The organism is Halomonas sp. S3-1-1, assembly GCF_023757625.1.
GTDB lineage: Bacteria > Pseudomonadota > Gammaproteobacteria > Pseudomonadales > Halomonadaceae > Vreelandella.
The window spans coordinates 629414-680884 of the sequence record NZ_JALGBZ010000003.1 but is presented as its reverse complement, the minus strand read 5'-3'; the positions used below and the strand labels follow the sequence as shown (position 1 = coordinate 680884).

The following is a 51471-nucleotide window of genomic DNA, read 5'->3' as shown; positions in this document are numbered from 1 at the left end:
AAACGAATTTACCGTGATACCTCGAAAGGTATCGCTGTGTTCGTCTGCCTTGATATAAGGTGACTTGTCACCCTCATCGGCAAACGCCCACATGAATTGCCTGATCAAATTGTTAAAGAGCTGTTTCGCTTCGACCTGAACACTGACTCGATGACCTGAGCCGGTTGCCGTTGCGAGGAAGGCGTATTCTACGCACTTCCTGATGTTTGTCAACCGCTGATTTCAGCGCGTGAAGCAAGCGATCAAAGCTGCGCTAACTTCCTGACAAACCGAAGGTTTTCACCTTCATTCACCGCCTGAAACGCTGTGCGTCCCCGGCAGCGGATGCGTACTTTACGGATTCACCGCCGGGAGCGCAAGGGCTTTTTTCAAAAAGCGTCATTTGAGTGAGACGCGAGCGTAGCGCTTCTTGCCAGCCTGAATAACGTAAGCGTTGTTCGTGGCCAGCATGGTGCTGGGCGCAACCGCCTCGCCGTCGACTTTCACACTACCGTTTTTGAGCATGTCCTTCGCCTGAGCGCTGTTTTTGGTCAGCCCTGCCCGGGTCAGTACGCTGGCGATCGGCGCTTCGCCACCTTCGAAGTCGACCTCGACCTCCGGTAGATCCTCCGGCAGCTCGCCGTCGGCCAGCTGGTTGCCGGCGGACTTGTGCGCGTTGGCCGCCGCCTCGTCACCGTGGTAGCGGGCGATCAGCTCGCGAGCGAGCTCCATCTTGATGTCGCGCGGGTTGGCGCCCTGCTCGACGCTTTGCTTGATCGTGTCGAGCTCTTCGTTGGACTTGAGCGACAAAAGCTCGAAGTAGCGCCACATGAGGCTGTCTGGCATGGAGACCAGCTTGTTGAACATCGAACCCGGTGACTCGTCGACGCCGACGTAGTTACCCAGCGACTTCGACATCTTCTGCACGCCGTCCAGGCCTTCGAGCAGCGGCATGGTGATGACGACCTGAGGCTCCTGGCCGAAGTGCTTCTGAATTTCGCGCCCCATCAACAGGTTGAACTTCTGGTCGGTGCCGCCAAGCTCGACATCCGCTTCGAGCGCCACGGAGTCGTAACCCTGAACCAGCGGGTAGAGAAACTCATGAATGGCGATGGACTGATTGGCCTTATAACGCTTCTCGAAGTCATCGCGCTCGAGCATGCGCGCCACGGTGCTCTGCGCGGCCAGCTCGATCATTTTGGCCGCTCCCATTTCGCCAAACCACTCGGCGTTGAAGCGCACCTCGGTCTTTTCCGGATCGAGGATCTTGAACACCTGCTCTTTATAGGTCTCGGCGTTGGCCTTGACGTCGGCCTCGGTGAGCGGCTTGCGCGTCACGTTCTTACCGGTCGGGTCACCGATACGCCCGGTGAAGTCGCCGATCAAAAAGATGACGGTGTGACCCAGCTCCTGGAACTGACGCATTTTGGTGAGCAGAACGCTGTGACCGAGGTGCAGATCCGGCGCGGTGGGATCGAAGCCTGCCTTGATGCGCAGCTTGCGGCCGGACTCGAGCTTTTTGCGCAGCTCGTCCTCGACCAGAATTTCGTGTGTGCCGCGCGACAGCAGCGCTAGCGCCTGATCCACCTCACTCATTGCCTCTCTCCACTGGTAAGCTTTGCCCATTCGGGGCGGAAACGATCGATAGCCGCCAATGTTATCACGCCAATCGATACCGGTTGAGCCTTCACTACTCTGGATACGCCCATGGATTCACCCATGAAGACGCCCTTGGCGCCGGACACGCTGCTCTATATCGGGCTGATGTCCGGCACTAGCCTCGACGGCATCGACGCCGCTCTGGTGGCCATCGCCCCCACGACCGCACCCAAACTGCTCGAGACCCACGCAGAGCCGATGCCCGAGCCGCTGCGCCAGGCGCTATTGACGCTGTGCCACTCGGACCAGGCACGCTTTGCCGAGTTTGCAAGCGCTGAGGCGCAGTTTTGCGAACTGCAGGCGAAAGCGGTTCAGGGGCTGCTCGGCAAGGCCGGTGTGTCGTGTGAGGACATTCGCGCGATCGGCAGCCACGGCCAAACCATCGAACATGCCCCGCAAGGCCACATCGAAGGCCCGGCCTATACGCTGCAGCTCGACAACCCGAGCCTTCTGGCAGAGCTTACCGGCATGACCGTGGTGGGGGATTTTCGCCGGCGTGATCTCGCCGCCGGCGGGCAGGCCGCGCCGCTCGCCCCGGCCTTTCATCAGGCGCTTTTTTCGTCGGCCGAAACCGAGCAGCTGGTGCTGAATTTAGGCGGCATCGCCAACGTCACTTGGCTTCCCGCCGCGCCGACTCAGCCGGTGATCGGCTTCGACACCGGCCCGGCCAACGTGTTGATGGACGCCTGGTTTGCGCGCCACTGCTCAAAGGGGGCGACCGAGCGCTTCGATAAAAACGGCGCCTGGGCGAAAAGCGGTCGTATCGATACCGCCCTGCTCGACCGGCTGCTCGACGAGCCTTTTTTTCGTCAGCCGCCGCCGAGAAGCACCGGGCGCGAACTGTTTCATCTCGAGTGGCTGCTAAAAAGGCTGACCGGCGATGAGGCCCCGGCCAACGTGCAGGCCACGCTTGCCGAGCTGACCGCGGTGAGCGTGGCCCGCGCCATCTGCGAGCTTTTACCCAGCGCCACCCGAGTCAATTTGATCACCGGCGGCGGCGGTGCCCACAACACCTATTTGATGGAGAGACTTGGCCATCATCTGCCGAGTGCGACACTGATCTCACCAGAGGCGTACGGCTGGCCGGCGGACTGGATCGAGGCCGGCGCTTTTGGCTGGCTGGCCCACCAACGGCTGGAACACCTGCCCGGCAACCTGCCCTCGGTGACCGGCGCGCGCGGGCCCCGTGTGCTCGGCGGGGTCTACGCGCGCTGAGTATGATCAGTCGCGAGGCGGGGTGAGCGCCCCCTGGGCGCGGGTCTGGGCCTCCTCGAAGCTGACCGCGCCCTCCTTGACCAGCTTTAAAAGCGAGGCGTTGAGGGTCTGCATGCCGAGATTGACGCCGGTCTGCATCGCCGAGTAGATCTGCGCCACCTTGTCTTCGCGGATCAGGTTGCGCACCGCCGAGGTGGCGATCAGGATTTCGTGGGCCGCCACGCGCCCGCCGCCTTCGCGCTTTAAAAGCGTCTGGGCGACGACTGCCTGCAGCGATTCCGAAAGCATCGAGCGCACCATCGCTTTCTCCTCACCGGGAAAAACGTCGATGATGCGGTCGATGGTCTTCGCCGCCGAGGTGGTGTGCAGCGTCGCGAAGACCAGGTGCCCGGTTTCCGCGGCGGTCAGCGCCAGCCGAATGGTTTCGAGATCGCGAAGCTCCCCCACCATGATGACATCCGGGTCCTCGCGAAGCGCGCTCTTCAACGCGTTGGCGAAGCTGTGGGTGTCGCGGTGCACCTCGCGCTGGTTGACCAGACAGCTCTTGCTTTCATGCACGAACTCCACCGGGTCTTCGATGGTGAGAATGTGCTCATAGCGGTATTGGTTGATGTAGTCGATCAGCGCGGCCAGGGTCGTACTCTTGCCCGACCCGGTCGGGCCGGTGACCAGTACAATTCCGCGAGGCAGCATCGCTAAACGCTCGAACACCTCGCCAAGCCCCAGCGCCTTCATCGACAGCACCTGGCTTGGAATCGTGCGAAACACCGCCCCGGCCCCGCGCCCCTGGGTGAAGGCGTTGACGCGAAAGCGCGCGATGTCGGGCAGTGCATAGGAGAAGTCGATCTCCAGGTGCTGGGCATACTCCTGGCGCTGACGATCGTTCATGATGGCGTGAACCAGCGACAGTACCTGTTCGTGACTCATGGCGGGGACGTTGAGCCGATGAATATCGCCATCGACGCGAATCATGGGCGGCAAACCGGCGCTCAGATGCAGGTCGGAGGCATTCTGTTTTGCCGAGAATGCCAGCAGTTCGGTAATATCCATCTCACTTCCCTGGCGGTTAAAGGTACTTCAGTATGGCAGAAATCGCGCTTTACAAGTCGCTTGACGCCGCACACCAGCGTTTGGAGCGCGCGCTCGACGCCGCCGAGCGCCCGACAGGTAGCGCCAGGCTTTTGGCGGTGAGCAAGACCAAACCCGCCTCGATGCTGCGCGATGCCTGGCAGCACGGCCAGCGCGCCTTCGGTGAAAACTACCTGCAGGAGGCTCTCGATAAACAGCGCGAGCTTTCGGATCTCGACGATATCGAGTGGCATTTCATCGGTCCGCTGCAGTCCAACAAGACCCGGGCGGTGGCCGAGCACTTCGACTGGATGCACACCGTCGAGCGCAAAAAGATCGCCAGGCGACTCGATGAACAGCGCCCGGCGCACCTCCCCCCGCTCAACGTCTGTTTACAGGTGAACATTAGCCGCGAGGCGAGCAAGGCCGGCGTCGCACCGGAAGACGCGCTGGCGCTCGCCAGAGAAATTGCCGCGCTAGAGCGTCTTTCGCTGCGCGGGCTCATGGCCATTCCCGCGCCCTGTGACGACCCCAAGCGCCAGCGCGAACCCTTCGCCGCGCTCAGGGCGCTTCTTTTTGAGCTGCAGACCGCGCTGCCCGACGCGCCGCTGGATACCCTTTCCATGGGCATGAGCGACGACCTGGAAGCCGCCGTTTTCGAAGGCGCAACGCTGGTACGTCTGGGCAGCGCAATTTTCGGCGCTCGCGATTAAGCGTAAAACCCGGCACTCGATCACGGAAACCGCCGCGAGCGGCCACTTTTATTTAATCAGGAGCTTCATTGATGGCGAACAACATTACCTTCATCGGCGCGGGCAACATGGCCAAAGCGATCATCGGTGGCCTGCTCGACAGCGGCTTTTCCGCCGCGCAGATCACCGCCACCGCGCCAAAGGATGAGGAGCTTGCGCCGCTGCGCGAGAAAATGGGTATTCATACCGCGACCGACAACGTTGAGGCGGTCAAAAACGCCGACGTGGTGATCCTCGCGGTCAAGCCGCAGATCATGCAGGACGTGTGCGCAGCGCTGGCCGAGCCGATACAGGCAAGCAAGCCTTTGGTCATTTCGATTGCCGCGGGGCTTGAAGCCGCTACAATCGACGGCTGGCTGGGCGGCGAGACGGCGCTGGTGCGCTGCATGCCCAACACGCCGTCGCTGGTCGGCGTCGGCGCCAGCGGCCTTTACGCCAACGACCACGTGAGTGACGACCAGCGCCGTTTAGCCGGCGAGCTCATGGAAGCGGTGGGTATCGTCGAGTGGGTCGAAGACGAAGCGCTTTTGAGCGCGGTCACCGCGGTGTCCGGCAGCGCCCCGGCCTACTTCTTTTTGATGTTCGAGGCGATGGAAGAGGCGGCGGTGGCCCAGGGGCTCCCCGCGCAGACCGCGCGCCGCCTTGCGATTCAAACCGCGCTGGGCGCGGCGACCATGGCCGCGCAAAGCGAACACGACCCGGCCACGCTCAAGCGCAACGTCATGTCGCCCGGCGGCACCACCGAGCGGGCGATCGAGCACATGGAGTCGGCAAAGCTGCGCGAAACGATCAACGCAGCGATGCAGGCCTGCGCCGATCGCGCCGATGACATGGCCAAAGAGCTGCGCGGCCGCTAGGGTCTGTCTGAAAAGTCGACGAGCGCAGTCACTTTTCAGACGGAGCCTAAGCGGCGCCAAACCTTCAACACTCAGCACGACTTAACGCAACGGAGACGCAAGCAATGGGCAGCCAAGTAGGTAGCGCCGGGTTGATGCTCGTCAACACGCTCATCAACATCTATTTATTTCTTTTAATGCTGCGTTTTCTGCTGCAGGCCTCACGCGCGGACTACTACAACCCGATGAGTCAGTCGGTGGTCAAGATCACCCAGCCGGTAGTTGGGCCTTTCCAGGCCTTTTTAGGGCCGGTGGCCGGGCGCTTCGATCTGGCAACGCTGGCGGCGGCGTTCGTGCTGAAGGTGATAAGCATCGTCGCCATTTTCATGCTGTTTGGCCTGGGCATGCCGCCGGTGGTGCAGCTGGTGATCGCGGGCATTGCCTCGCTTGCCAACGCCATTTTGAAGATCTACTTCTTCGCCTTGATCGTGATGATCATTCTGAGCTGGGTGGCGCCCAACGCAAGCCACCCGGGCGCGCTTCTGGTGATGCAACTGGTCGAGCCGATCATGGCGCCGGTGCGTAAGGTGATTCCGCCGCTGGGCATGATCGATCTCTCGCCGATCGTGGTGTTCATCGCCATCAATTTGATCGATGGACTCGTCGTGGGCTCGCTGATTCGCCAGGCGGGCGCGCCTGGCGCGCTGGTCGGGCTATGAGCGCCTTCACTCGGATTTTGCAGGATTGACGCCCTTGATGCCTGATTTAGACACGCGCCCCGGGCCCGACTACCCGGCGGACTCCGTCGGGCTGGTCACGCCCCACGTGGCCCGCTTCGACACGCCGCTGCCGCTCGCCTGCGGCCGGGTGCTGCCGGAGTACGAGCTGATTTTCGAGACCTACGGCACGTTGAATGCCGAGCGCACCAACGCCGTGCTGATCTGCCACGCGCTCTCCGGCCACCATCACGCCGCCGGCTATCACCACCCCGACGACTCAAAACCCGGCTGGTGGGATGCGCATATCGGCCCGGGCAAGCCGATCGACACCAACCGCTTCTTCGTCATATCGCTGAACAACCTTGGCGGCTGCCACGGAAGCACCGGGCCGGTTAGCCACAACCCGGAAACCGGCCGCCAGTGGGGGCCGGACTTTCCCGTGGTGACGGTGAGCGACTGGGTGGCAAGCCAGGCACGGCTGGCCGATCACTTGGGTATCGAGCGCTTCGCCGCCGCCGTGGGAGGGAGCCTTGGCGGCATGCAGGTGCTGCAGTGGACGATCACTCACCCGGAGCGGGTAGCCAACGCGGTGATCATCGCCGCCACGCCCAGGCTCTCGGCGCAGAATATCGCCTTCAACGAGGTCGCCCGCCAGGCGATTCGCTCGGACCCGGAGTTTTTCGACGGCTGGTACGCCGAGCACGACACGGTGCCGAAACGGGGGTTGAAGCTTGCGCGCATGGTGGGTCACATCACCTATCTGTCCGAAGACGCCATGGGCACCAAGTTCGGCCGCGACTTGCGCAGCGAAGACCTCAACTTCGGCTTCGACGTGGAGTTTCAGGTGGAGTCCTACCTGCGCTACCAGGGCGACGCCTTCTCGACCGCCTTCGATGCCAACACGTATTTGCTGATGACCAAGGCGCTGGACTACTTCGACCCCTCGGCGCTACACGGCGGCGAGCTGGCCAAGGCCGTGGCCCCGGCGCAGTGCCCGTTTTTGATCGTAAGCTTCACCACCGACTGGCGCTTTCCGCCTTCGCGCTCGAAAGAGCTGGTCGACGCGCTGATTCACGCGGGCAAGCCGGTCAGCTACGCCAACATCGAATCCCCCCACGGCCACGACGCCTTTTTGCTGCCGGAGCCGCGCTACGAGGCGTTGTTTAGCGCCTTCATGACGCGCGCCGCCGAAGAGCTCGGTTGTGATGCCACTCGCCAGGAGCCCCGGTCATGATGCGCACCGATCTAGAGCTGATTTTCGACTGGATCCCCAAGGGCGCGCACGTGCTGGACCTGGCCTGCGGCGACGGCGCGCTGCTCGAGCGCCTGAGCCGCGAAAAAGCGGTGACCGGCTACGGTTTGGAGATCGACCCGGCGGGCATCACCGCGTGTGTCGCGCGCGGGGTGTCGGTGATCGAGCACAACCTGGACGACGGGCTGGGCAACTTCTGCGATCAAAGCTACGACCAGGTGATCATGACCCAGGCGCTTCAGGCGCTGCGCCGCCCGGATAAAATGCTCGACGAGATGCTCCGGGTGGCCAACGAGGGCATCATCACCTTCCCCAACTTCGCCTACTGGCGCCACCGGGTGCATCTGGGCCTGCGCGGCTACATGCCAGTGTCGAAGTCGCTGCCCCACGCTTGGTACGACACGCCCAACATTCACCTGTCCACCTTCAACGACTTCGAGCAGCTGTGTCGCGAGAAAGGACTGGTGATCGTCGACCGCGCCGTGGGCGTGGGCGAGCATCGCGGCCACTGGACGTCCAAGTGGTGGCCCAACCTCTTCGGCGAGATCGCGATCTTCCGCGTGCGCCGACGTTAAAGGCGCACCTTCAGGGCGCGCTCGATAAAGATGGACGTTGGCGCGCCCGCCTCCCACCCGATACCGATACCGTAGGCCAGCACCTCGACGCCCTGAGCTACCGCGGCGTGCAAGCCCGCGGCGTAGGCCGGGTCGATGTGCGTGGCAGGGCCGACATCGTCGATGCCCTGTCGCGCCACGCAGAACACCAGCACCGCGCGTTCGCCGCGGCGGGCCAACGCCTCGAGCGACTGCAGGTGCTTGAGCCCGCGAGTGCTGACCGATGCCGGAAAGTAGCCGTGGCCGTCGTCCTCGCGCAGCGTCACCTGCTTGACCTCGAGATAGGCGCGGCGACCGCTTTTGGAGTCTTCGAGCAGAAAGTCGAGCCGCGAGTCGTCGACCGTCACCTCGCGGCGGCGCGTATCGAACCCAGCCAGCGCCTCGAGCCTGCCGGCCTCGAGGGCCGCCTCGACGATACGGTTGGCGCGCCCGGTGTGGATCGAGGCAAGCTCTACCTGGCCGCTGGCCTCCGGCAGCTCGATCAACTCCCAGGTCCAGGCGAGCTTGCGCTTGGGGTTGTCGCTGGAGGAGAGCCACACCCGACACCCCGGCACGTTGACGCTTTTCATCGAACCGGTATTGGGGCAGTGGGCGGTGACCTCGCGGCCGTCGTCCAGGCGCACGTCGGCGAAAAAGCGCTTGTAGCGGCGCAGCAAAATGCCCGGCACCAGGGCCTCGTAAGTGATCATGTGTGCGCCACGAAGCGGGCCAGACGCACCAGCGCTTCCTCGAGACGCTCCACATCCGCGGTGAAGGCGATACGCACGAAGCGCTCGCCGCCCTGCACGGCGAAATCGATGCCTGGCGTGATCGCTACGTTCTCCTCTTCCAGCAGCCGCTGGCAAAACGTTTGGCTATCGCGGCTGTAGCGAGAAATATCGATCCAAACATAGAACGCGCCCTGGGGCGCCACGTCCGGGGCGAGGCCCAGCGCCTGAAGGCCATCGAGCAGCATTTGGCGGCGCTCTTTCAACACGGCGAGGCGGCGCTCCAGCTCCTCGCGGCACTCCGGCGTAAAGGCAGCAAGTGCGGCGTGCTGCGCGGGGGTGGACGCCGCCAGAAAGACGTTCTGGGCAAGCCTCGTCAAGGGCTCGATCGCGCGCGTTGGCGCCACCAGCCAGCCCAAGCGCCAGCCGGTCATGCCAAAGTACTTCGAGAAGCTGTTGACGACGAACGCCTCGCTTGAAAGCGACGTGGCGGAAAGCGGCGCGTCGTCAAAGTTGAGCCCCTGATAGATCTCATCGACTACCAGCTCACCGCCGCGGGCCGCCACCGCTTCGCACACGCCGGCAAGCCCAGCCCGGCTCAGGGTGTGGCCGGTGGGGTTCGACGGCGTGGCAAGCATGGCAAGGCGCGTGGCCGGCTGCCAGTGGCGCTCGATCAGCCCGGCGTCGAGCTGCCAGCCGGTGTCGGCGCCGACCGGGATGGCGTCCACCTCGGCGCCGGCCAGCGCCATGAAGTGGCGGTTGCAGGGATAGTTGGGGTCGGCCATCAGTACCCGGTCGCCTTCGCTAACCAATAGCTGGCTTGCCAGCAGCAGCGCCCCGGAGGCGCCGGGGGTGACGATGATACGCGCCGGATCCACCTCGGCGCCAAAGTGATCAGCGTAGTGGCCGCTGATCGCCTCGCGCAGCGCCGGCAATCCCGCGGCGGGGGTATAGCGGGTTTTTGCGTCGGCCAGGGCGGCCTGACCGGCGGCCAAAATCGGCGCGGGCGTGGGGAAGTCCGGCTCGCCCACTTCCAGGTGAATGACGTCAAAGCCTTGGGCCTCGCGGGCCTGGGCCATTTCCAGCAGGTGCATCACGCGAAACGGCGCGACCTGGTCGAGGCGGGGATTCCAGCCCATTCGAACTCCTTGAGCGCTCTATCGATCGAGGTTGTAAGGTGCATTAAGAAATTAGACGTTCGTCGTAGACACCCAGTTATGCTTGCATGGCGATGCATTTTAGGCTAAACAAGCATCCCTTTGGCGTGAAATCGTGGTGTTGTCGCGATGGATCTCAGTCACACGAGTAAGGGGCACTCCCATGCCAGTAGCGGAACAAAAACCGGAAGCGTCCACATCCTTCACTCCGTACGAGCCGGCACCGGGTGAAGAGTACATGAACGACAAGCAGCTTGCGCACTTTCGCCAGCTGCTGCTCAACTGGAAGCAGGACCTCATGGAAGAGGTGGACCGCACCGTGCGCCACCTGCAGGAAGACGCCAATAACTACGCCGACCCCGCCGACCGGGCGACCCAGGAAGAGGGCTTTAGCCTGGAACTGCGTACCCGGGATCGCGAGCGCAAGCTTTTGAAAAAGATCAACGAGACCATCGAGAACATCGACGAGGACGACTACGGCTTTTGCGAGGCCTGCGGCGTCGAGATCGGTATTCGTCGTTTGGAAGCGCGCCCCACCGCCACGCTCTGCGTGGACTGCAAAACGCTGGCCGAGCTCAAGGAGAAGCAGCTCGGCGGCTAAGCACCGCCTCGATGTCTTGAAAGCGGGCACCCTCATGGGTGCCCGTTTTTTATGGCTTGCCGGGTAATTTCACCTGCCGCATCATGGCGTTTATGACCACTTTTTCTCGCTACCGGGGCCGCTTTGCGCCCACGCCCTCCGGCCCGCTGCACTTTGGCTCATTAGTGGCGGCGCTTGGAAGCTATCTGGACGCCCGCGCCGCCGGCGGGCAGTGGCTCGTGCGCATCGAGGACATTGATCCGCCGCGCTGCCCACCGGGCACGGACACCACCATTTTGCGCCAGCTCGAGGCGTTCGGCCTGCACTGGGACGGCGCAGTGGTGTGGCAAAGCGCCCGCGGCGATGCCTACCAGTCGGCGCTCGAGCGCCTTCGCGAGCAGGGCCTGACGTATCCTTGCAGCTGCTCGCGCAAGCAGTGGCAGGGCCACGACGTCTACCCTGGCTGGTGTCGCGACGGCCCTGGCGAGCCTGGCAAACCCATCGCCTGGCGGCTTCGAAGCGATCTTGGCCAGCGCCCAATCGCTTGGCCGGACCGTCTCTTTGGTGAGCAGCGCTTCGACCCGGCGGATCTGGGCGACGTGGTGCTCAAGCGCAAGGATGGCCTTTGGGCGTACCAGCTCGCCGTGGTGGTGGACGACGGCGACCAACATATCAGCGATATCGTGCGCGGGGTCGATCTGCTCGATAACACGCCCTGGCAGGTTCAGCTTCAAACGGCACTGGGCTACCCGGTACCGCGCTATCTGCACCTGCCGCTGGTGATGTCGCCAGACGGCCAGAAGCTCTCCAAGCAGAACCTGGCGCCGGCGCTTGCAAGCGAGCCTGCTGCCATCGCCCGCCAGCTTTTCCAGGCGATCGAGACGCTCGACCAGGCGCCACCCGCCGAGCTCGACGGCGCCGCGCCCGCCGAGCAGCTCGCCTGGGCGGTGGCGCACTGGCGCGTCGAGCGCGTCACACCCGCCGCCGAGCGGCCTATCCCCAGCGCGCACAGGGAAGAGAATTGACATGTACGTCTATCGCCTGCTGCTGTTTCTGGTGTTCGGCGGCTATCTGCTGTCGCCGATATTGATGGGCGGCTGGAACGAGCCGGGCACCGCCTGGTACCGGCCGTTTTTGATCTGGGGCGCTTTAATCGCGCTGACGCTGTGGCTCGAACAGAAAAGGAAGCTGGATGAGCGCTGAGCTGGTCGTCGTTCTCGGTCTGGGCCTTGGCTACTTCGCGCTGTTACTCGGCTGCGGGGTGGCGATCGAGCGCGGGCGAATTCCGGTACGCGTGACCCGCCATCCGCTGGTCTACACCCTGGCACTCGGCATCTACGCCAGCGCCTGGGCGGTATACGCCAGTATCGAGTTCGCCTCGCAGGCGGGCTTTGGCTATCTCGCCTACTACCTGGGCGCGGCCGGCGCGTTTTTGCTCGCCCCGGTGCTGCTGGTGCCGATCCAGCGCATCACGCGCACCTATCAGCTCTCTTCGATCGCCGACCTGTTCGCGTTTCGCTTTCGCTCGCGCTGGGTGGGATCGCTGGTCACGCTGTTGAGCCTGTTAGCGGTGCTGCCGCTGTTGGGGATTCAGGTCAAAACCCTGAGCGAGGCGGTCTTCCATCTGACCCAAAGCCGCTACAGCGATGGTGTCGCGCTGCTGTTTTGCGCCGCCATCGCGCTCGCGGCGATTCTCTGCGGCGCGCGCCACCGTCACCAGCACCGTCACGATACGCTGCTGGGCATTTTGGCGCTGGAGTCACTCATCAAACTCGCGGCGATGCTGGCGCTCGGCGGCGTGGCGCTTTGGTGGGTGTTCAGCGGCCCACAGGATCTGCAGCAGTGGCTCGACGGCCCGGGAGCCGCGCTTCAGGCCGCCACGCCCAGGCTCGAATCTGCCCAGTGGCGTACGCTGCTGCTGCTGTTCTTCGCCGCCGCCTTCATGATGCCGCATCTTTTTCAGATCACCTTCGCCGAAAACCTGTCGCGCCATACGCTGTTGCAAGCGAGCTGGACGTTGCCCCTTTATCTACTGCTGCTGGCGCTGCCGGTGCCGCTGGTGTGGTGGGCGGCGCAGTCGATTGCCAGCGAGATACCGCTGCCCGCCTACGCCGCTTACCTGCTTTCCAGCCACTGGGGCGTTGGGTCGCTCGCCTTTGTCGCCGGGCTCGCCGCGGCCAGCGGCACCATGATCATGATGGCGCTGTCGCTCTCCGGTATGGTGCTCAACCACGGCGTGCTCGTCGCCCGGCCGCCGGAGGCGCGCAGCAACCTTTACGGCTGGCTCTTGTGGCTTCGTCGCGCGCTGATCGTGGCGGTGGTGGCCAGCGGCTGGCTCTTTGCCGAGGGCATCAGCCGCGATCACACCCTGACCGATTTGGGCCTGGCGGCGTTCGTCGGCATCGCCCAGTGCCTGCCGGGCATGCTGGCGCTGCTCTACTGGCCCGGCGCCAACCGCAACGGCATGGTCGCAGGGCTCATTGGCGGCGCGCTGATCTGGCTCTGGGGGCTTTGGCTGCCGCTGCTGCTAAAAGCGCCCTTGCCGGCGCTGGTTTTCATCGACCTGATGCCCCCGGGTGCGCCGGACTGGTACACCACCACGCTGATTTCGCTTTCGGTCAACATCGTGCTGCTGATCGTGGTATCGCTTTTCACTCGCACCTCGGAAGGCGAGCGCAGCGCCGCCGAGGCCTGCTCGGTGGACGCGGTGATTCGCTCCAAGCGCCTGCCGTTGGAAGCCGCCAGCGCCCGCGACTTTCAAGCACCGCTGGCCCAAGCCCTGGGCGACGAAGCCGCCGACCGCGAGGTCGCACGGGCGCTCAAGGCGCTCAACCTCGGCCCGGAGGAGCGCCGCCCCTACGCGCTGCGCCGGCTGCGCGACCGCATTCAGGCGAACCTTTCCGGGCTGATGGGGCCGTCGGTGGCCCGCGACATCGTCGACCGCTATCTGCCCTACCGCCACGACGACACGCCGGGCACCGACGACATCCACTTCGTCGAGAGCCGACTTGAGGCCTACCGCTCACGGCTAACAGGCCTTGCCCGCGAACTCGACGGCTTGCGCCGCCACCACCGCCAGACGCTGGCTTATCTGCCGGTCGGGCTTTGCGTGCTCGGCGATGACGACGAACTCACGCTCTGGAACCAGGCGCTGTCCGAGCTCTCGGGTATCAGCGGCGAAAGCGTCATCGGCGCTCACCGCGACAGCCTGCCCGCTCCCTGGCCGGCGCTTCTGGCCCAGGCGCTCAGCGCCACCGGCGCGCCGCTGTATAAACAGCCGGTCAATCTGCACGGCCGCGATCATTTCCTCACGCTGCACAAGGCGGCGCTGAGCGGGCTCGATAGCCGCGGCGGCAGCGTCATCCTCGTCGAGGATCACACCGAAATGAAGTGGCTGGAGGAGGAGCTGGTGCACGCCGCGCGGCTTGCCTCGATCGGCCAGCTCGCCGCCGGGGTCGCTCACGAAATCGGCAACCCCATTACCGGCATTTCGTCGCTTGCTCAGAATCTGCGCTTCGACACCGACGACCCGGCGCTGCTGGAAACCGCCGACCATATCCAGACACTGACCGAGCGGGTGAGTAAGATCGTCAACTCACTGGTCGGCTTCGCCCACGGCGGGCGCCAGGCGCTGGCCCCGCCCGCCGAACCGGTCGCGCTGGGTCAAATCACCGACGACGCGCTGCACTTGATCCACCTGGCCCGCTCGGGCGAGGATGTCACCTTCGATAACGCATGCCCAGCCACACTCATGGTTCAGGGCGATCGCCAGCGTTTGACCCAGGTGATGGTGAATCTATTGGGTAACGCCCGGGACGCCTGTCAGGCGCCGGGGCGGGTCACCGTCGAGGCCGGCGAACACAACGGGCTTGTGTGGTGGCGAGTGACCGACAATGGCGAAGGCATTGCGCCGAGCGTGAAGGATCATTTGTTCGAGCCCTTCACCACCACCAAGGCGCCGGGGGAAGGCACCGGGCTTGGGCTGTCGGTGGCCTACCAAATCATCAGCGAACATCAGGGCCGGATCGAGTGCGCCTCGCCCCCCAGCGGACAATCGCGCGGCACCGCCATGACGCTATGGCTGCCGCTTTACCAACAGGATGATCGACCCGCACATGGCCAGGATACTGATTGTTGAAGACGAAGCGATTATTCGCAGCGCCCTGAAGCGCCTTCTGGAACGCAGCCAGTTCGAGGTCGTTGAGGCCGACAGCGTCGAGCAGGCCCAAACGCATGCACTGTCGGAGTTCGATCTTATCATTAGCGATCTGCGCCTGCCCGGGGCCCCGGGCACCGCGCTGATCGAGGCCGCCGCCCCGGCGCCGGTACTGATGATGACCAGCTACGCCAGCATGCGCTCGGCCATCGAGGCGCTCAAGCTCGGCGCGGTGGACTACGTCGCCAAGCCGTTTGATCACGACGAACTGCTCGAAACCGTTCAGGGCATCCTGCACAAGCGCGCCATGGCCTCGGGCAGCGCCCCCTCGATCACCGACGAACGCGGCACCCGATCGATGATGATCGGCGACTGCGCCGCCATGCAGCACGTCTACACGCGCATCACAAAGACCGCGCCGGCGGACGTCAGCGTGCTGATCCAGGGCGAGTCCGGCACCGGCAAGGAGCTGGTTGCCCGAGCGCTTCACCAGCAGAGCAAGCGCGCCCAGGCCCCCTTGATCTGCGTCAACTGCGCCGCTATTCCCGAAACGCTGATCGAATCCGAGCTGTTCGGCCACGAAAAAGGCGCCTTCACCGGCGCCAGCGCCGCCCGCACGGGGCTGGTCGAAGCCGCCGACGGCGGCACACTGTTTCTCGACGAAATCGGCGAGCTTCCCCTGGATGCCCAGGCGCGGCTTCTGCGCGTGCTGCAGGAGGGCGAAATCCGCAAGATCGGCTCCGTCGAAACCCGCCATGTGGATATCCGCCTGATCACCGCTACCCACCGCGATCTGCGCGCGCTGTCCAAAAGCGGCGAGTTTCGCCTGGATCTTTACTACCGCTTGAACGTCATGCAAATCGCGCTACCCCCGCTTCGCGAGCGCGACGAGGACGTGCTGAAAATCGCCGACATCCTGCTGGAGAAAGCCTGCAAGCGCCACGAACGCCAAGGCCTACGGCTCTCCCGCGCCGCGCGCCAGGACCTGCAGGACTACCCCTGGCCCGGTAACGTGCGCGAGCTGGAAAACGCCCTGGAGCGCGGCGTGATTCTCGCAGAAGGCCACCTGATTCACCCGGACGACTTGGGCCTTGGCCCGGTGACCCACCGCCCGGCCCCTCCCGCCGCGTCGGATTCCCAGGAGGCGCTCGAAGACGAAGAGGATCTGTCCCTCGAGGACTATTTTCAGCATTTCGTTTTGGAGCACCAGGATCAGATGAGCGAAACCGAGCTTGCACAAAAACTGGGCATCAGCCGTAAAAACCTGTGGGAGCGGCGTCAGCGGCTGGGCATTCCGCGCAAAAAGACCGCCAAGCGCCCGGATCAGGGCTAGAAAAAGCTCATCTCTGAAACTGCGCTACATCGCTTACAACTAACGTCCAATAGCCTGATTTGAAAAAGAAATATCCTGAATTTAGCTTTTTTGCCCTGTTACCTTCCCACACACCAAGGGTTAAAAAACGCCGTTTTGGAGGTAACACTTCAAGCGCCTGGCCCGCGCAAAATTTTCTGAAATTTTACAAGCCAATGAAATAGCGCTTTTTTTCAACAAGTGGCACGGCAGGTGCAGTATTACTCGGTAAGAAGAATAAATCGGGCAGCGGTTTGATAGAGCTCACAACAATAACAACGAGCCGTACCGCGAAAACCTCGCCACAACAAAAACAACAGGGCGAGGGTGAGACAAGGCACCAATAACAACAAATGGCTAACGTCTCAGAAAGTGCTGGCGCCATGAGTGGCGCAAGAATAACAACAATCGATAGCAAAGCCCGAAAATGGACGCGACGTACGCAGGAGACGACGAATAACAACAAGCGTTTCGAGCCGTACACCCCGGAGCCAACAACAACTCGCCGGGAGAGAAAAGTTCGCGGTTGGATTATTGCTTTGAATACGAGGCGGTCAAGGCCTGGCAAGACGAGGCCCAATAAGTACAGCTTTTTGACTGCGGTGCGTATTCAGGGCGATGTGCCATCATGAAGAAAAACAGCAGCATGGATGCTGAACTAAACGAATTGACAGGGGAGGCCCACTTGGCCTCCCCTTTCCGCGTCTGGGCACTCTGTTTTACGGTACCTCGACGACCTTGCTCTGAAAACCGTGCCTTTGAGAGCGTGTCTTGAAGATCGCGCTAAAAAGCGTTAAATCGCGGCGATCCACCCGCCAACGCGCGGTGTTTTTGGCAATCCCGGTTTCAATGCTTTGCAAGGCGTTGGGGGTCGGCTACACTCGTCGACTTATCATTTACCAAATCTTTTGTTAAATACCCTACGTTTTAACTGCGAGTCGATACCATCGCATGTTTAGAGGACTTACCCGTTTTTTACCTGGTTCGGGAGAGCAATTGAAAAAACTGCTCGATTCCCCAGACAGCCCCGTCGAGGCCCTGACGCCCCAAGTCATCCCCCGCTCCGAGCACCCTGTGTCGCGCAAGCAGATCAGCGATGCCGCCTTGAAAGTTCTTTATCGATTGGACGGCGCGGGCTATGAGGCCTACCTGGTCGGCGGCTGCATCCGCGATGCTCTGCTGGGTGAAACGCCCAAGGATTTCGACGTCGCGACCAACGCCACGCCCGAGCAGGTGCGCGACCTTTTCCGCAACTCACGGCTGATCGGCCGGCGCTTTCGCATCGTTCACGTACGCTTCGGGCGCGAGATCATCGAAGTCACGACCTTTCGCGGCAAACCCCAGGACGAGCACGGTGACAATATCGCCCAGCAGTCCGACGATGGGCTGCTGCTTCGCGACAACGTCTGGGGCAGCATCGAAGAGGATGCGCTGCGTCGCGACTTCACCGTCAACGCGCTCTATTACAGCATCGCCGACTTCTCGATCCACGACTTCGCCGGCGGCATTGGCGACATTAACGCGCGCATGCTGCGCCTGATCGGCGACCCGGCGACCCGCTATCGCGAGGACCCGGTGCGCATGCTGCGCGCGGTGCGCTTTGCCGCCAAGCTCGGCTTCGAAATCGCCCCGGACACCGAAGCACCGATGTACGATCTTGCCCCGCTTTTGCTGCAAATTCCGCCGGCGCGGCTGTTCGACGAAGCGCTCAAGCTCTTCATGTCCGGCCAGGGGCTGCTCACCTTCCAACTGCTCAGCCACTACGGCCTGTTCGGCATGCTCTTCCCCGAAGCCGAAGAGGCGATGGCGGACGCGGCCTGGGTCGAAACGCTGATCGAGCAGGCGCTGAGAAACACCGACCAGCGCATCGCCAATGACCGCCCAGTCACCCCGGCGTTTCTGTTCGCGGCGTTTTTGTGGGGGCCGGTGGCGCTTCGTGCCGCGGCGCTTGAAAACGAGGGCATGCCTGCGGTACCCGCGCTGCAAACCGCGTCCCAGCAGGTGGTCATGCGCCAGCTTCAGCACATCTCGATTCCCAAGCGTTTCGGCATGCCGATGCGCGAAATTTGGGAGCTGCAGGCGCGCCTGCCCCAGCGCCGCGGCAAGCGCGCGTTCCAGAGTCGCGAGCATCCGCGCTTTCGCGCCGCTTTCGATCTGCTGCTGCTGCGCGAGCAGGCCGGTGAAATTCCCCGCGGTCTAGGCGACTGGTGGGAAGCGTTCCAGCAGGGCGACGAGCACGAACAGCGCCGCCTTTTGCAAAAGGTCGGCGGCGACCCAGCAAGCCAGGGCGACCGACGGCGCAAGAAACGCCGCAAGCCGTCGCGCAAGCCCGATTGATGAGTGGCATGCAGATCGCACGGGCTTATATAGGCCTTGGCAGCAACCTCGACGAGCCGGTGAGCCAGGTACGCCTGGCGATAAAAGAGCTTGGTGAGATGCCGCTAAGCAGCGTCAAGGCTGCGTCGTCGCTCTACGCCAGCCGCCCGGTCGGCCCCCAGGATCAGCCGGACTTCGTCAACGCCGTCGTCGAGCTCGAGACCGCGCTTTCACCGCTTGCGCTTTTGGATCAGCTTCAGGGTCTCGAGCAGCGCCACCGCCGCCGTCGGCTCAGGCACTGGGGCCCGCGCACTCTCGATCTGGATCTTTTGCTTTTCAACGATGCCTGTATCGAGCATCGGCGCCTTAAAGTGCCCCACCCGCACATGCGAGAGCGCGCCTTCGTACTGGTGCCGCTCAAGGAGCTTAACCCCACGCTCACCGTGTTCGAGCGCCCGCTCGAACACTGGCTCCAGCGCATCGCTGAGCCCGGCCTTCAGCGGATGGTCGAGGATGGCCCGGGCTAGACCTTTTGCCCGCTCGACACCGCGCGCTTTCCCGGGTAACAATCGGGCCCTCTATCGCGAACCGACGAATGCTCCAGCATTCCCCTGGACAGAGAGCCCGCCATGAAACCCGTCACCATCAGCACTCTCAGCGCCTTGAAGCGCGCCAACGAGCCGTTTAGCTGCCTGACCGCCTATGATGCCTCCTTTGCAAGCGCGGCCAGCCGCGCCGGCATCGAGGTGCTGCTGGTAGGCGACTCGCTGGGTATGGTGCTGCAAGGCCACACCAGCACCCTTCCCGTGACCGTCGACGATATCTGCTACCACACCGAGTGCGCCGCCCGCGGCAAGGACGGAAGCCTGTTGATGGTGGATGTGCCCTTCATGAGCAATGCCTCGACCGACACTCTTTTGAAGGATGCCGGACGGCTGATGCGCGCCGGCGCCGAAATGGTCAAGGTCGAAGGCGAGGCGTGGATGGCCGACGGCGTGCGCGAGCTGACCCGCCGGGGCGTGCCGGTGTGCGCGCACTTGGGGCTAACGCCGCAAGCCGTGCATCAGCTCGGCGGCTACAAGGTGCAGGGCCGCGACGCCGCGGCGGCCGAGCGTATCCTGAACGATGCCAACACGCTGGTGGACGCCGGCGCATCAATCATCCTGCTCGAGTGCGTGCCGGCAAGCCTTGGCAAGGCCGTGACCGAGGCGCTGTCGGTGCCGGTGATCGGTATCGGCGCCGGCCCCGATACCGATGGGCAAATACTGGTAATGCACGACGTGCTCGGCGTCACCCACGGCCACACGCCGCGGTTCGTCAAAAACTTCATGATTGATGCCGACAGCATCCTGGGGGCCTTCGAGGGCTATCACGCGGCGGTCAAAAGCCGCGCCTTTCCCGCCGCCGAGCACTGCTTTTAACCGCTCATTCGGGCACTCACCTCTTTTTTAACCTTCAAGCTTCACTGCCAGGCGATTTCACCATGCGCACGCTGCACGACTTAACCGATTTACGCGCCACGCTCACCCAGCACCGCCACGCCGGAAAGCGCATCGCTCTGGTGCCCACCATGGGCAACCTGCACGCCGGCCACGTGGCGCTGTTGGAAACCGCGCGCCGCCACGCTGATATCGTGGTGGCGAGTCTGTTCGTCAACCCGATGCAGTTCGGCCCCACGGAAGATCTCGACGCCTACCCGCGCACGCTGGATGCGGACCAGGCCAAACTCACCGAGGCCGGCTGCGATCTGCTGTTCGCCCCGTCCGCCGCCGCGCTCTACCCCAACGGGCTGGAGGGCCAGACCCGGGTGCAGGTGCCCGTGGTGTCCGAGGGGCTTTGCGGGCGCGCGCGCCCTGGCCACTTCGACGGCGTGGCGACCGTCGTGACCCTGCTGTTCAACCTGGTGCAGCCGGACATCGCCCTGTTCGGCGAGAAGGATTACCAGCAGTTGGCGGTCATTCGAAAGCTTACGGCGGATCTGCACCTGCCGATCGAGATACTGGGCGTTGCGACCCAGCGCGCCGAGGATGGACTGGCGCTCTCATCGCGCAACGGCTATTTAAACGAGGCCGAGCGCGCCACCGCCCCGGCGCTTTACCAAACGCTCACGTCGGCCAAAGCGGCGCTCGAGCGCGGCGAGCCGGCCCCAACCGTGCTTGACCGGGCGATTGCCGCACTCGGCGCGGCGGGCTTTGCGCCGGATTACGTAGAGCTCAAAAGCGCCGAGCTCGGCCCGGTCACGCCGCAGACGCGCGAGGCCATTTTGCTGGCCGCGGCCAAACTCGGCCCGGCGCGGCTGATCGATAACGTCCGCGTCACGCTGGGCCAATAGCCTACGCAACCCGGCGGCGCGCGAGCCAATGGCGTATTGTCGCAACGCACAACTTTCCCTATGCTGAAAGAACACGCTTGAAACAACCAGGTTGAAACAATCAGGCGCTTAAAATAACCAAACGCTTGAAACAGCTAACGCTTGAAAAAAACAGGCGCGTTCACAGGCCCACGGCCTTATTCATATCGGGAGTTCTGTCATGCAAGAAGTGGTCATTGTCGCCGCACGGCGCACCGCGGTGGGTAGCTTCGGCGGCTCGCTCGCGGGTATTTCTGCAAGCGATCTCGGCTCATACGTCATCAAGGACATTCTCACCTCCACCGGCGTCTCGCCGGACCAGGTCAATGAAGTGCTGCTGGGCCAGGTGCTGACCGCCGGTGTCGGCCAGAACCCGGCGCGCCAGGCCTCGATCAAGGCAGGCCTGCCGGACTCCGTTCCGGCCATGACCATCAACAAGGTATGCGGCTCCGGGCTCAAGGCGGTGCATCTGGCAACGCAAGCGATCCTCTGCGGCGACGCCGACCTGATCATCGCCGGCGGCCAGGAGAACATGTCCGCCTCGCCCCACGTACTGCCTCACTCGCGCCAGGGCCAGCGCATGGGCGACTGGAAAGCGATCGACACCATGGTGCACGACGGCCTGTGGGACGCCTTCAACGACTACCATATGGGCATCACCGCGGAGAACCTGGCCGAGAAGTACGGCATCACTCGCGAGCAAATGGACGAATTCGCCGCCCAGTCGCAGCAGAACGCCTCCAACGCGATCAAGGAAGGCAAGTTCAAGAGCCAGATCGTGCCGGTCGAGATTCCCCAGCGCAAGGGCGACCCGATCGTGTTCGACACCGATGAGAACCCGCGCGAAGTCACCGCCGAGAAGCTTGCCGGCATGAAGCCCGCGTTCAAGAAAGACGGCACTGTGACCGCAGGCAACGCTTCGTCACTCAACGACGGCGCCGCGGTGGTCATGGTCTGCTCCGCCGAGAAGGCGAAAGAGCTGGGCCTCGAGCCGCTGGCGCGTATCAAGGCCTACGCCAATGCCGGCGTGGATCCGGCGATCATGGGCATCGGCCCAGCACCGGCGACCCGGCGCTGCCTGGAGAAAGCGGGCTGGAGCCTTGAGGACCTGGACCTGGTCGAAGCCAACGAAGCCTTTGCCGCCCAGGCGATGTCGGTCAACAAGGAGCTTGGCTGGGACGTCTCGAAAGTGAACGTCAACGGCGGCGCCATCGCCCTTGGCCACCCCATCGGCGCCTCGGGCTGTCGCGTGCTGGTCTCCTTGATTCACGAGATGATCGCCCGCGACGCCAAGAAGGGCCTCGCGACGCTGTGCATCGGCGGCGGTCAGGGCGTGGCGCTGGCGATCGAGCGCTAGTAAACCTGACCAGCAGTAAATTAAAAAGCCTCGGCAATTTGCCGAGGCTTTTTGGTTATCTCGCATCCAGACGCGACCGGAAGTAGCCCTACGCGGGGGTCTTTCGCCAGGGATGGCGAAAGTAGCGTACAGGGAGGTATTCACAGCGCCCCCGCGTAGGGCTGCTTTCGGGCCACCGTTCTTGAAACCCGCAACCTCCAGATTCGACCCTCAGCGAATCCGCCCCCCGTTGACCAGCCTTGACGGCGTGCGCGCGACCAGCACCACGCCGATCAGAAACAACACCGCGGCGGCCCACATGGTGGTGGGCAGGCTCGTGGCGTCGACTACTCGCCCGCCGATCAGCGCCCCGACCCCGATCGACATGTTGAACACGAACGCCATCAGCGCGGTGGCCGCTTCGGTATTCGGCGCGGTGCGCAGTATCCAGGTCTGGATGCTCACCGAGATGCTGCCAAAGATCGCCCCCCACACCATTAACAGCGCCACGCCGCTGACCGGCTGGGTGCCCAGCAGCGGGTAGCTGGCCACTACCAGCAGCAACAGTACCGGAATGGCCAGCACGGCGGCGTAGGGGTTGCGCGCCGCCTTCATGCCTGCCACCACGTTACCGATGAGGCCGGCGGCACCGTAGAGCAGCAGCAGAGTGCTGACATTGCGCTGCTCGATACCGCTGATATTCTGCAGAATCGGGCTGATGAAGGTGTAGGCAACAAAGTGGCCCACGACCACGCAGGCGGTGGTGAGCACCGCTACTCGCACGCCGCGGTTGAACACCTGCTGGAAGAGCATGCCAAGGCGTACCGGCTCCCGAGGCGGTAGCGCCGGCAGCCACAGCCAGATCAGCCCGGCGGTCAGCAGGCTAAAGCCGCCAAGCCCGCCGAACACCCAGCGCCAGCTGCTGATATCCCCAAGTAGCGTGCCCAGCGGCACGCCGAGCACCGAGGCCGCGGTCACGCCGCCGAAAATGATCGTCATCGCGCGGGCAACCTTCTCCTCGGGCACGAGCCTGGGGGCGATGCTGCCGGCGATGGCCCAAAAGCCGCCGATACTCATGCCGATCAGCGCACGCGCAGCCAGCAGCAACACAAAGCTTTCCGCCATCGCCGAGAGCACGCTTCCAAGCGTCATGCTGATCATCAGGCCAGTGAGCATCACCCGCCGATCGAGCCGGCCTACCGCCACCGGCAGAAGCGGTGCGGAGAGCGCCGCCACCACGCCGGGCACCGTCACCATCAGCCCGGCGGTCCCCTCGGTGACCCCCAGATCCAGCGCCACCTGGGAGAGCAGCCCAATCGGTAGCTGCTCGGCGGTCACCAGTAGAAAGATGCCACTCATGACCGCAATGACCGCCCACCACCTTGCCTGCTGCTCCATGCCCTCTCCTAACGTCCTGCGTATCCAAACGATTCCGCCCCCGCAGCCTGGGGCTGCGGGGGCGGAGTGAACACCGCGGCTACGATTACTCGGCGGCGCTTTCGCTCTGCGCGGCGAAGGCCGCTTTCTCTTCCTCGGTGATCTCCTTGATGGAGAGCTTCACGCGGTTGCGGTTGTCGATGTCGAGCACCTTGACCACCACGTCGTCGCCTTCGTTGAGGAAGTCGCGTACGTTGTTGACGCGCTCGGCAACGATTTGCGAGATGTGCACCAGCCCGTCGGTGCCCGGCATGATGTTCACGAACGCGCCGAAGTCGGCGATCCGCACGACCTTGCCGTTGTAGAGCTTGCCGATCTCGGCTTCCGCGGTGATCGCCAGTACCGTGTCGATCGCAGCCTTGGCCGCTTTCTTGTCTTCGGCGTAAATACGCACAGTGCCGTCATCGTCGAGATCGATAGACGCGCCGGTGTCTTCGCAAATCTTGCGAATGGTCGCGCCGCCCTTGCCGATGACGTCGCGGATCTTCTCCGGGTCGATCTTGATGGTGGCCATCGACGGCGCGTTCTCGGACACCTCGGTGCGGCTATGGTTGATCACGGCGTTCATCTGCTCGAGGATCGCGATGCGCGCGTGGTGGGCCTGCTGCAGCGCGGTCTCCATGATCTCTTCGTTGATGCCTTCGATCTTGATGTCCATCTGCAGGGCCGTAACGCCCTCTTCGGAACCCGCGACCTTGAAGTCCATATCGCCGAGGTGATCTTCGTCACCCAGGATATCGGTCAGCACCGCGTAGCCTTCCGGGTCCTTGACCAGACCCATGGCGATACCGGCGACCGGCGCTTTCAGCGGAACACCCGCGTCCATCAGCGCCAGCGAAGAGCCGCACACCGAGGCCATGGAGCTCGAGCCGTTGGATTCGGTGATTTCGGAGACCACGCGAATGGTGTAGGGAAATTCGTCTTCAGAGGGCAGCATCGCCTGCACACCGCGGCGCGCCAAGCGACCGTGACCGATTTCACGACGCTTCGGCCCGCCCATGAAGCCGGCTTCGCCCACCGAGTAGGGGGGGAAGTTGTAGTGCAGCATGAAGCGGTCCTTGCGCTCGCCTTCCAGCGACTCGATTAGCTGCGAATCGCGCAGCGTGCCGAGGGTCGCGACGGCGATCGCCTGGGTCTCGCCGCGTGTGAACACCGCCGAGCCGTGGGTTTTGGGCAGCACGCCGACTTCGATGGCAAGCGGACGAACGGTAGTGTTGTCGCGACCGTCGATACGCGGCTCACCCTTGACCACTCGCGAGCGCACCACGCGCTTCTCGAGGCTCGAGAACGCGCCCTTCACTTCGTCGCGGTCGAACTTGTCGTTGACCGGCTCACCGTCGACGGCGCCCAGCGCTTCGATGGCCTGCTCTTTCAGCGTGGCCAGCGCGTCCTGACGCTCCATTTTGTCGGTGATGCGGTAGGCTTCGCCCACCTTCGTTTCGAACTGCTCGGCCATGGCGGACTTGAGCGCGGCGTTCTCTTCAGCGGCCTGCCACTCCCAGCGCGGCTTGCCGGCTTGCTGGGTCAGCTCCTGAATGGCGCTGATGGCGACCTGCATTTCCTGATGGCCGTAAAGCACGGCGCCGAGCATCTCGTCTTCCAGAAGCTCCTGGGCTTCGGATTCGACCATCAGCACGGCGTTCTGGGTGCCGGCAACGACCATGTTGAGCTCGGAGGTAGCAAGCTCTTCGACGGTCGGGTTCAAAAAGTAACCCTGCTCTTCGCTGAAGCCGACACGCGCCGCGCCGATCGGGCCGTTAAACGGCACGCCGGAGATCGAAAGCGCCGCCGAGGTGCCGAGCATCGCCGCGATATCCGGGTCGTGATTACGATCGGTGGAAAGAACGGTACAGATCACCTGCACTTCGTTCATGAAGCCCTTCGGGAAAAGCGGACGGATCGGCCGGTCGATAAGGCGCGACGTCAGCGTCTCTTTCTCGGTGGGGCGCCCTTCACGCTTGAAGAAGCCGCCGGGAATCTTGCCGACCGCGTAGGTCTTTTCCTGGTAATGCACCGACAGCGGGAAGAAAGCCTGATGAGGGCTGACTTCTTTCTTGGCGACGACAGTACACAGCACCACGGTGTCGTCCATGGTGACCATAACGGCACCGCTTGCCTGGCGGGCGATGCGCCCGGTTTCCAGGGTGACGGTGCTGCGGCCAAATTGAAACGTCTTTTTTACCGGATTCACGGCGACTTCCTTTAACATGAAATAGCTACTTGTCTTTTCTGGGGTCGTTTTGCCTGCCACTATTCTAGGCGGTGTAGCCTTCAAGGGCCACCAGAAACCCGAAATAGCCCCGCGCCGGGCCTCACTCTCTGCCCTCACCATCGGCGGTGGTGTATTCTTTTTGCCCATGAGACTAGAGCCCCCGGCGACCACGCCCGAGAAAATCGGTTTTCTGCTGCTGCCGCGCTTCGCCATGGTCGCCTTCTTCTCGGCCATCGAGCCGCTGCGCATTGCCAATCGCCTCAGCGGCACAACGCTGTTCCAGTGGCAGGTAATCAGCCGCGATGGAGCGTCGGTGATCGCCTCCAACGGCATGTCCTTGGAGGTCGACACGCCGATGCAGAGCGCCACCAGCGTCACGAGCCTGGCGGTGTGCGCAAGCTTCGAGCCGCTGCGCGCCATCGACGACGTGCTGCTCGACTGGCTGCGCGCGCAAAAGGAGTGCGTGCTGGGCGGCGTCGATACCGGCTGCTACGCACTGGCTGCCGCCGGACTCCTGGACGACTCGACGGTGACGCTGCACTGGGAGTGCCTGCCGGATTTTCGCCGCCGCTTCCCCCATGTCGATGCAGTCGAGTCGGTGTTCGAGGTCGATAGTTCAAGCTTTTCCTGCGCCGGCGGTAGCGCGGCGATCGACATGAGCCTGGACCTGATTCGCCGCCGCCACGGCGAGGCGCTGTGCGCCCGGGTGCGCGAGCAGTTGATCCACGATCAGGGGCGCCTGCCCGCTAGCCGCCAGCGCGACCCTGTCACGCCTGCCAACCCGCTGCTCGAACGGGCAATCGCGCTGATGGAGAGCCGGCTCGAGTCGCCGCTGCCGGTCAGCGCGCTGGCTCAAGAGCTTGGCATCTCATGGCGCCGGCTCGAACGGCTCTTCTCTCAGCACTTGGGCACCTCGCCACAGCGCGCTTACCAGGCCAAGCGCCTCGAGCACGCCCACCAGCTTCTGAGCACCACCTCGCTCAGCGTCGTTCAGGTGGGGCTTGCCTGCGGCTTCGCCTCGCCTTCGAGCTTCGCCCGCGCCTTTCGCCGCCAGCACGGCGTTACGCCCAGCCAGCTACGCCAACGGGGAGTGTCGAATCGTGCATAGTCGGCGTCGAATCTGGTCGCGTCGAGGCAGGTAAAGGACGCCATACTCGGCGGATCTTACAACGCCAAGGAGGCTCCATGACGACCGCGACCGCTTCTCTCGATCTGCCCTGTACGCCGGACTACGACGCCTGGCCGGTGGAGGCGAGTATCGCCTCGGTAAGCGCCACACCGCGTATCGTGACCCTGCGTTGGAGCGATGGACGGGAGAGCCGCTACCACAGCATCTGGCTGCGCGAAAATGCCGCCGACGACACCACCATCAACCCGGCCACCCGCGAGCGTATTTTGGATCTTTCGCAGCTTTCCGGCTGGCCCGAGGTTGAGCGCGCCGAGATTGACGCCGCTGGCGCCTTGGCGGTTACCTTCGCCCCCGATAACAGTCGCCTGCGCTTTCACCCAGGCTGGCTGCGCGCCCACGACTACGACAATGCCGACGACCCCGAAGCGCCGCTGGTACCGGTGACGCTATGGCACGGCGGCCCGGAGAGCGTGGCGGACACCCTCGACGCATCAGGGCTGCTCGAAAGCGACGCGGGGAGTGATGAAGAGGAACGCATTCTAAAGCCGGCGCTCGAAAGTGTGCTGGGCAAGGGATTGGTGCGCCTGCGCGGTCTGCCCACCGAGCCCGGCTCACTCGAGGCCATCGCCCGGCGAATCGGACCGGTGCGTCCGACCAATTTTGGCCAGCTGTTCGACGTGAAGGCCAAGCCCAACCCGGACTCCAACGCCTATACCTCGATCGCGCTACCGCCACATACGGACCTACCGACCCGCGAGTATCATCCGGGCCTGCAGATGTTGCACTGTCTGGAGAACAGCGTCGAGGGCGGCCAGGCGGTAATGCTCGACGGTTTCGCTGTCGCTGAGGCGCTGCGCGCGCGCCACCCCGCCGCCTTCGAGACGCTGACCCGCGTGCACTGGTGCTATGCCAATACCGCTCGGGTCACCGACTACGTCTGGTACTCGCCGATGATTCGCCTGAACGAGCGCGGCGAGCTGCTCGAAGTGCGCATCGCCGACTTTCTACGCGGGCCGCTGCAGGCGCCCTTCGACGAGGTCGAGACTGCCTACGCGGCGCTGATGATGCTGCAGCGGCTGCTGCGCGAACCCGAATTCGCCCTGCGCTTCAGCTACGCGCCGGGGGATCTGGTGATCTTTGACAACCGCCGGCTGCTGCACGCCCGCGACGCCTTCGAGGGCAGCACCGGACACCGCTGGCTGCAAGGATGTTACATGGAGCGCGACGAAGTCCGCTCGCGCTATCGGATGTGTCAGCGCCGCGAGCGCGAGATGCACTTGATCTCGAGATAAGCCTCGAGCCCGGCCGGGCCGAGCTCCCGGCCGATGCCGCTGCGCTTCATGCCGCCCCAACTGCCCTGGGGCGGCGCAATTTGGTCGCTATTACACCAGACGTTGCCTACCTCCAGGCGCCGAGCGATCGCCTCGGCACGATCATCGCTTCCCGCGACCACCGTCGCCGCCAAGCCAAAGTCGCTGTCGTTGGCAAGCGCGATCGCTTCGTCGTCGCCCGCCACGTGTCGCGCGCAAAGCAGCGGCCCGAAGATCTCTTCGCGCCACAGGGCGCTGTCGGTAGGCACATCGCGATAGAGCCGCGGGGCGACGAAAAAGCCGCTGGCCGGATGTGGCGCAAGCGTGGTGCGGCTTTCGAGCCCGGTCTCGCGGGCGCGGTCGATGAAGGCCTCGATACGCTCACGCTGAAGGGCGCTGACCACCGGTCCCATGTCGGTGTTCGGTGCGTTTGGGTCGCCCAGACGCAGCGCCTGCATGGCGGCGTCGATTCTCTCGAACAGCGCTTCGCTTACGCTTTCATGGACCAGCAGCCGGCTGGTAGCCGAACACATCTGCCCGGCGTTGTAGCAGATGCCGTTGATCACCAGTTCACAGGCGAGGTCGAGATCCGCGTCCTCGGTGACGATGATCGGCGACTTGCCGCCGAGTTCGAGTGACACCGGGCGCGTGCCGTGAGCCGCGGCGCGCATCACCGCCTCGCCCACGGCGTTGCTGCCGGTGAAGGAGAGCTTGTCGATGCCCGGATGATCGCCGAGCGCGGCGCCGACGTTGGCGCCATCGCCAAGCAGCAGGTTGAATACCCCCGCCGGGACCCCCGCCTCGTGCATTACCTCGGCGAGCACGCGCTCGGGCAGCGGCGTCACTTCCGAAGGCTTGAACACCACGGTGCAGCCCGCGGCGAGCGCCGGGGCGAGCTTCCAGGCGCTGCTCACCAGTGGGAAGTTCCAAGGCGTGATCAGCCCCGCCACCCCGACCGGCTCCCAGTAGCGGCGCACCTCCAGCTCCGCCTGCTCGCCAGGCTCTCGCTGGCCCTGGCGCTCGCCAAGCGCTGCTGCTGCCTCGGCGTAGTAGCGGTAGCAAGCGATGGCATCGTCGAGATCCTGATGCGCCTCCGCAAGTGGCTTGCCGTTGTTGAGACTCGACATCGCCACCAGCGGCTCACGCCTGGCAGCGAGCCCTTCGGCGATCGCTGCCAGGCACTCGCCCCGGCGCGCCGCCGAGGTGGCCCGCCAGCCGGGCAGCGCCCGTCGCGCCGCCGCCACCGCGGCATCGACGTCCCGCGCATCGCCCCGGGTCACGCGGGCAATGACGCCGCCGTCGAAGGGGTTGGTGACGTCGAGCAGCGCCGTGCCCCGGCTTGGCTGCCAGGCGTTGTCGATGAACTGCTCGTCGAGAGTGGGGATAGACGAGAGAGGGGAATATGCGGACATCGCGCAGATCCTTTTTTCCGTGCGTTTAGCGAACAGGCAGCCAGCGGCGTGAGCGCGGCCGCATGCCGGGGAAGTTGATCTCCACCAGACGCAGCGTCGCCGTCAGTACCACGGTGGTAGCCAGATAAATACCGGCGATCAGCAGCAGCGGCTCGTAGACCAGAAAGGTTTCGTCGCGGATGATGTTGGCGGCCTGTAACAGATCCATCAGTGCGATGGTCGAGACCAGCGGAATCGACTTGAGCAGCAGGATCATCTCGCCGGTAAGCGTGGGCAGACAGAGCTGGATCGCTCGGGGCAGCCAGAGCCTCACGAGCACCTGACGCCCGGAGAGGCCAAAGGCGCGGCCGGCTTCCAACTCGCCCGGCGGCACGCTCAGCATGGCCCCGCGAATCACCTCGCCGGAGTAGGCGCCAACGCTGCAGATGAAGGTCACCGCACCGAAGAAGAACGGGTCGCGCATCAGCGGCCAGATCCAGGTCTCGCGAAGCCCTGGCACCCCTTCCAGCAGGTGGCCGACGCCGTAGTAGAAGAAGAACAGCTGCACCAGCAAGGGCGTGCCGCGAATCACGCTTGAAAAAGCCGCGGCGAACCAGGCAAGAGGGCGCGGACCGCGCAGGCGCGCCAGCGCCACGCCCACGGCGAGCAGTTGCCCGCCCACTGCAGAGACCAGCAGCAGCCATAGCGTGTTGACGAAACCCTGCCACAAATACTCCTGATAGAACGGGTCGCTGAGCCAGGAAAAATCCATTCAAGCCTCCACCGGTTGAGTGCGGCGCGCGCGGCGCTCCAGGCGCGCGAACAGCGCCGTGGAGCTCAGCGTGATCACAAGGTAAATGGCGCCCGCCGCAGCGTAGAAGAGAAAATAGGCGCGGCTGCTGGCCGCGGCTTGCTGGATGGTGAAGAACAGCTCGTTAAAGCCGATCACGCTGATCAGAGCGGTATCCTTGATCAGAATTAGCCAGAGATTCGACATCCCCGGCAGTGCGTTGGGCAGCATGGCCGGCAGCACGAAGCGGTGAAAGCGCGTCCAGCGCGAAAAGCCGAAAGCATCGGCCGCCTCCAACTGGCCTTTGGGGATGGCCAGGATAGCGCCGCGAAACACCTCGGTCATGTAGGCGCCCTGAACGAAGGCGAGCACGCCCACGGCGGTGGCGAAGCCGGTCAAGCGCACGCCATCGACGCCCAGCAGGGCGAGCAGCGTGCCCAGCGCTTCGCTGCCGGCGTAGTAGAGCAGCAAAATCAGCAACAGCTCTGGCACGGCGCGAATGGAGGTGGAGTAAGCGATGGCAACGCCGCGAAGCGGTGCCCAGGGGCTCAGCTTGGCGGCCGCGCCAATCAGCCCCAGCAGTAAACCGATCGCGTAAGCCAATACGGCGATCTTTATCGTGGCCAGCGCGCCGTTGAAAATCGGGCCGGCCCAATCGGCGAGCCCTTCCGACATCATGGGTGTCATGATCGACGACATCCTCGGTCTAGCTTGTAAAAAAGGCGTGACTCAAAAGCGCCCGGTGACTTTGCACCGGGCGGCCAAGCCCGCTCAGGGGTAGACGCATACGTCGGTGCCCAGAAACTGCTCGGAGAGCCTTGCGCAGGTACCCTCTTCAACGACCGCGGCTATCGCTTCATCGAGCGCGGCTTTTAGCGCTTCATCCTCCTGGCGCAGGCCGATGCCGATCCCCTCGCCGTAGGCGTCGTGGTGGGGCGCGGTCGCCTTGATCTCGAAGGCCTCGGCCTCGTCACGGGCCAGAAATTGGCGCATCGCGATCTCGTCGGCCAGCACGATATCGAGACGCCCGGCCAACAGGTCGCTGTTGACCTGCTCGGCCTGATCGTAGAGGCGCACGTCGACGCCGCTGTCACGCAGCGCGCGGCGGGCGTAGGTGGCGTTGGTGGTCGCCGACTGCACGCCCATTACCAGCCCGTCAAGGTCGTCGGGGATCACTAGCTCGCGCTCGCTCGCCGCCACGTAGGCGCCGGGGGTGAAGTAGTAAGGCCGGGTGAAGGCGATCACGCGCTGTCGCTGTTCGGTGATCGACATCGAGTTCATGATCATGTCGATGCGCTCGGCCTGCAGCGACGGAATGATACCGCTCCACCCGGTGGGCGCGATCTCGCACTCGCGCTCGAGTTCAGCGCAGATCGCGTGGGCGAGCTCGACTTCGAACCCGGTCCAGTCGCCGCTGGCGGCTTTATAGGTGAACGGCGGATAGGGCTCGCCGGAAATCCCGACGTTCAGCGGCGCGTCGGCGAAGGCGTGGGCGGTCGTGGTAAAGGCGGCCAGTACCAAGGCGGTCTTGATCGATACGTGCATGAAGTTCTCCCTTGTTATTAACAATAGTTATTAATGAATGGCCTCAAGCGGCGGGGGCGACGAAACGCTGGCAGCACGGGTCGTCGAACACCTCGTCCGGGCTGCCTTCGGCGGCAATGTAGCCTTTATCGAGGTAGACCAACTGGTCGGAAACTTCGCGGGCGAAGTGCATCTCGTGGGTGACCATGAGCATGGTGCGCCCTTCGTCGGCGAGCCCGCGGATGACGCCCAGCACCTCGTTGACGCGCTCCGGATCGAGCGCCGAGGTCGGCTCGTCAAAAAGCAGGATGCGTGGTTCCATCGCCAGCGCCCGGGCGATCGCCACGCGCTGCTGTTGGCCGCCAGAGAGAAAGGCGGGATAGGCGTCGCGGCGATCCGCCATGCCGACTCGCTCCAGGTAGTGCTCGCCGAGCGCGACGGCCTCCTTGCGCGAGCGGTTCTTGACTCGCATCGGCGCTTCGATGACGTTGCCCAGCACCGTCAGATGCGGCCAGAGATTGAACTGCTGAAAGACCATCGCTACCTTCGCGCGCAGCCGCTGCAGTTGGCCGCGGTCGAGCCCGGTGATGTCGCCCTGGGGATTGCGGGTGAAGCGAATCGCCTCATCCGCAATCGCCAGTTCGCCCTGGTCGGGCCGTTCGAGAAGGTTCATACAGCGAAGCAAGGTGCTCTTGCCCGAGCCGCTGGCGCCGATGATGGAGGTGACGCTGCCTTCGGGCACCGCCAGCGACACACCCTTGAGCACGTTGAGATCGCCGAAGCGTTTGGTGAGATTATGCGCCGATACCGCCGGCGCGTTGGGTGAGGAGAGAGAAGTGTGCTGAGAAAACGTCCGGGATGATGATGTCATAGGCGAATGGCCTCCGAGGCCCGGTGGGTGGAAAATTCGGCCAGCGCGCGTTCGGCGCAGGCCACCAGTCGTCGGCTCGCCTCGACGAGCGTCTCGGCGTCGACGGTCAGACTCAGGCGCACGAACCCCGCCGCCGAGGGGCCAAAGGCCTCGCCGGAGAGCACCGAGACGCGCTCCTCGTCGAGCAGACGGTCGGCGAAGGCCTGAGACGAGAGGCCAGTGGCGCGAATGTCGACCATCAGGAACATGCCCGCCGGTGGGCGAATCGCCGCCACTGCCGAGCTCTCCTCGAGCGCCTGACAGACCGCGTCGCGCCGCGCGCGGTAAGCGTCGCGCATGGCGTCAAGCCCCGGTGGCGGCGCGGTGAGCGCGGCGTGGGCGGCGTCCTGGATGAAGTCCGGGCAGCCGTAGAGCATGCACAGTGCCAGGTTCGAGAGATGCTGGATCAGCGCCTCGGGCCCCACCACCCAGCCCAGCCGCCACCCGGTCATGGCGTGGGATTTCGATAGGCTGCTGACCACCACGCAGCGGCTGGCCATGCCCTCGAGCGTGGCGGGGCAGACGTGCTCACCGTCGAAGATCAGCTCGGCATAGACCTCGTCGCAGATCAGCCACAGATCGTGGCGATGGCAAAGCGCGGCCACCGCCTCCCAGGTGGACGCATCGATCAGCTGGCCGGTGGGGTTGTGGGGGCTATTGAGCAGGATCGCCCGGGTGCGCGGCGTCACCGCCCGCTCGAGTGCCGCCACGTCGAGGCGAAATGCTGCGTCGCGATCGAGCGGCACGCGCACCATCTCGGCGCCGGTGGCGCGCAGCACCGCTTCGTAAGTGACGTAGTTGGGCTCGCAGACCAGCACTTCATCACCGCTATCCAGAAGGCACTGGGCGGTGGCGTAGAGCCCGCACTGTGCACCGGCCATGACGATCACGTTATCAGCGCCGACCGCGAGGCCCTGGCGGCGATAACCGTCGGCGATCGCCTCGCGCAGCGCCGCCTTGCCCTGCACGTCCGAGTAGTGGGTGGCGCCGCCCTGCAGGCTCGACACGGCGCTTTCGATGATCGGCTCGGGGGTGGCGAAATCCGGGTCGCCGACGGAGAGCACGGTGATCTCCTCGCCGGCGGCCTGGCGGGCCAGCGCCCGGTAGTGAATGTCCCAGGCCGCCGCGCCTTCGCCGGCAATACGCTGGGTCAGTCGTGAGTAGTGCATGAAAGCTCCATGGTGACTAGATGGATCGCTGACTGGGTGAATCCGCCAGGCGACGCTTTTCCGCCTGCCACGCTAAATCGGTGCCCTGGGGACTCGCCGCCCAAGCCTCGTATTGGCGGGCGACGTGTTCGGCCATGGCATCGGACACCGGACGAAGCGGGCGCCCCGAGGCCTGGGCGGCGAGCTGCGCCTTGCAGCTACGCTCGAGGTTTCGCATACGCAAGAACGCCTCACCGATGCTCCTGCCACCGGTCAGAAGACCGTGCTGGCGCAGCACCATCGCCCAGTGGCCGCCGAGGTCACGTGCCAGGCGCTCGCGCTCTGATAGCGACAGCGCGATGCCCTCGAAGTCGTGGTAGCCCAGGCGTTGGTAGAATTCCAGCGACCACTGGTTGAGCGGCAGCAGCCCCTCTTCCAGGCACGACAGCGCCACGCCCGCTACGGTGTGCGTGTGCAGCACGCAGGCGACCTCGGGCCGTGCGGCATGCAGAGCGCTGTGGATGGTGAAACCGGCTGGATTGACGCCGAGCCCAGTGGGGTCGTCGAGCACCCGGCCGTCGCCGTCGACGGTCACCAGCTGCTCGGCGCGCACCTCGGAAAAGCGCAGCCCGTAGGGGTTGAGCAGAAAGCGCTCGCCAGGCAGGCGGGCGGAAATGTGGGTGTCGATCCCGTCGTCCATGCCGTCCAGGGCGATGAGGCGATAAGCGGCGGCCAGGTCGTCGCGCAGCGCTTGCTCGTCGATTTGGGCGCTGCTCATGGCGCCGCCTCGACGACGCTCGCCGCCGGCGCTCCGTCGCGGGTGGTCACCCCGTCGAGAAACGCGTCGACCCGCTCAGGGTGTTCGGCCAGCCACTCGCGGGCCACGTCTTCAAGATCGCGCTCTTCGCGGCTATAGGCGCTGATGAAGTCGCTCTGCTCGTCGGCGGTGAAACGGAACTGATCGAGCAGGCGGCGCATGTTGGGGTTCGCCTCGGCGTAGTCGCGGGCGACGATGGTGCGCACGTCACTGCCGCCGCTGTCCGGGCCGAACACGCCCTCGGGGTCCTCGAGCAGTTGCACATCGTAGGCGGGAATCATCCAGTGCGGTGTCCAGCCGTAGAACAGGATCCAGCGCTGCTCGCTCACGGCGCCGGCCACTTCGCTGAGCATGCCCGGGGTCGACGAGGATAAAATCGACCAGTCGCCGAGGCCGTAGGTATCGTTGTCGATCGCCACCTCCATCATGTCGGTGACCGTCGAGCCGTTCTCGATGCTGTAGATACGCCGGTCGAAGCGCTCGGCCACCTCGGGGTCAGCAAGCTGTTCGGCACGGGTGATGCCCGCTTCTGCCACGTAGCCGGGTACGGCGAAGCCCATTCGGGCCCCTTCGACGTTATTGCCCAGATCAACGATCTTGCCCGCCGCCATGGCGGCATCGAAGCTCTCCTGCTGGGCCGGCAGCCAGCCAGCCAGGAAAACGTCGCTGTCGCCGCTTTGCAGCGTGCTGTAGCCCACCGTCGAGCTCAGTTCCTGGCGCGAGACGCGATAGCCCAGCGGCTCGGCGAGCTGAGCCAGAATCTCGCTTTTTACCGTTACCCCGGGCCAAGGGGGCACCACCAGACGCAGGGCGTCGCTTTCATCCTGTGCGGCCTGGGCCGTCAGCGGCACCAGGGCGGTCAACATCATCGTGGCCAGCAGACTTCTTCCCAACATGTCAGGCTCCTTTCATCGATTGTAAAATTATTTATTCTGCGATCGCGTTCATCCAGCTCAGCGCGTCGATCTCGATCACCAGCGGCGAGGCGGTCTCATAAAGCTCTCCCACCGCGCGCTCGAGCGTGGCCGGCTCTCCCGCCGCCCGGTAGCGACAGTCGAAGGCCTGGGCTAACGCCTCGAAGTGCGGCGCGGTCAGGTCGACGCCGAGCTTGTCCACCTCGTTCATCGCCATATAACGGCGAATCTCGTCGTAGCCCTGATTGTTCCAGATCAGCAGCGCCACCGGCTGGCCGAGATCCCGCGCGGTGGCGAGCTCGCCAAGCACGAACTGCAGCCCGCCGTCGCCGACCAGCGCGACCACCGGGCGCTCGGGGCAGGCGATGGCCGCGCCGAGGGCGGCGGGCAGACCGTAGCCGAGCGTTCCGTAGCCGGTGGCGGCGTTGAAGTAGCAGCGCGGCGCGGCCCTGGCCGCGAGAAAGTTACCCGCGTAGACCGGGCCGGTCGAGTCACCGACGATGATCGCCTCGGGCAGCGCCGCATCGAGCGTGGCGTAGAGCGGCACGTAGGGTGCAAGATCCGCGTCCTGCTCGAGCGCCAGCGCCTGGCGGGTTGCGGCGGCGCGGTCATCGCCGGCGCGCGGCTGGGTCTGCCCCTTCGGCAGTGCGGCGAGCAGTGCCTCCAGGGTCTGGCCGGCGTCCGCCACCAAAGCAAGATCGGCGCGCTGGTTGCGCCCGAGCTGCTCCGGGTCGATATCCACTCGAATCAGGCGGCCGGTCAGCGCGAAGCCCTCGTCGAACACCAGATCATAATCGGTTTCGCCAAGCTCGGTGCCCAGCGCCAGCACCACGTCCGCCTCGGCGGCCAAGCGCCTGGCGGCGGGGAGGCTCATGGTCGCGCCCAGGTCGAGCGGGTGGTTGCGGCCGAGCACGCCTTTGGCGTTGATGGTGGTCAGCGCTGGCGCCTGCAGTCGATCGACGAGCGCACGGGCGGCATCAGACGCGGCCACGCAACCACCGCCAAGTAGCACCAGCGGGCGGCTCGCCTGAGAAAGCCATTTGGCGGCGCGGGCCACGGCTTGCGGCGCCGGCGCCGGCGGGAACACCTCGATGGGGCGCACCTCGCCTACGTCCACCGGGGCATCGAACAGGTCGATGGGAATCTCGATATGCACCGGCCCCGGGCGGGCGCCCTGAAACACGGCGAAGGCACGGGCGATGATTTCGGGCAGCGCTGCGGGGTCGTGCAGGGTGTGGCTGAACACGCTTACCCCGGAAAGGGTCTGCTGCTGGTTGGGCAGCTCGTGTAGCCTCCCCTGCCCACGCCCCAACGTGGCGCGGCGGTTGACGCTCGAGATCACTAGCATCGGGATGGAGTCCGCCAGCGCTTGGCCCATGGCGGTGGCGATATTGGTCATGCCGGGGCCGGTAATGATGAAACAGGCTGCCGGCCGGCCGCTGGCCCGGGCGTAGCCGTCGGCCATGAAGCCCGCGCCCTGCTCGTGGCGCGGCGTCACGTGGCGCAGCGGGTACTGGCCCACCGAGCGGTAGAGCTCGATGGTGTGCACGCCGGGGATACCGAAGACGGTATCGACCCGGTAGGCGGTGAGCAGCTCGAGCAGAAGCTCGGCGCAGGTCTTTTTCATCGCAGCGCCTCCTCTGGAACCGGGTCGGGCAGGCCGCCGCGCGGGGTGCGCCGCAGGACACGTTCGACCATCGGTACGAAGTGAGAAAGCGGCAGCGTGTCGTACTCCGGGTCGAAGCTCGCCTGGTCCCACTCGTCGCAGAAGCGCACGGTGCGCGCGTAAGCCGGGTGATCGCGATACTGCTCGCGGGCGTGCGGGTCCTGGCCGAAGAAGTGGCGGTAGTGGTAGCCCTGAAAGAGCTCGTGATGGCGGATCATCCACACGTTGAGCGGGTCGACGTAGGGCTCGAGGATCGCGGCGGCGATCTCGGCGTGATTGGCTGGCGTCAGGTCGTCGCCGATATCGTGGAGCAGCGCGCACACCACCATCTCCTCGTCGGCGCCGTCGCGCAGCGCCCGGGTGGCGGTTTGCAGGCAGTGCTCGTAGCGGTCCACCGGGTAGCCGTGGTGGTCACCTGCGAGGTTTTTCAGGTGAGCGAGCACGCGGCGCGGCGCGTCGTCGACGTAGTCGCGAAAGCGGGCGTCGATCAGCACCCAGTCGTCACGCTTGGCCTCGGTGAAATAGCGAAAACGCGCCTGTTTCATGCGGTCTCTCCTGCGCCCTGATGAGCGCGCCGCTTTTGCAGAACGCGACGACGGCTGGCGGTGCTGTCCCGGTCGACGTAGCCCTGGCGCATATGGCGCACGCCGCCGGCGAGTTGAAAGGCACTGCGCCCGTGCAGCAAGCGGTAGTTGTCCATGATCAGCATCTGGCCGGCATCGAGCTTGAGATTGAGGGTCAGCTCATCGCCGGTGATCAGCTGGTAGAAGGCTCGGCGGGCGGCGTAGTAGGCGTCGAGCTCGTCAGGCTCCAGCGCAGGCACGTTCTCGGTGCGGTTGGAGTAGCGCACGCGTATCGGCGTACCGGCGCTGTCGAGTTCGATCAGCGGGCCTTCGCTCTCCAGATGGGTGTCCGCGTCCTGGTAGCGAAAGCGCGGTGTCACTCGGGTCAGGCAGGCGTAAGCGTCCGGGTCGCGCTGGCGCAAAAGCTCGGCGGCCTTGAAGCCGTCGGCCAGAGTGCTGTCGCCGCCATCGGCGGCGTTGGTCAGGCAGTGCAGCCAGATGTAGCCGGGAATCGGGTCGCGATAGGGATTGTCCGTATGCGGCTCGAGCCCGCGCTGGGTCATGGTCAGGTCATAGGCGTTGGCCACGGACTTCACATCCGCGATGCCGCCCCAGTTGGTGCGTCTGAGCGGGCCGACCCGGTCGATCAGCGTCTGCATGCCGTCTTCGCGGCCGGGCACGTTGGACACCACGACGAAGCCGTCGCGGTGCAGTGCCTCGAGCATGTCCAGAAGCGCGGCGTCATCACCGCAGGCCTGGTCGAAGTCGACGTCGGTGCGCGGCGCATCACTGGCGCTCCAGAGCCGGCGAGGCGCCTCGTCCTGCGCGTCGTTGAGCAGCGCAGCGATGGAGAATCGGCCCTGGTGGCCGTCGCTGAAGCGCAGCGACAGCGTGTCGCCTTCGGCCTTCGCGGTGTCGATGGCAAGATCCAAAGGCAGCTCGGCGGCCTCGATCAGGCGCTGGCCGGTGTAAGCGTCCAGCGTCGCTTCGTCGGGGCTGCGTTCGCGCAGCCAGAGCGCGCTCAGCGCCACGTTTCTGGCGTCGTGTTCGATTCGTAATCGGCGCTGATTCGGCTCGACGATGACATGAGTCATGGTGGCACCTCCCACGGGTGTGCTAGGAAAACACCCTACCTTAGCCTGCTTACGACCCGACCGACTTGATATAAATAGCCTTGTAATTGATCATATTCGCCATGAACCCCGAAACTTCACTCGAATGGCCCTATCCTCGCCCGGATTCGCCGCCGCTGCTGACGCCGGAGCAGGCGGCCTATACCCTGAGCGTCTGGCTGGTGCCGCGATTTTCGATGCTGACGCTTTTCTGTCTTCTCGAACCGCTGCGGGTCGCCAATCGCTTTGGCCACAACCTGTTCGCTTGGGAGCTGCTGTCCGTAGATGGCGGTGCGGTGGTGGCCAGCAACGGCGTGCGCATCGATGTCGACGGCGCGCTGGAGTCGATCGATCACAGCGCGCGGCTGATGGTGGTTTCTTCCTACGACGCCGAGGCCACGGTGGGCTTTAAAGAGCGCGCCGTGCTGCGCCGGATCGCCGCCCACGGTGGCTGGCTTGGCGGGCTCGACACTGCACCTTTCATTCTGGCCCGGGCGGGGGTGCTCGCCGGTCACCGCGTGGCGCTGCACTGGGAGAGCGTACCGGCCTTTCAACAGGAGTTTCCCGAACTCGAGGTCAGCCCCGCGCGCTATGAGCAGAGCCCTACCCGGCTGACCGGCTCCGGCGGCGTGGCCGGGATCGACATGATGCTCGAGTGGATCGAGCAGACCCACGGGCCGGCGCTGGCGGACGCGGTTGGTCGCCAGCTGGTGCACGAGCGCTCCGGCGGTCACGAAGGCAGCGCACGCTCGGGGCGCTACAGCGGCCTTTCGCGCAGCGTGGTGCGTGGGCTCGCATTGATGGAGGCAAACCTTTCCCAAGCGCTGCCGATTCCCGAAATCTGCCGCCTAGCGGGCCAGTCCCAGCGCCAATTGACGCGCCTTTTCCAACGCCACTTCAACGAGACTCCGCAGCAGTGCTATTTGGGCATGCGCTTGGACCGCGCCCGCCAGCTTCTCGCCGATAGCCACTGCCAGGTGACCGAAGCGGCCTTGGCCAGCGGTTTCACTCAGCCGGCGCACTTCACCCGCGCCTACCGGCAGCGCTTCGGCGAGACGCCCAGCACCACCGCCCAGCGCTACAAGACGGGCGGCTCATCGTCGTGAAAACGGCATAAAAAAAGCGCTGGCATTGCTGCCAGCGCTTTTCAATAAGTGCCTTTCTGCTGTCAGGCAGGCAACCGCCTACCCGACAAGGCGTCTTAGCGACGCAGACCCAGACGCTGAATCAGAGACTGATAGCGTTCGAAATCCTTGCGCTTGAGGTAGTCCAGCAGCTTACGACGCTGGTTAACCATGCGGATCAGGCCACGACGGGAGTGGTGATCCTGCTTGTTGGTTTTGAAGTGGTCCTGCAGGCCATTGATGTTGGCGCTCAGCAGGGCAACCTGCACTTCGGGGGAACCGGTGTCGCTCTCGCCGCGGCCGTATTCGTTGACGATCTCGGCCTTTTTCTCAGCGGTTAGTGCCATCTGTCTCTCCAGTCAGCAATATGCTTAACATTGAATGGGTGAGACCACGCATATTTGCAGTCTCAAGGCTATTTTCGCGCAGATCGCTGCATCCTTGCAACGTTTCTCCGACGAATTTACGAACGAGCGACCGTACTCAACAGCCGCTTCGGGGCCACTTCCTGCGGCCCCTTTACAACGCCGAGCCCGATAAACGCGTCGGCGTAATAAAGTCGTGCCAGATTCTCGAGGCCAAGCGCCGTGGCGTCGATCGCCGCGGGCTGGCCATGAGAAAGGCGCTGGTGACCGGTATCGTCCACCGTGAGCGCCGGCAAATGATCGACCAGCACATCCACGGGCATGAGTGTCGCCTCGCGGGTGGGCTGATCGGCGAGCGCCTCGATCTCCTCGAGCGTCCACATCGCCTCGCTATCAAACGGCCCGGTCTTGAGTCGTCTCAATGCGCTGATGTGGGCGCCGCACCCGAGCGCTGCGCCGATATCCTCGGCCAGTGTCCGGATGTAGGTGCCCTTGCTCACGCTCACCTCGAGCTCGAAGGCGGCACCCTCGAAACCGATCAAGCGGGCCTCATGAATGCACACGCGCCGCGCCTTGCGCTCGATCTCCTTGCCTTCCCGGGCAAGCTCGTAAAGCTTTTTGCCCTGGTGCTTGAGCGCCGAGTACATCGGCGGCACCTGGTCGATCTCGCCGCGAAAGCGCGCGATCGCGGCCTCGATATCGTGCTCGGTAAGCGTTGGCACGGCGCGACGCTCCAGCACCTCGCCCTCAGCATCGCCGGTGTCGGTGATCACCCCGAGTTCGACCCGGGTACGATACATCTTATCGGCTTCCAGCAGGTGGGCGGAGAACTTGGTCGCCTCGCCGAGGCAAATCGGTAAAAGGCCCGTCGCCATAGGGTCGAGCGTGCCGGTATGGCCCGCCTTTTGCGCCTCGAACAGACGGCGCACCCGCTGCAGCGCGTGGTTGCTGGAAAGGCCCTTGGGCTTATCCAGCAGCATCACGCCGTTCACCGGCAACCCCTTGCGGCGACGCGCCATTAACGCGGCTCCTCGCCCGCATCCGGCGTATCGTCTTCGTCCTGACGAGCGCGGTCACTCGAGACTGCCTCGTCGATCAGTGACGACAGCTGCTGACCGCGAACCACGCTTTCATCGAAATGAAAGCGCAATTCCGGTACGTGGCGAAGCTGGATGCGCTTGGCGATCTGGCTTCTCAGAAAACCGCTGGCGCGCTTAAGCACCTGCAGGTTTTCCTTGATACGCTCGGGTTCCTGTTCACCCAACAGGGTGACGTAGATGTCGGCGTAGCCCAGATCGCGGCTGACGGTCGCGCCGCTGACCGTCACCATGCCAAGGCGCGGGTCCTTGATTTCACGCTGGATGAGCACCGCCAGCTCCTTCTGGAGCTGGTCGGCTACCCGGTCGGTACGCTTGAATTCGCGCATGATTGCTCCTCGCGGCCCTTACAGGGTGCGCTCGACCTTGACCTGGTCGAAGACTTCGATCTTGTCGCCGACCTGGACGTCGTTGTAGTTCTTGACGCCGATACCACACTCGACGCCGTTACGAACTTCCTGAACATCGTCCTTGAAGCGACGCAGTGATTCGAGCTCGCCCTCGTAAATCACGACATCGTCACGCAGTACGCGGATCTTCTTATTACGATGCACGTTGCCTTCAACCACCATACAACCGGCAATTGCACCGATTTTCGGCGCACGGAACACGTCGCGGACTTCAGCAATACCGACAATCTCTTCTTTCCACTCCGGCGCGAGCATACCGCTCATCGCCTGCTTGACCTCGTCGATCAACTGGTAGATGACGCTGTAGTAGCGCAGATCCAGCCCTTCACGCTCGACGATTTCGCGCGCAGCGGCGTCGGCACGCACGTTGAAGCCGACCACGATAGCCTCACTGGCCAGCGCCAGGTTGGCGTCGGTGCCGGTGATACCGCCCACGCCGGAAGAGACGACCGCCACCTGCACTTCGTCGGTGGAGAGCTCTTCGAGCGCCCCGCGGATCGCTTCCAGCGAGCCCTGAACGTCGGCCTTCAGTACGATGTTGACCTTGGCCACCTCGTCCTGACCCATCTGGCTGAACATGTTCTCCAGCTTGGCTTTCTGCTGACGCGCCAAGCGCACTTCGCGGTACTTGCCTTGACGGAAGTTGGCGACTTCGCGCGCCTTGCGCTCGTCCGCCACGACCATGAAGTCGTCACCGGCGTCCGGCGTGCCGTCCAGGCCCTGGATTTCCACGGGCATGGCGGGGCCCACTTCCTCGACCTGCTGGCCGAGTTCGTTGGTCAGCGCGCGCACACGGCCGTAGTGCAGGCCGGCCAGTACGATGTCGCCGCGCTTGAGCGTGCCGTTTTGTACCAGCACCGTAGCGACCGGGCCGCGACCCTTGTCCAGACGCGATTCGACGACCACGCCCTTACCGGGTGCCGACGGAACGGCCTTGAGCTCGAGCACTTCGGAGGCCAGTTGGATGGCTTCCAGCAGTTCTTCCATACCGTCACCGGTTTTAGCAGAGACGTGAACGAACTGCGTATCGCCACCCCAGTCCTCGGAAATGACACCGTGCTGGGAGAGCTCGTTACGAATACGATCGAAATCCGCGCCCGCTTTGTCGATCTTGTTCACCGCCACGACCATGGGAACGTCGGCCGCCTTGGAGTGCTCGATCGCCTCGATGGTCTGGGGCATGACGCCGTCGTCCGCCGCGACTACCAGGATGACCACGTCGGTCGCCTTGGCACCGCGAGCACGCATGGCGGTAAACGCCGCGTGGCCCGGGGTATCCAGGAAGGTGACGCCGCCGTGGTTGTCTTCCACGTGGTAGGCACCGATGTGCTGGGTGATACCGCCGGCTTCGCCGGTGGCTACCTTGGCACGACGAATGTAGTCGAGCAGCGAGGTCTTACCGTGGTCGACGTGACCCATGACGGTCACGACCGGCGAACGAGTGATCTCTTCACCTTCGTAGGAGATGCCCTCGATCATTTCGGTTTCGAGCGCATCGTCCTTGACCAGCTTGACCTTGTGGCCCATCTCCTCGACAACGATCGCGGCGGTGTCCTGATCGATGGTCTGGTTGATGGTCACGGCCGCGCCCATGGTGAACATGGCCTTGATCACTTCGTTGGCCTTGATCGACATCTTGTCGGCAAGCTCGGCGACGCTGATCGATTCAGGAATCGAGACTTCGCGCACGATCGGCTGCGTCGGCTTCTGGAAGCCGTGCTTACCGTTGCCGCTGCCGCCCGGGCTACGACGGCCGCCGCGGCGTTCGGAGCGCTTGGCTTTCTTGGCCCCGCCACCGCGCTTACGCTCTTCGCGATCGCCGCGATCGTCGTCCTCGTCACGCCCTTTCTTCTTCGCCGCAGCTTTCTTCGGCGGCGCAGTGCGACGGTCGGTACGGCCTTCTTTCGGCGGTGCCGGGGGCATGTCGTCCGGTGCGGGCGTTTCGTCTATCTCGAGCTGCGGTACATCGATGTCCGGAGCAACGGCCTTGTTGGATGCCTCGGCCTGCTTGGCACGCTCGGCTTCCTCGGCGGCACGGGCCTTGTCGGCCTCGGCGCGCGCTTCGGCTTCACGCGCTTGCTGCACCTTGCGCTCGGCTTCTGCTTCGGCCATGTCGCCGACCAGCTGGCGCGGGCCGCTGTGAACCGGCTCCTGGGCTTTCGGCTTCTCTTCTTCGGCGCGCTTGACGTAGGTCTTCTTCTTTCTGACCTGCACTTCGATCGTCTTGCCACGCTCGCCGGTTTTGATGCGGCTGCGCGTCTTGCGCGTCAGGGTGATCCGATTTTTACCCGCATCGGCGGCGTCGCTGCCGCCGTGGCTTTTCTTCAAAAAGCTCAAAAGCGTCTGCTTGTCCTCTTCGGACACCGCATCGCTTTCAGAGGCGTGCTTGAGGCCCGCCTCTTTCATCTGCTCTAGCAAGCGGGGCACGTCGCGGCCCACCTTTACTGCAAAATCTTTAACTGTCATATCCGACATTGTGACCCTCCAAGCCCGTGACCTGTTTACTGTGTGTTCGAAGCCGCTTCGCTATCGTCTTCAAACCAGGGCGCACGGGCAGTCATGATCAGTGCCGCTGCGCGCGCTTCGTCTAACTCCTCGATATCGACCAGATCGTCGACAGACTGTTCGGCGAGATCTTCCATGGTAACGATGCCCTTGCTGGCGAGAATAAAGGCCAGATGGCGCTCCATGCCCTCCATTTCAAGCAGATCGTCCGCCGGCTGCGCGCCATCGAGCGCTTCTTCCGAGGCGATCGCCATGGTGAGTAGCTCGTCCTTGGCGCGTGCGCGCAGCTCTTCGACCAGCTCTTCATCGAACTCCTCGATTTCGAGCATCTCTTCAAGCGGCACGTAGGCGACTTCTTCCAGCGTCGTGAACCCCTCTTCGACCAGCAAGCGGGCAACGTCTTCGTCCACGCTCAGGTGGTGAACGAAAGAGTCCACGAGGCTATCGATTTCCTGCTCGCGCTTGGACTCGGCTTCGTCCTCGGTCATGACGTTGATACGCCAGCCGGTGAGCTCCGAGGCCAAACGCACGTTCTGACCGCTGCGCCCGATGGCCTGGGCGAGATTGTCCTGGGCGACGGCGACATCCATGGCGTGGGCATCTTCGTCCACCAGAATGGAGGCGACATCCGCAGGCGCCATGGCGTTGATGACCAGCTGCGCCGGGTTGTCGTCCCACAGCACGATATCGACGCGCTCGTTTTGCAGCTCCGAGGAGACCGCTTGAACGCGCGAACCGCGCATGCCGACACAGGCGCCGACCGGATCGATGCGTCGATCGTTGGTCTTGACCGCAATCTTGGCCCGCGAGCCTGGATCGCGCGCCGCGCCCTTGATCTCGATGAGCTGCTCGGCGATTTCCGGCACCTCGATCTTGAACAATTCGATGATGAACTGCGGATTGGTGCGCGACAGCTGAAGCTGAGCACCGCGCGCGTCGGCGTCGACCTTGACCAGCAGTGCCCGCACCCGCTCGTTCATGCGGTAGCGTTCGCCGTGGATCATTTCGTTACGCGCCAAAAACGCCTCGGCGTTCTCGCCCAGATCGATGATCAACCCGTCGCGGGTGGTCTTTTTGACGATACCGGCGACCAGCTCGCCTTCGCGGTCGGCGTACTGACGCACGACTTCCGCGCGCTCGGCTTCGCGCACTTTCTGCACGATGACCTGCTTGGCGGTTTGCGCGGCGATACGACCGAAAACGGCGTTCTCGATTTTCTCTTCGACGATGTCACCCAGCGCCAGGGGCGGGTCGCGCTGCTCGGCGATGGTCTGCTTGATTTCGTAGTCCGGAGTTTCGAACTCGTCGTCCTCGACCACCGTCCAGAAACGGTAGGTGTCGTAGTCGCCGCTGCGGCGATCGATCGACACGCGCACGTTGGCTTCTTCGTGTTCGAAACGCTTGCGTGAGGCGCTGGCAAGCGCCGCTTCGACCGCCTCAAAAATGACGTCGCGCGAGACGCCTTTCTCGTTGGAGATCGCGTCCACGACCATTAAAATTTCTTTACTCATGCGTATGCCTCGCCAGTAAACCTGTCCTTTATGCCTCGCCCAAACCGGGGGGCCGCCGTTTTTTTAATCGTCGAGCCTAGTCGTCGAACTGCGGGACAATGTGTGCAGCATCGATACTTTCGATGGGAAAGCAGTACTCTTCGTCGTCGAGCTGAAGTAACACTTCGTCGCCCTCCACCCCCGCGAGCAGCCCCTGAAACTTGCGCCGACCGCTGAACGCGGTGCGCAGCTTGAGCGCGACCTGATGGCCCTGAAAGCGCGTAAAATGATCCAGAGTATACAAGGGGCGTGCCATGCCCGGCGACGAGACTTCCAAGCGATACTCGCCAGGAATCGGGTCTTCGACGTCCAGAACGGCGCTGACCTGACGGCTGATATCGGCGCAGTCTTCAACGCTGACGCCGCTTTCACGCTCGATATAGATCACAAGCCTGGAGTGCTTGCCCTGAGAAAGATGGTCAATGCCCCATAGCTCGAAGCCCATGGCGGCAACAACGGGCTCGACCAGCGCGTGCAGCGCTGCATGTTTCGTGGCCACAGACGAAGCTCCTTTAGCCGTTGCATCAGGCACCTGGCCAGGAGTCATGAGAAAAGCTAGGTGGCTGATTGGCGTTACCTGAAAATGTGTCGTCGACCGCCCGGCCCTGCCGGCACGCCAGACACGCTTGGCTCGCAAAAAGCTACTCTTAAACAGTCGGCAGCGCCGCTATGCAAAAGCGCTACTAACAAAAAGCCCCTTCACAGGAAGGGGCTTTTTAAAAGAAACCTGTAGAACCATTTCGACAAACCGGTGAGATGTTGTTGCCAGCATCTTAAAGATTTCGCTGCGCATACACCGTTTGTAGAAAATGGTAGCGGGGACCGGATTTGAACCGATGACCTTCGGGTTATGAGCCCGACGAGCTACCAGACTGCTCCACCCCGCATCAATCAAGCTGGACGATATTAGCGACTTGTACTACTTTCGTCAAGCGCCTTTCTCGTCTCAGATATTGCTCACTCAAATCACATCCGTTGCCAGCTGTGTTGAGCGCTGAGAACCCGTCAAGGGTTTCTCAGTGGTGCCGAAGGCGGGACTTGAACCCGCACGACCGTAAGGTCACTACCCCCTCAAGATAGCGTGTCTACCAATTCCACCACTTCGGCATCAGGGGAGGCTAAATGAAAGCGGCTCAATCACTTACTCGCCGTTTCCCTCTAGCACTGGCGCTGCATTATCCACACTTTCCGAGCCTTCGTCAAGCGTTGGTACGCTTTGTTGTTGCTCGATCAAACGCGAATCCGGAATACCGGCCTCTGGCGACTGCCCCGCCTGGGTCGCGTAGTAGGCGAGCGCCAGCGACGTTACGAAGAAACCCGCCGCCAGAACGCCGGTGGTACGCGACAGGAAGTTGCCGCTGCCGCGCGAGCCAAAGACGGTTTGCGATGCACCACCGCCGAAGGAGGCGCCGGCATCGGCCCCTTTACCCTGCTGAAGCAGGATAAGTACAACGAGCGCGATCGCGATGACCACGTGAACCATTAAAATTGCAACTTGCATGGCGTTATCCTGCTGACTGACAAATAGCGAAAAAATCATCGGTTTTGAGCGAAGCGCCGCCCACCAAACCGCCGTCGATATCCGGCTTCGCGAGAAGCTCGGCTGCGTTGGCCGCGTTCATGCTGCCGCCGTAAAGAAGCGTGAGCGTATCGCCCAGCCCCTCTTCCAGCGCAGACAGCTGCGCGCGGATGCCGGCCATCACCTCCTGGGCCTGCTCGGGGGTCGCCGTGCGTCCGGTGCCGATCGCCCAAACGGGCTCGTAGGCCACCACCAGGCGCTTGCGCGCACCAGGCTCAAGCGCCTTGAACACCGCATCGAGCTGGCCCAGCACCACGGCCATGGTGCGCTCGGCTTCGCGCTCTTCCAGAGTTTCACCCACGCACAGAATCGGCGTCAGGCCGTGCTCGAGCGCCACGTTGACTCGCGCCAGAATCGCTTCGTCGGTGTCGCCGTAGAGCGCGCGGCGCTCCGAGTGTCCCACCAGCACGTAGGTGACGTCGAACTCGTTGAGCATCGGCGCGCCGACCTCACCGGTGTGCGCCCCGGACGCCTCGGTATTGAGCGTCTGGGCACCGAGTAACAGCGGTGTCGATTGAAGCGCGCGCTGGGCCGCATCCAGGTAGGGAAACGGCACGATCAACGCCGCTTTCACCTGACGGGGCAGCGCGTCGGCGGCAAAGGTGTCGGCAAACGTCTCCAGCAGTGCTTTGGAGCCGTTCATCTTCCAGTTGCCGGCGATCAGTGGTGTACGCATGGCTATCCTCACTCAAGGTGGAGCGAAATGGTATAGGAGCGGCCCTGTCAAGACAACCGCTGTCAACTCGCTCCGCTTTTCGTGCCAACGCGCCTCAACGTTTAGGCCAGCAGCGCCTCGACGCGCTGGGCGAGGGTTTTGGCAAGCCCCATGACATCAAGGTGCGAGCGCCCCTCGACCATTACGCGAATCAACGGTTCGGTACCCGACGGACGCAGCAGCACCCGCCCCTGGTCGCCAAGCTCCGCCTCGAGCCCGCTCACCGCCGCGTCGAGCTCCGGCGCCTTCATGACTTCCTTGGCGTCGGTGCCGGCGGGCAGGCGCACGTTGACCAGCGCCTGGGGCACCTTCTCGAACTCCCGTAGCAGCGTCACTAGCGTTTTTTGCTCGCGCATCATCAGCGCCAGCACCTGCAGCGCCGAGACGATCCCGTCACCGGTGGTTTGCGCGTGGGCGCAAACGATATGACCAGACGACTCGCCGCCAAGCTCCCAGCCGTTGGCCGCCATCTTCTCCATGACGAAACGGTCGCCCACCTTGGCGCGCTCGAAGGGAATGCCGAGCTTTTCCAGCGCCATGGCCAGGCCGAAGTTGCTCATCAGCGTACCGACTACCCCGCCCTGCAACAGGCCGCGGTCGAAGCGGTCGCGGGCGATCAGATAGAGGATGTCGTCGCCGTCGACTTCGCGTCCATCGGCATCGACCAGCAGCACGCGGTCGCCGTCACCGTCAAAGGCGATTCCCAGATCCGCCCCCTGTTGAATCACCGCCGCGCGAAGCGCCGCCGGGTGGGTAGAGCCCACGTCGCGGTTGATGTTGAGCCCGTCCGGCGAGCAGCCGATGACGCTCACCTCGGCGCCCAGCTCGCGAAACACGCTCGGGGCGATGTGATAAGTGGCGCCGTTGGCGCAGTCAAGCACGACCTTCAAGCCGTGCAGACTCAAGCGATCCGGCAGCGTCGACTTACAGAACTCGATATAGCGCCCGGCGGCGTCGTCGATCCGCGCGGCCTTGCCAAGCTGGCCGGCGCTAACGGTGTCGAGCGGGGCGTCCAGCATCGCCTCGATGCGATCTTCCACTTCGTCGGCAAGCTTCTTGCCCTCGGCAGAGAAGAACTTGATGCCGTTGTCGGCGAAGGGGTTGTGCGAGGCGGAAATGACGATGCCCGCGTCGGCGCGAAAAGTGCGGGTGAGATACGCGATACCCGGTGTCGGCATGGGGCCCAGAAGCGAGACATCGACGCCGGCGGCGGAGAGCCCGGCCTCCAGCGCGGATTCGAACATGTAACCCGAGATGCGGGTGTCCTTGCCGATCAGCACGCGGGTACGGCCCTTCTCGCGGCGCAATACCTGGCCTGCCGCCCAGCCGAGCTTGAGCATAAAGTCGGCGGTGATGGGCGCCTCGCCCACCGTGCCACGAATACCATCGGTACCGAAATAACGTCGTGTCATGAGAGTAGTTCCTTGTTGGTCGACGGCTCGCAGCCTTCCTGTAAAACCGCCCATGCCATGGTAACGGCATCCACGGTGGGGCCGACATCATGCACTCGTAGTATTTTGGCGCCTCTTTCGACCGCCATCGCCGACAGCGCCACCCCGCCGAACAATCGCTCCTCGACCGGACGGCCGAGCACCTTGCCGATCATGCTCTTGCGCGACATGCCGACCAATAGCGGAAGCCTAAGCGCTTCGAGCGCCTCCATGCGGTTCAAAAGGCGCAGATTGTGCTCGACGCTTTTGCCAAAACCAAAGCCCGGGTCGAGCAGCAGCCGGTCACGGGGCAGCCCGGCGGCCTCACAGGCGGCTATCCGCTTGCTCAAAAACTCGGCGACAGCCTGTTCGACGGGCACCTCGTAGTGCGGGGCGTGCTGCATCGCCTGGGGCTCGCCCTGGCGGTGCATCAGGCAAACCGGCAGCCCGCTTGCCGCCGCGGCGGCAAGCGCGCCTTCGCGCTCCAGCGCGCGCACATCGTTGATCATACTCGCCCCGCGCGCGGCGGTCTCACGCATCACCAAGGCGCTGCTGGTATCGACGGAGACCAGCGCGTCGAGCTCGCGCACCAGTGCCTCGACCACCGGCGCGACCCGGTCGAGCTCCTCCTGCTCGGGCACCGCCTCGGCCCCGGGCCGGGTCGACTCGCCGCCCACGTCGATCATGGCCGCACCTTCGGCGAGCATCTGCTCGGCGCGGCGCAGCGCATCGTCCAGCGCTACGTGGCGGCCGCCATCGGAAAAGGAGTCGGGCGTGACGTTGAGAATACCCATGACGCGGGGGAAGGAGAGATCCAGCCGGTGGCGACCGCACTGCAGTGACGACGCCGCTTCGAGCAAGGGCTCTGGGGTAGTTGGTTTCATGGCACAGCCTGTAGATAAAAACGTTGCGGCTCGAGGGCGCCCAGCATAGCAAAAAAAAGGCGCCCCGCGGGGCGCCTTGATGATGAACCAGCTGTTTCGGTTAGGGGCCGGCCGGGCCGCCCAGCGGGTCGGACGGGCGACGGCGCGGCTCGTCGTCGTCTTCTTCGCTGTCGTCGCTTGATTCGTGGGCGTCCGACTCATCGGCTTTGGGCTGCGCCTTGTCGCCACCCACCGGGGTGCCGCCACCAGAGGAGTCGCCGTCATCCCAGCCTTCCGGCGGGCGCGGGTCCTTACCTTCCATGATGTCCTTGAGCTGAGCGGCATCGATGGTTTCATACTTCATCAGCGCTTCGGTCATGGCGTCGAGCTTGTCGCGGTTGTCGTGCAGGATCTGGCGCGCCTGCTCGTAGCAGTCGTCGATGATCTTGCGCACTTCCTTGTCCAAGCGCGTGGTGGTCTCGCCGGACTTCAGCTTACCGCCGCCCTGACCCGGGCCGCCGAGGAACTGGTGGGACTCGTCCTCGTCGTACATGATCGGCCCCATCTCGTCAGAGAGACCCCACTTGGCGACCATATTGTGAGCCAGCTCGGTGGCTCGCTTGATGTCGTTCGAGGCGCCGGTGGTGACGCCGTTGGCGCCGAGCGTCATCTCCTCGGCGATACGGCCGCCGAACAACGAGCAGATCTGGCTTAGAATCTGCTGGCGCGAGAGGCTGTAGCGATCCTCTTCCGGCAGGAACATGGTCACACCGAGAGCGCGGCCGCGAGGAATGATCGTCACCTTGTACACCGGGTCGTGCTCCGGCATCACCAAGCCAATGATTGCGTGGCCGGATTCATGA

The 51471-nt window shown here is 64.0% G+C and carries 47 protein-coding genes and 2 tRNA genes (1 of these 49 running past the window's edge); 19 read left to right on the top strand and 30 right to left on the bottom strand.

The annotated features are described in order from the left end of the window. Positions 1-378 precede the first annotated feature (378 nt). A complete protein-coding gene (gene tyrS / locus MQW23_RS12480; protein WP_252108459.1) occupies positions 379-1575 on the bottom strand; it encodes a tyrosine--tRNA ligase in 1197 nt (398 codons plus the stop codon). Between the two features lie 123 nt (positions 1576-1698). Between tyrS and MQW23_RS12475 the strand changes: the two genes are divergently transcribed. Next, a complete protein-coding gene (locus MQW23_RS12475; protein ID WP_252108458.1) occupies positions 1699-2853 on the top strand; it encodes an anhydro-N-acetylmuramic acid kinase in 1155 nt (384 codons plus the stop codon). Positions 2854-2859: 6 nt separating this feature from the next. Here MQW23_RS12475 and MQW23_RS12470 read toward each other — a convergent pair whose 3' ends face one another. Further along, complete coding sequence (locus MQW23_RS12470; RefSeq protein ID WP_252108457.1) at positions 2860-3903, bottom strand: type IV pilus twitching motility protein PilT; 1044 nt, start codon at positions 3901-3903, stop codon at positions 2860-2862. Positions 3904-3935: 32 nt separating this feature from the next. Here MQW23_RS12470 and MQW23_RS12465 point away from each other — a divergent pair, with 32 nt between their 5' ends. The 5 genes from MQW23_RS12465 to metW all read left to right on the top strand — a co-directional run bounded on the left by MQW23_RS12465 (position 3936) and on the right by metW (position 8055). Next, complete coding sequence (locus MQW23_RS12465; protein ID WP_252108456.1) at positions 3936-4634, top strand: YggS family pyridoxal phosphate-dependent enzyme; 699 nt, start codon at positions 3936-3938, stop codon at positions 4632-4634. Positions 4635-4705: 71 nt separating this feature from the next. Beyond that, a complete protein-coding gene (proC, locus tag MQW23_RS12460) occupies positions 4706-5530 on the top strand; it encodes a pyrroline-5-carboxylate reductase (RefSeq protein WP_252108455.1) in 825 nt (274 codons plus the stop codon). A 104-nt stretch (positions 5531-5634) separates the two neighbouring features. Beyond that, entirely contained in the window at positions 5635-6228 is a 594-nt protein-coding gene (locus tag MQW23_RS12455; RefSeq protein WP_252108450.1) for a YggT family protein, read from the top strand. Positions 6229-6265: 37 nt separating this feature from the next. Continuing rightward, the gene (gene metX / locus MQW23_RS12450; protein WP_252108449.1) at positions 6266-7462 is read left to right on the top strand and encodes a homoserine O-succinyltransferase MetX; all 1197 of its coding nucleotides are present in this window, start codon (positions 6266-6268) and stop codon (positions 7460-7462) included. Continuing rightward, the gene (gene metW, locus MQW23_RS12445; RefSeq protein WP_252108510.1) at positions 7462-8055 is read left to right on the top strand and encodes a methionine biosynthesis protein MetW; all 594 of its coding nucleotides are present in this window, start codon (positions 7462-7464) and stop codon (positions 8053-8055) included. Before metX ends, metW begins: the two co-directional genes overlap by 1 nt. Here metW and sfsA read toward each other — a convergent pair. Both sfsA and MQW23_RS12435 read right to left on the bottom strand, forming a co-directional pair. Then, a complete protein-coding gene (sfsA, locus tag MQW23_RS12440) occupies positions 8052-8783 on the bottom strand; it encodes a DNA/RNA nuclease SfsA (protein ID WP_252108448.1) in 732 nt (243 codons plus the stop codon). The genes metW and sfsA overlap by 4 nt on opposite strands. Continuing rightward, positions 8780-9940: an aminotransferase class I/II-fold pyridoxal phosphate-dependent enzyme gene (locus MQW23_RS12435; RefSeq protein WP_252108447.1), complete on the bottom strand. Its 1161-nt coding sequence runs from the start codon at positions 9938-9940 to the stop codon at positions 8780-8782. The genes sfsA and MQW23_RS12435 overlap by 4 nt, the downstream gene beginning before the upstream one ends. A gap of 181 nt (positions 9941-10121) precedes the next feature. Between MQW23_RS12435 and dksA the strand changes: the two genes are divergently transcribed. The 10 genes from dksA (at position 10122) to MQW23_RS12385 (ending at position 22068) form a co-directional block, all read left to right on the top strand. Continuing rightward, a complete protein-coding gene (dksA, locus tag MQW23_RS12430; RefSeq protein ID WP_252108446.1) occupies positions 10122-10559 on the top strand; it encodes an RNA polymerase-binding protein DksA in 438 nt (145 codons plus the stop codon). Between the two features lie 92 nt (positions 10560-10651). Continuing rightward, positions 10652-11563: a tRNA glutamyl-Q(34) synthetase GluQRS gene (gene gluQRS / locus MQW23_RS12425; protein WP_252108444.1), complete on the top strand. Its 912-nt coding sequence runs from the start codon at positions 10652-10654 to the stop codon at positions 11561-11563. Between the two features lies 1 nt (position 11564). Continuing rightward, positions 11565-11741 (top strand): hypothetical protein, encoded by a 177-nt coding sequence (locus MQW23_RS12420; protein WP_252108443.1) that lies wholly within the window; start codon positions 11565-11567, stop codon positions 11739-11741. Continuing rightward, the gene (locus MQW23_RS12415; protein ID WP_252108442.1) at positions 11731-14676 is read left to right on the top strand and encodes an ATP-binding protein; all 2946 of its coding nucleotides are present in this window, start codon (positions 11731-11733) and stop codon (positions 14674-14676) included. The genes MQW23_RS12420 and MQW23_RS12415 overlap by 11 nt, the downstream gene beginning before the upstream one ends. After that, entirely contained in the window at positions 14654-16027 is a 1374-nt protein-coding gene (locus tag MQW23_RS12410; protein WP_252108441.1) for a sigma-54-dependent transcriptional regulator, read from the top strand. Before MQW23_RS12415 ends, MQW23_RS12410 begins: the two co-directional genes overlap by 23 nt. 969 nt (positions 16028-16996) lie before the next feature. Then, positions 16997-18382, top strand: coding sequence for a polynucleotide adenylyltransferase PcnB (gene pcnB, locus MQW23_RS12405; protein ID WP_252108440.1), 1386 nt, complete (start codon positions 16997-16999; stop codon positions 18380-18382). Positions 18383-18390: 8 nt separating this feature from the next. Further along, positions 18391-18888, top strand: coding sequence for a 2-amino-4-hydroxy-6-hydroxymethyldihydropteridine diphosphokinase (folK, locus tag MQW23_RS12400; protein WP_252108439.1), 498 nt, complete (start codon positions 18391-18393; stop codon positions 18886-18888). A gap of 102 nt (positions 18889-18990) precedes the next feature. Next, positions 18991-19782 (top strand): 3-methyl-2-oxobutanoate hydroxymethyltransferase, encoded by a 792-nt coding sequence (panB, locus tag MQW23_RS12395; protein ID WP_252108438.1) that lies wholly within the window; start codon positions 18991-18993, stop codon positions 19780-19782. A gap of 62 nt (positions 19783-19844) precedes the next feature. Continuing rightward, a complete protein-coding gene (gene panC / locus MQW23_RS12390) occupies positions 19845-20693 on the top strand; it encodes a pantoate--beta-alanine ligase (protein WP_252108437.1) in 849 nt (282 codons plus the stop codon). 199 nt (positions 20694-20892) lie between these two features. After that, positions 20893-22068: an acetyl-CoA C-acetyltransferase gene (locus MQW23_RS12385; RefSeq protein ID WP_252108433.1), complete on the top strand. Its 1176-nt coding sequence runs from the start codon at positions 20893-20895 to the stop codon at positions 22066-22068. A 210-nt stretch (positions 22069-22278) separates the two neighbouring features. On the opposite strand, the gene MQW23_RS12380 is transcribed toward MQW23_RS12385, so the two are convergent. Both MQW23_RS12380 and pnp read right to left on the bottom strand, forming a co-directional pair. Further along, positions 22279-23445 carry an MFS transporter gene (locus MQW23_RS12380; RefSeq protein ID WP_252108431.1) on the bottom strand — a complete coding sequence of 389 codons (1167 nt, stop codon included), beginning with the start codon at positions 23443-23445 and terminating at the stop codon, positions 22279-22281. Between the two features lie 85 nt (positions 23446-23530). Further along, positions 23531-25693, bottom strand: coding sequence for a polyribonucleotide nucleotidyltransferase (pnp, locus tag MQW23_RS12375; protein WP_252108429.1), 2163 nt, complete (start codon positions 25691-25693; stop codon positions 23531-23533). A 148-nt stretch (positions 25694-25841) separates the two neighbouring features. Here pnp and MQW23_RS12370 point away from each other — a divergent pair, with 148 nt between their 5' ends. Further along, entirely contained in the window at positions 25842-26804 is a 963-nt protein-coding gene (locus MQW23_RS12370; RefSeq protein ID WP_252108426.1) for a GlxA family transcriptional regulator, read from the top strand. A gap of 77 nt (positions 26805-26881) precedes the next feature. Further along, a complete protein-coding gene (locus MQW23_RS12365; RefSeq protein WP_252108424.1) occupies positions 26882-28117 on the top strand; it encodes a TauD/TfdA family dioxygenase in 1236 nt (411 codons plus the stop codon). Here MQW23_RS12365 and MQW23_RS12360 read toward each other — a convergent pair. The 11 genes from MQW23_RS12360 to tmpA form a co-directional block, all read right to left on the bottom strand. Then, positions 28078-29547, bottom strand: a complete 1470-nt coding sequence (locus MQW23_RS12360) for an aldehyde dehydrogenase family protein (protein WP_252108422.1) — start codon at positions 29545-29547, stop codon at positions 28078-28080. The genes MQW23_RS12365 and MQW23_RS12360 overlap by 40 nt on opposite strands. A gap of 25 nt (positions 29548-29572) precedes the next feature. Next, on the bottom strand, positions 29573-30298 hold the full coding sequence (locus tag MQW23_RS12355; RefSeq protein WP_252108421.1) for an ABC transporter permease: 726 nt from the start codon (positions 30296-30298) through the stop codon (positions 29573-29575). After that, positions 30299-31003: an ABC transporter permease gene (locus MQW23_RS12350; RefSeq protein ID WP_252108419.1), complete on the bottom strand. Its 705-nt coding sequence runs from the start codon at positions 31001-31003 to the stop codon at positions 30299-30301. Between the two features lie 84 nt (positions 31004-31087). After that, positions 31088-31861 carry a transporter substrate-binding domain-containing protein gene (locus tag MQW23_RS12345; protein ID WP_252108417.1) on the bottom strand — a complete coding sequence of 258 codons (774 nt, stop codon included), beginning with the start codon at positions 31859-31861 and terminating at the stop codon, positions 31088-31090. Between the two features lie 43 nt (positions 31862-31904). Further along, entirely contained in the window at positions 31905-32711 is an 807-nt protein-coding gene (locus MQW23_RS12340; protein WP_252108415.1) for an ABC transporter ATP-binding protein, read from the bottom strand. Continuing rightward, positions 32708-33919 (bottom strand): pyridoxal phosphate-dependent aminotransferase, encoded by a 1212-nt coding sequence (locus MQW23_RS12335; protein ID WP_252108413.1) that lies wholly within the window; start codon positions 33917-33919, stop codon positions 32708-32710. Before MQW23_RS12335 ends, MQW23_RS12340 begins: the two co-directional genes overlap by 4 nt. A gap of 16 nt (positions 33920-33935) precedes the next feature. After that, entirely contained in the window at positions 33936-34676 is a 741-nt protein-coding gene (locus tag MQW23_RS12330) for a class II aldolase/adducin family protein (protein ID WP_252108411.1), read from the bottom strand. Next, positions 34673-35611, bottom strand: a complete 939-nt coding sequence (locus tag MQW23_RS12325) for an ABC transporter substrate-binding protein (protein WP_252108408.1) — start codon at positions 35609-35611, stop codon at positions 34673-34675. The genes MQW23_RS12330 and MQW23_RS12325 overlap by 4 nt, the downstream gene beginning before the upstream one ends. A 31-nt stretch (positions 35612-35642) precedes the next feature. Further along, positions 35643-37256 (bottom strand): 5-guanidino-2-oxopentanoate decarboxylase, encoded by a 1614-nt coding sequence (locus MQW23_RS12320; protein WP_252108406.1) that lies wholly within the window; start codon positions 37254-37256, stop codon positions 35643-35645. Beyond that, on the bottom strand, positions 37253-37840 hold the full coding sequence (locus MQW23_RS12315; RefSeq protein ID WP_252108404.1) for an HD domain-containing protein: 588 nt from the start codon (positions 37838-37840) through the stop codon (positions 37253-37255). The genes MQW23_RS12320 and MQW23_RS12315 overlap by 4 nt, the downstream gene beginning before the upstream one ends. Then, positions 37837-38952, bottom strand: a complete 1116-nt coding sequence (gene tmpA / locus MQW23_RS12310; protein ID WP_252108402.1) for a 2-trimethylaminoethylphosphonate dioxygenase — start codon at positions 38950-38952, stop codon at positions 37837-37839. The genes MQW23_RS12315 and tmpA overlap by 4 nt, the downstream gene beginning before the upstream one ends. A gap of 101 nt (positions 38953-39053) precedes the next feature. Between tmpA and MQW23_RS12305 the strand changes: the two genes are divergently transcribed. After that, positions 39054-40076: a GlxA family transcriptional regulator gene (locus tag MQW23_RS12305; protein WP_252108400.1), complete on the top strand. Its 1023-nt coding sequence runs from the start codon at positions 39054-39056 to the stop codon at positions 40074-40076. Between the two features lie 95 nt (positions 40077-40171). On the opposite strand, the gene rpsO is transcribed toward MQW23_RS12305, so the two are convergent. From rpsO to ftsH, 13 genes are all read right to left on the bottom strand, one after another. Then, positions 40172-40441 carry a 30S ribosomal protein S15 gene (rpsO, locus tag MQW23_RS12300; protein WP_074397689.1) on the bottom strand — a complete coding sequence of 90 codons (270 nt, stop codon included), beginning with the start codon at positions 40439-40441 and terminating at the stop codon, positions 40172-40174. Between the two features lie 116 nt (positions 40442-40557). Beyond that, positions 40558-41478 (bottom strand): tRNA pseudouridine(55) synthase TruB, encoded by a 921-nt coding sequence (gene truB, locus MQW23_RS12295; RefSeq protein WP_252108397.1) that lies wholly within the window; start codon positions 41476-41478, stop codon positions 40558-40560. After that, positions 41478-41885, bottom strand: a complete 408-nt coding sequence (gene rbfA, locus MQW23_RS12290; RefSeq protein ID WP_252108395.1) for a 30S ribosome-binding factor RbfA — start codon at positions 41883-41885, stop codon at positions 41478-41480. Before rbfA ends, truB begins: the two co-directional genes overlap by 1 nt. Positions 41886-41903: 18 nt before the next feature. Continuing rightward, positions 41904-44441, bottom strand: a complete 2538-nt coding sequence (infB, locus tag MQW23_RS12285) for a translation initiation factor IF-2 (protein ID WP_252108393.1) — start codon at positions 44439-44441, stop codon at positions 41904-41906. 26 nt (positions 44442-44467) lie between these two features. Continuing rightward, the gene (nusA, locus tag MQW23_RS12280; protein WP_252108391.1) at positions 44468-45982 is read right to left on the bottom strand and encodes a transcription termination factor NusA; all 1515 of its coding nucleotides are present in this window, start codon (positions 45980-45982) and stop codon (positions 44468-44470) included. A gap of 76 nt (positions 45983-46058) precedes the next feature. Beyond that, positions 46059-46520 carry a ribosome maturation factor RimP gene (rimP, locus tag MQW23_RS12275; RefSeq protein ID WP_252108389.1) on the bottom strand — a complete coding sequence of 154 codons (462 nt, stop codon included), beginning with the start codon at positions 46518-46520 and terminating at the stop codon, positions 46059-46061. Between the two features lie 311 nt (positions 46521-46831). Then, positions 46832-46908 (bottom strand) — tRNA-Met (locus tag MQW23_RS12270). A gap of 133 nt (positions 46909-47041) precedes the next feature. Next, positions 47042-47128 (bottom strand) — tRNA-Leu (locus tag MQW23_RS12265). A gap of 34 nt (positions 47129-47162) precedes the next feature. Continuing rightward, complete coding sequence (gene secG / locus MQW23_RS12260) at positions 47163-47522, bottom strand: preprotein translocase subunit SecG (protein WP_252108387.1); 360 nt, start codon at positions 47520-47522, stop codon at positions 47163-47165. Positions 47523-47526: 4 nt separating this feature from the next. Further along, complete coding sequence (gene tpiA, locus MQW23_RS12255; RefSeq protein WP_252108386.1) at positions 47527-48276, bottom strand: triose-phosphate isomerase; 750 nt, start codon at positions 48274-48276, stop codon at positions 47527-47529. Between the two features lie 101 nt (positions 48277-48377). Further along, positions 48378-49727 carry a phosphoglucosamine mutase gene (gene glmM / locus MQW23_RS12250; protein WP_252108385.1) on the bottom strand — a complete coding sequence of 450 codons (1350 nt, stop codon included), beginning with the start codon at positions 49725-49727 and terminating at the stop codon, positions 48378-48380. After that, positions 49724-50629, bottom strand: a complete 906-nt coding sequence (gene folP, locus MQW23_RS12245) for a dihydropteroate synthase (RefSeq protein ID WP_252108384.1) — start codon at positions 50627-50629, stop codon at positions 49724-49726. Before folP ends, glmM begins: the two co-directional genes overlap by 4 nt. A 100-nt stretch (positions 50630-50729) precedes the next feature. Then, positions 50730-51471, bottom strand: the 3' portion of a protein-coding gene (ftsH, locus tag MQW23_RS12240; RefSeq protein ID WP_252108383.1) for an ATP-dependent zinc metalloprotease FtsH. It continues 1256 nt past the right edge of the window; the window shows 742 of its 1998 coding nt (coding positions 1257-1998); its start codon lies beyond the right edge, outside the window; the stop codon is at positions 50730-50732.

Bases quoted from the DNA above. Each gene is read 5' to 3' on its own strand.
- MQW23_RS12355 (WP_252108421.1), bottom strand. From the start codon at position 30,298: ATGGATTTTTCCTGGCTCAGCGACCCGTTCTATCAGGAGTATTTGTGG.
- proC (WP_252108455.1), top strand. From the start codon at position 4,706: ATGGCGAACAACATTACCTTCATCGGCGCGGGCAACATGGCCAAAGCG.
- MQW23_RS12370 (WP_252108426.1), top strand. From the start codon at position 25,842: ATGAGACTAGAGCCCCCGGCGACCACGCCCGAGAAAATCGGTTTTCTG.
- panC (WP_252108437.1), top strand. From the start codon at position 19,845: ATGCGCACGCTGCACGACTTAACCGATTTACGCGCCACGCTCACCCAG.
- dksA (WP_252108446.1), top strand. From the start codon at position 10,122: ATGCCAGTAGCGGAACAAAAACCGGAAGCGTCCACATCCTTCACTCCG.
- MQW23_RS12470 (WP_252108457.1), bottom strand. From the start codon at position 3,903: ATGGATATTACCGAACTGCTGGCATTCTCGGCAAAACAGAATGCCTCC.
- MQW23_RS12465 (WP_252108456.1), top strand. From the start codon at position 3,936: ATGGCAGAAATCGCGCTTTACAAGTCGCTTGACGCCGCACACCAGCGT.
- MQW23_RS12380 (WP_252108431.1), bottom strand. From the start codon at position 23,445: ATGGAGCAGCAGGCAAGGTGGTGGGCGGTCATTGCGGTCATGAGTGGC.
- MQW23_RS12415 (WP_252108442.1), top strand. From the start codon at position 11,731: ATGAGCGCTGAGCTGGTCGTCGTTCTCGGTCTGGGCCTTGGCTACTTC.
- MQW23_RS12305 (WP_252108400.1), top strand. From the start codon at position 39,054: ATGAACCCCGAAACTTCACTCGAATGGCCCTATCCTCGCCCGGATTCG.
- MQW23_RS12330 (WP_252108411.1), bottom strand. From the start codon at position 34,676: ATGAGCAGCGCCCAAATCGACGAGCAAGCGCTGCGCGACGACCTGGCC.
- pnp (WP_252108429.1), bottom strand. From the start codon at position 25,693: ATGTTAAAGGAAGTCGCCGTGAATCCGGTAAAAAAGACGTTTCAATTT.
- MQW23_RS12435 (WP_252108447.1), bottom strand. From the start codon at position 9,940: ATGGGCTGGAATCCCCGCCTCGACCAGGTCGCGCCGTTTCGCGTGATG.
- secG (WP_252108387.1), bottom strand. From the start codon at position 47,522: ATGCAAGTTGCAATTTTAATGGTTCACGTGGTCATCGCGATCGCGCTC.
- panB (WP_252108438.1), top strand. From the start codon at position 18,991: ATGAAACCCGTCACCATCAGCACTCTCAGCGCCTTGAAGCGCGCCAAC.
- folP (WP_252108384.1), bottom strand. From the start codon at position 50,629: ATGAAACCAACTACCCCAGAGCCCTTGCTCGAAGCGGCGTCGTCACTG.
- infB (WP_252108393.1), bottom strand. From the start codon at position 44,441: ATGTCGGATATGACAGTTAAAGATTTTGCAGTAAAGGTGGGCCGCGAC.
- glmM (WP_252108385.1), bottom strand. From the start codon at position 49,727: ATGACACGACGTTATTTCGGTACCGATGGTATTCGTGGCACGGTGGGC.
- MQW23_RS12455 (WP_252108450.1), top strand. From the start codon at position 5,635: ATGGGCAGCCAAGTAGGTAGCGCCGGGTTGATGCTCGTCAACACGCTC.
- MQW23_RS12420 (WP_252108443.1), top strand. From the start codon at position 11,565: ATGTACGTCTATCGCCTGCTGCTGTTTCTGGTGTTCGGCGGCTATCTG.
- MQW23_RS12325 (WP_252108408.1), bottom strand. From the start codon at position 35,611: ATGTTGGGAAGAAGTCTGCTGGCCACGATGATGTTGACCGCCCTGGTG.
- tmpA (WP_252108402.1), bottom strand. From the start codon at position 38,952: ATGACTCATGTCATCGTCGAGCCGAATCAGCGCCGATTACGAATCGAA.
- metX (WP_252108449.1), top strand. From the start codon at position 6,266: ATGCCTGATTTAGACACGCGCCCCGGGCCCGACTACCCGGCGGACTCC.
- MQW23_RS12475 (WP_252108458.1), top strand. From the start codon at position 1,699: ATGAAGACGCCCTTGGCGCCGGACACGCTGCTCTATATCGGGCTGATG.
- gluQRS (WP_252108444.1), top strand. From the start codon at position 10,652: ATGACCACTTTTTCTCGCTACCGGGGCCGCTTTGCGCCCACGCCCTCC.
- truB (WP_252108397.1), bottom strand. From the start codon at position 41,478: ATGGCGCGTCGCCGCAAGGGGTTGCCGGTGAACGGCGTGATGCTGCTG.
- sfsA (WP_252108448.1), bottom strand. From the start codon at position 8,783: ATGATCACTTACGAGGCCCTGGTGCCGGGCATTTTGCTGCGCCGCTAC.
- folK (WP_252108439.1), top strand. From the start codon at position 18,391: ATGCAGATCGCACGGGCTTATATAGGCCTTGGCAGCAACCTCGACGAG.
- MQW23_RS12410 (WP_252108441.1), top strand. From the start codon at position 14,654: ATGGCCAGGATACTGATTGTTGAAGACGAAGCGATTATTCGCAGCGCC.
- MQW23_RS12335 (WP_252108413.1), bottom strand. From the start codon at position 33,919: ATGCACTACTCACGACTGACCCAGCGTATTGCCGGCGAAGGCGCGGCG.
- MQW23_RS12350 (WP_252108419.1), bottom strand. From the start codon at position 31,003: ATGACACCCATGATGTCGGAAGGGCTCGCCGATTGGGCCGGCCCGATT.
- MQW23_RS12385 (WP_252108433.1), top strand. From the start codon at position 20,893: ATGCAAGAAGTGGTCATTGTCGCCGCACGGCGCACCGCGGTGGGTAGC.
- tyrS (WP_252108459.1), bottom strand. From the start codon at position 1,575: ATGAGTGAGGTGGATCAGGCGCTAGCGCTGCTGTCGCGCGGCACACAC.
- MQW23_RS12365 (WP_252108424.1), top strand. From the start codon at position 26,882: ATGACGACCGCGACCGCTTCTCTCGATCTGCCCTGTACGCCGGACTAC.
- MQW23_RS12360 (WP_252108422.1), bottom strand. From the start codon at position 29,547: ATGTCCGCATATTCCCCTCTCTCGTCTATCCCCACTCTCGACGAGCAG.
- nusA (WP_252108391.1), bottom strand. From the start codon at position 45,982: ATGAGTAAAGAAATTTTAATGGTCGTGGACGCGATCTCCAACGAGAAA.
- pcnB (WP_252108440.1), top strand. From the start codon at position 16,997: ATGTTTAGAGGACTTACCCGTTTTTTACCTGGTTCGGGAGAGCAATTG.
- MQW23_RS12340 (WP_252108415.1), bottom strand. From the start codon at position 32,711: ATGACATCATCATCCCGGACGTTTTCTCAGCACACTTCTCTCTCCTCA.
- metW (WP_252108510.1), top strand. From the start codon at position 7,462: ATGCGCACCGATCTAGAGCTGATTTTCGACTGGATCCCCAAGGGCGCG.
- MQW23_RS12345 (WP_252108417.1), bottom strand. From the start codon at position 31,861: ATGCACGTATCGATCAAGACCGCCTTGGTACTGGCCGCCTTTACCACG.
- MQW23_RS12315 (WP_252108404.1), bottom strand. From the start codon at position 37,840: ATGAAACAGGCGCGTTTTCGCTATTTCACCGAGGCCAAGCGTGACGAC.
- rpsO (WP_074397689.1), bottom strand. From the start codon at position 40,441: ATGGCACTAACCGCTGAGAAAAAGGCCGAGATCGTCAACGAATACGGC.
- MQW23_RS12320 (WP_252108406.1), bottom strand. From the start codon at position 37,256: ATGAAAAAGACCTGCGCCGAGCTTCTGCTCGAGCTGCTCACCGCCTAC.
- tpiA (WP_252108386.1), bottom strand. From the start codon at position 48,276: ATGCGTACACCACTGATCGCCGGCAACTGGAAGATGAACGGCTCCAAA.
- rbfA (WP_252108395.1), bottom strand. From the start codon at position 41,885: ATGCGCGAATTCAAGCGTACCGACCGGGTAGCCGACCAGCTCCAGAAG.